The following is a 57671-nucleotide window of genomic DNA, read 5'->3' as shown; positions in this document are numbered from 1 at the left end:
TTGTTTAATTTCTTCACCAGTCAAGCCTTTGATTTCTCCACTAAATAAAGCTTGTGAAATACGAACAGCCTGTTCATAGGCTTCTTCGCCATGGACTAGAGACGTAATCTCTTTTGCTAGCGCTTTTTGTGCCACTCGGGTTTCAGGCGCTTGATTGAAGGCTTCTTCAATTTCAGCAATTTCCTCTAGTGACAAGAAAGTAAAATATTTCAAGAATTTGATGACATCACGGTCATCTGTATTGATCCAAAATTGGTAAAATTCATAAGGCGTTGTTTTCTCTGGATCCAACCAAACAGCATTGCCTTCTGTTTTTCCAAATTTAGTTCCGTCAGCTTTTGTGATCAATGGCATTGTTAGACCAAAGCCCTGTACTTCTTTTTCACGACGTAACAATTCGATCCCAGAAGTGATATTGCCCCACTGATCGCTTCCACCTAATTGCAGTAGGCAACCATGTGTTTCATATAATTTTAGAAAGTCATAGGCCTGCAACAACTGGTAAGCAAACTCTGTGTAAGAGATGCCCGATTCGATGCGGCGTTTAACGCTTTCTTTGCTCATCATGTAATTGATGGTAAAATTTTTCCCTACATCACGCAAGAAATCGATCAGCGAGATTGATCCCAACCAATCGTAGTTGTTGGCAATGATCGCTGGATTTTTTTCGTCTTCAAAATCGATAAAACGAGACAACTGATCTTTAATGCTTTGTGACCAGTTTTGAACAGTGTCCAGTGTATTCAGTTGGCGCTCCTGATCTTTAAATGATGGGTCACCAATCATCCCTGTTCCTCCACCGACTAAAGCGATCGGTACATGACCATTTTGTTGAAAGCGACGCAACACCAATACTGGTAGTAAATGTCCGATGTGCAAACTGTCTGCGGTCGGATCAAAACCTACATATAATTTCACAGACTCTTCATTTAATTGTTTTTCCAAAGCAGATTCATCTGTCGTCTGATGGACTAAGCCACGTTCTTTTAGTTCTTGAAAAAAGTCTGAACTCATGTGATTGTTCCTCCTTGTATAGATACTCAATGTTTATATTAACTGAAAATGGATTTAAAGAAAAGGTTTATGTAAAAATAAATCATTCTTTCATTTATTTTAACGTGGTCGCTTACAATTGACTTTGAATAGCAAAGCTTTGCTGCGAGAAAATCTTGCTTCAGGTCAGCCGTAATACCGTGTCAGGTCTCGGGGACAAGTGGGTCTCCCGGTCAACAAGTAGACCCTGTTTTACTGGGTAGACATTCTATAAAAAATCGACTGTAAATGGCAATTCGTTTAGATTTTATTGCTTTAAAAGTTGCAATCTATCCAACCAGTGATTTTTTTGGTATAATCAAACGGTATTCAAACAAAAATCGAGGTGACAAACTTGTCCCAAAAAAAGAAAAAAACAATGCCCAACAAGGAATTGCTTTCTTCTGGTTGGTTTTACTTTAACATTACGATTCGTGTGCTCCAATCGATTGTTTTATTCAGTATCTCCTTATTCCTGTTAGCTGGATCCTTAGGTTTTGGAATCGGTTTGGGCTACTTTGCTCATTTAGTGGAAGATATGTCTACACCTTCCAAGCAGGAATTGCAGCAAGAACTTGGAGATATTACCGAAACATCGAAGCTAGTTTACGCAGATGACCAATCGATCGCAACCATTCGTTCTGATTTAATGCGGACGAGTGTTCCTTCTGACCAAATCTCTGACTTATTGAAAAAAGCAGTGGTGGCTACAGAAGATGAATACTTCTATGAACACAATGGTGTCGTCCCTAAGGCCGTTCTTCGTGCCTTGATCTCGGAAGTTACTGGGATTGGTAGCAGTGGCGGCTCTACATTAACTCAGCAATTAGTGAAGCAACAGATCTTGACCAACGAAACAACGTTCAAAAGAAAAGCCACAGAGATTTTGCTAGCTATGGAAGTGGAAAAGAATTTTACCAAAGATGAGATCGTTGTGCTCTATCTCAATGTCTCACCTTTTGGTCGAAACAATACGGGTCAAAATATCGCTGGTGTACAAGAGGCAGCTCAAGGAATCTTCGGTATCGCTGCCAGCGAATTGAACTTGCCACAAGCAGCCTTCATCGCTGGATTACCTCAAAGCCCAATTGTTTACAATCCTTATACCAATACTGGTGACTTGAAGGAAGAAGACGATTTGGAACCAGGATTAAAGCGAAAAGATTTTGTACTCTTCAGCATGTATCGCAACCATGATATCTCAAAGGAAGACTACGAAGAAGCACTCGCTTATGATCTGACAGCGGACTTTAAGCAACCTGAGAGCATCGATCAAGAAGATCTGGGCTATCTGTATTATGCAGTGATGGAAGAAGCTGCGCACATCATGGCTAAAAAATTGGCAGAGAATAATAGCGTCTCTGAAGAAGAGTTTGCTAGTGAAGAAGTGTATGAGGACTACATCCAACGTGCACAGACTCGGTTAGCCAATGGAGGCTATACTGTACAGTCTACGATCGATAAGAATATCTATCAGGCGATGCAAGATGCCGTTGCCAATCATGGTTATTTGCTTGATAATGGCAGCAGAGTAGAAGTCGGTAATGTCCTGATGGAAAATACAACTGGCAAAATCTTAGGATTCGTCGGCGGTCGTGATTATGCCTCTAATCAATACAATCACGCCTTTAGCTCTAAACGGCAAGCAGGCTCCGCGATTAAACCGGTTCTGGTCTATGCTTCTGCTATTGATCAAGGCCTGATGGGCAGTGAGTCACGAGTATCAGATTATCCAACCAGCTGGCAAAATGGTTCAGATTCCGGAAGTCCGATCATGAATGCTGGGAATTCAGGTACAAAAACCTTCTTGACTGCTCGAGAATCATTGAATCGTTCGTCCAATATCTCAGCTTATCATATCTATCAACACACATTGGATCAGATGGGCTCTGATAGTGCAGTTTATGACACGTATTTGGAAAAAATGAACTATCCGGATCTTTCGAGCTGGCAATACGAATCCGCTCCATTGGGTGTCTCAGAAATAACGACCTTGGTTCAAACGAATGGTTTCCAGACTTTGGCCAACAATGGTATTTACCAAGAAGGCTATCTGATCGAATCGATCACCAACTCAAAAGGCGATGTCTTCTATCAGCATGAAGCCAATTCTGTACAAGTATTCTCTAGAGAGACCGCTTCGATCATGACAGACATGCTTCGAAGTGTGATCAATGCAGGTGCCACCACGTCCTTCAAATCAAATGTCGGTAATTTAAACAGAACACTAGCGAATGCCGATTGGATCGGAAAAACTGGTACAACTGATGATTATGTCGACTCATGGCTGGTCGTTTCGACACCAACTGTGACCTTGAGTAGCTGGTCAGGTCGTGAAGACAGTCAACCAACTGGCAGTGGCTCCGGAGGACGAACAGCAAGATATCTTTCACAACTAGCCAACGCAATCTATCAAGCAGATTCAGAAGTCTTAGGTGTCGACAAACGTTTTACCTTAGATTCTGGAGTTAAGAAAGAGAAAGTCTCCTCCTTCACAGGAACAAAACCTGGCGGAAAAATGACCGTTAACAATACGACCTTTGATGCACCAAAAGACACGGTTGAATCCTATTGGGCCAAAAATGGTCCAGCAAATGTCAGCTTTAAATTTGGTATTGGAGGTACCGACGCCAATTATAGTGAATACTGGAAAAAAGTTATTCCGAAAAAGAAAGCTCCGAAAAAAGAGGAGAAAAAAGAAGACGAGGATAACGAAGAAGAAAACGACAATGATGAGACAGATGAAAACGAAGACCAAGATGCCCCTGAAGAAGACGAATAATGTTAAAACCCTCTCCGAAATTGAATTTCGGAGAGGGTTTTCTGTTTATTTAGTGGAACCTTTTTTCATAATCCCATATGGTAAAACGATTGTTTTTTGCTCGACTTCTTCTTTGTTCATCATTTTGGTCAATAGACGCATTGCAACTGCACCCATATCATAGAGTGGCTGACTAACACTAGTCAAACGAGGTCGTGCAACGTCTGTCAGTAAAGAATTGTTGCTTGTGATGATCTCAAACTCTTCTGGCACTTTTACTCCACGATCGTACAAACCATCTAAAATACCAATTGCTAGTTCATCGTCTGTCACATACGCAGCCGTTGCTCCGCTGTTCATCAATCGGTCAACTAAGGCTAAACCGTCTTTGAAGGAATAAGGTGCTTCAAAAATCAGACCTTCATTGTATTCCAGTTCATTTTCTTTCAAGGCTTGTTTGTAGCCGTTCAAGCGATTTTGACCATTAATAGGGTCGATCAATGCCCCACTAACAAACGCAATCTTGTTACTGCCATTTTCAGCTAATACAGAAACCGCATCCTTAGCAGCCGCAGTATAATCAATATTTACACTACCCACTTGTTCATCTGGATCGATCGAACCAGCAAGAACAACAGGTGTTTTTGAACGTGAAAATTCTCCGCGAACTTCATCAGTGATGCGATGTCCCATAAAAATCACACCGTCTACTTGTTTTGCTAACAAGTTGTTCAAAACATTGACTTCCTTCACGCTATCCCCATCAGAATTGGCTAAGATAATATTGTATTTGTACATCGTTGCGACATCATCGATCCCTCTAGCCAAAGAAGCAAAGAACATATTGCTGACATCTGGAATGATGACACCTACAGTTGTTGTCTTCTTACTTGCTAGTCCACGAGCAACAGCGTTTGGACGGTAATCTAGACGATCAATTACTTCCAACACTTTTTTACGAGTTGCTGGTTTAACATTGGGATTTCCATTTACTACACGAGAGACAGTGGCCATCGATACATTTGCTTCACGAGCAACATCATAAATCGTAATCGTTTGTTTCTCCATATTGGTTTTTCTCCTATCCGTTTTCATTTTCTGAAAACCTTGTTTACATTTCTTAAATAGAATAGCAAATTTCTTTTCCATTTGCAACCGTTTTAGTTTCGTTTTCATGAAAATATTTTCAATTTCATCATTATCAAGAGAATCGTGGTACAATAAGATATATTCTCTTTTAGAAAGAAGGCTATCTATGAATCAAGAAAAAATACAAGAATTGACTGCCTGGATGTTGAAAGAAGGCATCGATGTCGCTTACATCACAAATCCAAATTCGATCGCGTATTTCTCTGGTTTTCAAAGTGATCCCCATGAACGCGTGCTTGCACTGATTTTCTCTACAACTCGGGATCCCTTCCTTTTCACACCTGCTTTAGAAGCTGACACTGCTAAACAAAGTAGCTGGACCTATGATGTGAAGGGTTATTTAGATACAGAAGACCCTTGGAAGGTCCTGTCTGACGAGATTCTTTCTCGTTATGGAAAGCCGGCTGTTTTTGCCATTGAAAAAGCTTTCTTCACTCTGGATCGCTATGAACGTTTCGCTGCATATTTTCCTGCAACCGATTTTTCAAAGGATGCGACTCCAATGATCCAACAAATGCAGCTAAGAAAAACAGAGCAAGAAATCCAAACCTTGATCGAAGCTGGAAATTGGGCAGATGTAGCATTTGAGACCGGCTTTGCAGCAGTCAAAGAAGGTGCTACAGAAGAAGAAATCGTTGCCGAGATCGAATATCAACTAAAAAGAAAAGGCGTCTCTCACATGTCTTTTGACACGACGGTTTTAGCAGGAGCGCATGCAGCCAGTCCTCATGGTGCACCTGACAACACCCCTGTAAAATCCAATGAATTGGTTTTATTTGACTTAGGTGTTGTTTGGAAAGGATACTGTAGCGATGCCACTCGGACGATTGCCTATCAAAAGCCTACAAAATTCCAAGAAGAAATCTATGGGATCGTTCTCGAAGCGCAACTAGCAGCCCAACAAGCTGTAAAACCTGGTATCACTGCTAGTGAACTGGATACCATCGCCCGCGAGGTCATCGAATCCTACGGTTATGGTGAAGCCTTCAATCATCGTTTAGGACATGGAATTGGAACTTCCGTCCATGAATTTCCATCCATTGTTGCTGGAAATGACTTGGTTTTAGAAGAAGGCATGTGTTTTTCGATCGAGCCAGGAATCTATTTACCTGGAAAAGTCGGTGTACGAATCGAAGATTGTGTTTATGTCACCAAAGAAGGCTGTCAATCCTTCACCTTCACACCAAAAGAATTGCTCGTGATCAAATAAAAAGAAAGCTGAACGCAAATGTTCAGCTTTCTTTTTTGATCAAAAATAGTTGGACTTTTTGAACTCTTTTTCTGGTGGTATTTGTAAACTCGTATTGTGCAGCAAAAGAATATCTTTCTTCTGTGCTTAAAAGCTCCCCTGTGCAGGAACCAAATTTCCCATGGCTAATGCTGAAGAAAAACCAAAGTTCTGCTCCTTTTTCGAAGAGTTTATCTAGTTGCTTGTTTTTGCCCAGAATCTCCAAGGTATAATCCTCGTCACTGCTCAAACGAAGAAATTCTCGATCTCGTTGAAAGAGTGCCGTTGTATAATCTTCTACAAACTGATTTTTGGGAGAATTTTTACAAGTCTTGCTGCTGTGGATGATCATCGTCTGTCCTTTCTCGAAAAAGAAAGAAGAGAAGTATTGAGCTTCTCTTCTTTTACGTATTATACTTCTGGATTGTTTTCTTCAAATTTTTCTTTCAGCTCTTCCACTGTTTCATCAAATTCTTCTGTTGGAATCTCTACTTCTTCCGCTTCGTCTTTTGCTTCTTCTACGACATCCGCAGCTTCTGCAGCTCCTTCTTTGGCTGTCTCTTTCGCATCAGCGACCGTATCCTGCACGTCAATCACGATGTCTTCGACAGTTTCCTCTACAGCTTCAGCAGTTTCTTCACTGTTTTTTCGGAAACGATCTGCAAAATCAGCGCCATCTTCTTTAACTGTATCCACAGCATCTTCGACATCTTCATAAACATCGCCAGCTTTATTTTTTAAGGATTGTGCCAAATTCTCAGCTTGCTTGCCAAATTCTTCAGCCTTTTCTTTGGCTAAATCTGTTAGATCTTCGCCTTTTTCTTTGGCAATATCTGTATAGTCAGAAGCAGCGTCCATCAGATCATCTACTTGTTTTCCTAATTTGTCACGAAGTTCTTTGCCTGATTCTGGTGCTAACAATAATGCTGTAACAGCTGCTGCTGCGCCACCAATCACTGCTCCTAATAAAAATCCGCCACCTTTTTTACTCATATAAACCCCTCCAATTAGTCTTCTGTTTGTTTGCGTTGGTTAAAAAATTTCATTGCTGTTTGACCTACTTTACCAGCAATCGTTGCCTGTGCGGTTGTACGACCTAAAGTTCCTAGGCGAGAAACAAGGTTTTTACCAGAATAATTCAATTCTGATACACTTTCACTCAAATCAGCAACTGCTGTGAACAATGGATCGATCGTTGCAACTTTCTGATTCACATCTTGTAACAACTCATTGCTTTTGACTAAAAGACCTTCCACTTCGCGTGTTAAAACATCAACATCTTTTGTCACGACACGGATCGTATTGTTTGCTTCCGTGATCGTTGTTTGTACAGAAGCAACTGTTTTGTCCACTTTCATCAATACTTTTACAAGAAAAATAACCAGTACTGCAAAAGCAACAGCTGCAATTAATGCGGCGATTCCACCAGCTGTCATAAATTGATCTCCCTTCATTCTTAGATTTTATTACAATGACACGTACTTTTTTCTAATGTTGTTTTAATTATACCATTCTTATAAATGAAATCCAATTAAGAACATTTATAAAAAAACACTTTCGTTTTTTTGAGAATAATATAACGTTCTATAAGTCAAAGAATCACTTTACACTTTGCTACTGTCAACGTAATAAATATAACAAGGGGCACCCTCTGCCCATGCGGCAATATGACTGCTAATGACAGGACCAAAGTCTCTCTCTGTAGCGGAAATGATGATATGGATAGTAGGATGATAGATGTCAGAGAGCCAGACGACACCCTTCTCAATAAATTCTTTGGCATCCATGGTCGTCACTTCTCTGATTTGGGCTACCTCGCTACAAGGAAAAAAACCAGTTAGTTCTGTCAGCTTCTTTTTTGCGATCTTTACTTGCAACATATTTTTTAACATAGCATCACTCTCCTCGTCAGAATATTTTCTTCGATACATTGTCTACGTTCTTTTTGCGAAGAATTCTGCACAAAAAAACCGGTAGAATCAGGATCTACCGGTTTTCAAACTTATTGTTCTTCTTTTGTTTCAGGAACTTCATCAACAGTTTTTTTATCCAGTAATTCCTGTCCTAGCTCGATCAAATAATCTTCGAGTGCCTCTTTTACTTCCCGATGCTCAAGTCCATATTCGATGCTCGTCTTCAAAAAGCCGAATTTATCACCGACATCGTAGCGTTTGCCTTTGAACTCGCGGGCGAACACACGTTGTGTCCTGTTCAAAGCATCAATGGCGTCTGTCAGCTGAATCTCATCCCCAGCTCCCGGTGCCTGATTTTCCAAAAGCTCAAAAATCTCGGGTGTTAGTAAATAACGACCTATAATCGCCAAATCACTTGGTGCCTGATCCGGTGATGGTTTTTCGACAAAATTTTTGACATTATACAGGCCTTCTTCTACTTGACCCTCTGGATGGATGATTCCATACTTTGATGTCTCTTCGTGAGGAACCTCCATTACAGCGATTGTAGACGCATGTGTTTTTTCATAATCTTGAATCAGTTGTTTGCTCAAGGGAATCGTATCTTTCATCAAATCATCCCCTAGCATGACGATAAAGGGTTCATCACCAACAAAGGCTTTCGCCTGTAAAACAGCATGCCCTAATCCTTTCGGGTGGCTTTGGCGAATAAAATGCAGATTGACATCTGTTGTTTCTTCCACAACTTTTAGTAGCTCGTTTTTCCCTTTAGCAATCAAATTGGTTTCCAATTCCAAATTAGCATCAAAATGGTCTTCGATCGGACGTTTGGCTTTTCCCGTAACGATCAAAATATCCTCGATTCCTGAATTTAATGCTTCTTCTACAATAAACTGGATAGTTGGCTTGTCAACAATTGGCAGCATTTCTTTCGCCATTGCTTTTGTCGCTGGCAAAAAGCGGGTTCCTAGACCTGCTGCTGGAATCACTGCTTTTTTTACTTTTGTCATGCAGTTCTCCTCCACTCGAATATTTTTTATGAAAATTCGTTTTCTACTTTTCCATCACGCAGCATGATTTCTTTGGCTGCCTGTTGAATCTCTTTATTCTCATACAAGACACTGTAAATCGTTGCTGTGATCGGCATATCGACCTGCAAACTCTCTGCCAATTCCATGGCTGCTTTTGTCGTTGCTACACCTTCGACGATCATGCCCATATTGTCCAAAACATCGTCCAAGCTTTGCCCTTTTCCAAGCATATTACCTGCACGCCAATTTCGAGAATGGACACTGGTACAAGTAACGATCAGGTCTCCGACACCACTCAAACCAATAAAGGTCAGTGGGTTGGCTCCCATCGCTACGCCCAAGCGACTGATTTCTGCTAGGCCGCGGGTCATGATCGCTGCCTTAGCATCATCTCCAAACCCTAATCCAGCAATCGCTCCTGCACCGATCGCAATAATATTTTTCAACGCAGCCCCTGTCTCAACACCAATCACGTCATTATTGGTATAGATACGGAAATAATCATTCATAAACAATTCTTGTACATATTTTGCCGCTTCTTCAACTTCACTTGCTGCTGTGATCGTTGTAATATCATGAACCGCTACTTCTTCAGCATGGCTTGGTCCAGACAATACGATGATCTCTTGACGTTTTTCTTCGGGAATCTCTTCAGCAAGAACTTCTGAGATCCGCTTGTGTGTGCCCTGTTCCAAACCTTTAGAAGCATGGATGATGTAGGGGTTGCCTTCGACAGCTTCTGCCACTTGCTTGGCTACGATACGAATCGCTTTTGTCGGTACTACGAATAAAATGGCGTCTACACCAGTGATCGCCTCTTTCAAGTCTTTGACTCCTTTGATGCCTACAGGAATCTTGATATTCGGTAGATAGTGACGATTCGTGTGATAGGTATTGATCTCATCGATCTGTGCCGGATTGTTCCCCCATAGATTGACCTCATGACCATTCTCAGATAATACCTGCGCCAAAGCAGTCCCCCAAGAACCTGGTCCTAATACGGCTATTTTTTGTTTCACAATGGAAACCTCCTCTAATTTTCTTCACAAAAATTCTCTATTTATACTCAAATTTTACCATACTTCCATTAAAAAGTCTGACTAGATCAGGGATTGATTGTCACCATAGGAACGACGATAATCTTTTAAATCTTTTTGTTTTTTTCTACGCCAAACTAAGAGGATAATTCCTCCGACAAACAGAATTAAGGACAACAGCTGCGACACTCGAATCGAAGCAAACAAATACAAGCTATCTGTCCGCATACCTTCAATGAACATCCGGCCAAAACTGTACCAGATGATATATCCAAGGAAGACTTCTCCTTGTTTTAATAAGCCGGTTTTTTTACGAAGTACGATCAATAGAATAAAGCCAATCACACTCCAAATTGATTCGTATAAGAAGGTTGGCTGACGATAGGCTCCCTCTATATACATGTTATCGATGATAAACGACGGCAGATACAAATTTTCTAAAAAACTTCTAGTAGTCACTTCGCCAAAGGCCTCATGGTTCATAAAGTTTCCCCAACGTCCGATCCCCTGTGCCAAAAGAACACTTGGTGCGGCAACATCTAAAAATGTCCACGTCGAGATAAAATTTCTTTGGCAATAGAAATACAACCAGATCCCACCTGCAATCAAACCACCATAGATAGCTAGTCCACCTGAGCGAATGTTGAATATTTGCATCGGATCATCTAAATACGGTTGTAGATTGAACAAAACGTAGTAAAGTCTGGCTCCGATGAAGGATAAAGGCAGAGCACCCAACATGAAATCAGACACATCATCTTTTCTCATACCTACTCGAACAGCTTCTCTTGTACTCAACCACATCGCAATGATCACTCCAGATATGATGATGATTGCGTACCAATATATTTCGAGACCAAAGACCTCTAATGCAACACGATTTACTGCACCTATCATTTTAATTTAATGCCTCACTTCCTAATTACCTGAGTTTTCTTCAATCAACTGACTTAATCGATCTTCAAATGCTTGTGTAGCATCGTAGCCCATGGTCTTCGCACGAAAATTCATGGCAGCTACTTCAATGATAATCGCGACGTTTCGACCAGTTTTTACTGGAATCTTGATTTGAGGAATTTCCACCTCACCCAATTCAACGACATCATCTGAAGAACCTAGACGGTCATATTTTTTATCTTTGGCCCACGCTTCCAGGTAAACAGCGACTTGGATCTGCATAGAACCGCGCACAGCACTGGCACCAAATAAGTTCATGACATCAATGATCCCGATCCCACGAATCTCAATCAGATGCTCCAAAATTTTTGGTGGCTCACCGATCAATGTCAGCTCATCTTTTTTGTAGATATCTACACGATCATCTGCAATCAGACGATGTCCTCGCTTGATCAATTCTAGAGCTGTTTCACTCTTTCCGATACCACTGTCTCCTTGGATCAATACCCCTAGACCATAGACATCGACTAAAACACCGTGAACATTGGTTCTCAAAGCCAGTCGTCCATCCAAATAGCTGGAGATCTGTCCCAATAGACGTGAAGTTGATACTCGAGATCGAAGAATCGGTATCTTCTTCTCTTCACAGGCCTGCATCATTTCGTCAGAGACTTCCAATTCGCGGGACAAAACGAAGGCTGGTGTATCCTCTGCACACAAACGGCGTAAAACAATCAAACGTTCTTCTGGCATCATTCTACGAGAAAAAGAGATCTCCTTGCTACCAAACAGTTGTAGCCTCGCATGTGAGTAGTAATTAAAATATCCTGTCAATTCTAGTCCTGGCCGAGAAACATCTGCCGTCGTGATCTCTCTATTCAACGCTTCCTCATCACCACTAACAATTTCTAAATTTAAAGCCGAAGCTAATTCTTGTACTTTTACGGTTTCCATCTTTCTTTCCCTCTTTTCTATACCTTGGTTCCGTTTTATTTTATCATTCTATCTGGAAACTTACTACAAAACTAAAAATTTTCTCGAAAATATTCAAAAATCTTTGAAAATCACAAACCTAAAAACTGTTTTTTTATGCTATCATTGGACACAAGAAGGAGGCGTAGTCAAACATGAAATTTTCTGAATATACTTACCAAAGACCTGACTATGAAAACTATCAACAAACGTTCTTAGATACAGTGGAACAGTTAAAACTAGCTAAAGATATCTCAGCTGCAAGAAAGGCGTTAAACACACTCAATGAACTTCGAGGAACCATCGATACTGCAATGAATCTTGCGAGTATTCGTTATTCCATCGATACGAATAACGCTTTCTATGAAGCAGAAGACACTTTTTGGAACGAGTACATGCCCCATTACTCTTCTTTAGATTTCCAATTTTATCAAGCCTTGCTGGATTCTCCTTTGCTGGATGAGTTGAAGAAGGAATATCCTGAAACACTTTTTCTATTTGCAGAAAGTCGTGTGAAGCTCTTTGATGAAGCGTTGATCCCTCTTTTCCAAAAAGAAAATCAACTAACTTCAGATTATGCCAAACTGGTAGCCTCAGCTCAAATCGAATTCCAAGAAAATACCTACACTTTATCCCAAATGTCACCATTTACACAGCATGTTGACCGTGAGATCCGTAAAGAAGCAGTGGAGAAAGTCAGTGGCTTCTTTGAACTAAACGAAGAAAAATTCGATCAGATCTATGACCAACTGGTGAAACTTAGACATGAGATCGCCGTCAAGCTAGGATTCAAAAATTATGTTGAATTTGCTGATGTACAGATGAATCGCTGGGACTATGATCGCCCCATGATTGAGACCTATCGAAAAGAAATCTTAGAAAAAGTCGTTCCTGTCGCTCAGAATTTGTATCAACGTCAGGCAGAGCGAAATGAGCTGGAAAGCCTTTCCTATCACGATCTAGCTCTTGTTTATCCAAATGGGAATGCTACACCAAAAGGCACACCTGAAGAGCTAGTCGAAGCTGCGCGCAAGATGTATCACGAATTGTCACCTGAAACCGGCACGTTCTTTGATTTCATGGCAGACAATGAACTGTTGGATCTTTTGAGTAAAAAAGGCAAACAATCTGGCGGTTACTGCACGTTTATTCAAGGCTATCAATCGCCATTTATTTTTGCAAATTTCAATGGGACTTCTCATGACGTAGATGTATTGACACATGAAGCAGGCCATGCGTTCCAATGTTTTGAATCACGGTGGATCAAGGAGCCTGAGATCGTCTTTCCAAACTATGAATCTTGTGAGATTCATTCGATGTCGATGGAATTCATCGCCTGGCCTTGGATGGAGAGTTTCTTTAAAGAACAGACAGCGAAATATAAATTCAATCACTTAGCTAGTGCTCTACAATTTTTACCTTATGGTGTCTTAGTTGATCACTTCCAGCAAGAAGTCTACGAGCATCCAGAATGGTTACCTGCAGAAAGAAAAGCCTGCTGGCGCGCGCTGGAAAAACAATATTGTCCAGAAAGAGATTACAGCCAATTTCCTGGGTTGGATCGCGGAATCTTCTGGTTCAGACAAGGTCACATCTTTGAATCTCCTTTCTATTATATTGATTATACATTGGCTCAAGTCTGCGCCTTCCAATTTTGGAAAAGAGTGATCGTCGATCAAGATCCTCAGGCATGGCAGGACTACCTGTCGATCTGTCAAGTGGGTGGAACAAAGACTTTTCTTGAAATCCTGTCTATCGGACAGCTGCAGTCTCCTTTTGCCGAAGGTGCTTTGGACGAGACGATCCAAGCAGTCGATGACTATTTGACACAAGTTCCTGAAAACAGTATTCAATAAGAAAAAAAATTAGCAGTCATAAAATGAGACTCATTTTATGACTGCTTTTTTCTGAACAAAAAAACTATCCCTTAAGTAAAACTCATTCAGGGATAGCTATTCACGGTATTTATCCATATAATGTTCAGTAACGATCATATTGACGATCGACATCAAAATTGCCACTAGTAGTGCTGCACCAAAGGGCGAAAAGCCAAAGTTTTGGGCACCGACAAAGCTTGAGGTGAATTGCAGCATTAGGGCATTAATAACAAAGCTAAAGAAACCAAGTGTCACTAATGTCAGTGGAAACGAAATGATGGTCAAGATCGGTTTGATCAACGCGTTCAGTACAGAAAGTACAAAACTCGCCAGTAATGCCATCAGGATGCTTCTCACATGAACCATTTGAGGAAGCAAGACCGACAGTGAGATAAAAGTCAGCATATTTACCAGCAATCGTTGAAAATATGTCACTAGAAATCACTCCAGTCGTCTTCATTCACCTTTTCGGCTTCTTTACGAGGACGGCTGTTTTTTTGTCGATAATCGTTGTTACGATTGTATTTATTATTGTGTCCATAATCGTTATTCTTCGGTGAACGATCTGTTGGGATCAAGATCGCCATGACAATATATAGGAAAACTGGTGAGCCGATCCCCACTAGTGTCGTAAAGACAAAAATGATACGAACGATCGTTGGATCAATGGCAAAATATTCTGCGACTCCAGCTAAAGTACCTGTGAATACAACATTGCTTCTAGATTTTGTTAATTTCTTTTTCATGATTTTCACCATCCTTTATGTGATTTGTTTCGTGATGCCAGAGAGGGAGCATTTTTTGCTCCACTTCTCTGTACTCACTCTTATTTTAACCTTTTGCTTCGGTATCTTTCAAATAAATATTTCCTGTTGTTGTAGAAAGATCAATTTGTGCTACATTGTCGGTGATCCGACGGAATTGTAGCAACTGATTCATTCTTTCTTTCTTTTGACGTACAATCTCGTATTCTGACAAACGACTGTTGATCGAGCCTAGGCTTGTTTTGGCTGTTCCTTCCAAGCCCAATGTTTCAGGTAGTGCCACCTTGACATTCCCATTGACTGAAGAAGCATTCAAACGACGTAGCGTGTCTTCTTTCAATGTCAGACGGACGTCCCCGTTCACTAATGAGATGCCGATATTTTGTGGAGTAGCAGCCATCGTTACACTACCATTCACGGTTTCAATGATTGAGTCAAGGATTGTTCCTGACTGTACGCGAATACTACCGTTCACACCTTCGATTTCTAGCATAGACGCGTCGATTTTTTCAATGTCAATACTTCCATTTGTAGATTTCGTATAGATATCTTTGACTTCCAACTCATTGATCAAAATATTACCGTTCAACAGTTTAACAGATACATGGTCATAGGTCCGTTTTGGCAAGTAGAAGACCAAGTCAGCACGTACACGTTTGTTAGGAATTTGGAAAGAGATGTGGTCGTTGTCCACATCGATTTGACTACGTTCTTCAAATGCTGCTTCCGGTGAGACAGCCTCCATTTTTCCATACAATTTGATTTTTGCTTCTACTTTAACCATCGATTCTTCCCAAAGATTGAACTGGACATTCCCATTCGCAACTTTTACATCCAAAATACTTGCTTCTGTTTCAGGGAATTCATAGGTCTTTTCAAATTTTTGAGTAGCTACACCAGGAACACGTAGATTTACGTCTTTCCATTCAACGTTTTCATTGACTGTCTCAGAAACTGTTTGGAAGGTTTTCTTCAGGAATTTTCCAAAGTGAGTTCCGGCCTCAGCCATCTTGTCTCCAACTTGATTCAATGTGTCTGTCGCTTGTTCCTTCCAATCGTCTGGAAGATCGATTTTTTGACTGAGCTGTTCTTTTTTCTTGTCCCATTGGTCACGGCGAATGTTTTTCAATTGTGCTTCCAGATTCACGCGTTCTTCGGTTAACTGATCCAAAGCGTTTTCTAACTCTTTGACCTCAGCTTCCAATTCCCTGCGTTCTTCCAGATCCTCTTCATCCAGACCATCCAATTCTTCTTTCGTATTCAATTCCATCAAGCTTTCCTGAGCTTCCTTCAGTTCAACTTGGATTCCTTGGATCTCAGCGTTTGCTTCGTCTAATTCTACAGAGGCTTGATTGGCTTCCGTTGCTAATTCATCTAAGATAGTTTCAAGATTTTCTCTGTCTTTTTTTTCTTTTTGACGTAAAGCTTCTTCTCCGTCAGAGAGATCTTTCTCTAAATCAAAATTTTCTATATCATCGATCCATTGGCTACGGTCTTCTTTTTTCTCTGCCGATACTTCGTCTGCTGCTTTTTGAATTTGTGACTCATCTTTCGCCTTGGCGATTCCTTCTAGCAAATCCAAGGCTTCTTCCGTCGAAAGCACACCTTTTTTAACTAAATCCAAAATACGTTCTCTTTCATTCATGGAAATTGCCTCCTTAAGCAAATTTATTTCTATGCAAGTTTTCCTTACACACATATTATGCCTTGTTTTAAGAAAAAAATCATAGGTCTTAAGTACCAACTTTGTATCAATCTTAAGCGCAATAAAAAGAGAACAAGACTTTTTGTCCTGTTCTCCTCATTTTTTCTACAAAGTTTCGTCACGATTAGAGCTCAACTCGCTGATTTTACCAGTTGCCAGATAGACGATCCATTCGCAGATATTTGTTACATAATCTCCAATACGTTCCAAGTATTGAGCGACGCTTAGATAATCAGTCCCGCTAATCACTGTCTCAGGATTTTCTTTCATTGCTTTGATCGTATTGTAGTAAATGTTTTCGTAGTACTCATTGACACGTACATCCATTTTTGCAATCAGTTTTGCATCTTTTTGATCTGTTTTTACATAGGCGACTAAAACATTATCCACCATTTTTTTCACATAGTCTGACATATCCGAAATTTCTTTTTCAATCTCAGCGATTCGAACTTGCCCTTTGACACGGATCGTTGATTTAGCGATCGAAACGGCATGGTCACCCATACGCTCTAAATCAGAACTGGCTTTCATCACAGTAATGATCCGACGTAAATCGGTTGTTACCGGTTGCTGCAAGGCGATCATCTCAAAACTTTTTTTCTCCAGCTGGATCTCTAAGTCATTGACCCACTCGTCACGGTCGATCACTAGCTGAGCAAGTTCTTTATCGTGTTTGATATATGCAGTGACAGATTTGTGGATTACTTTACTCACCATCATGCCCATTTCATAGAACTGATTGTGCAAATTCAATAAATCTTCTTCAAATTGTGAACGCAACATATTAACGCCTCCTGCTTTCTTAAAATTAAAAAGTTGTTGTTTATCCAAATCTACCAGAAATATAGTCTTCTGTCTCTTTTTTACTAGGATTTAAGAAAATTTTCTTCGTGTCATCGTACTCGATCATATCTCCTGTCAGGAAGAAGGCTGTCTTGTCGGAAATACGGGAAGCCTGTGACATATTGTGTGTCACAATAATCATCGTGTATTTTTCTTTTAATTCCAACAAGGTATTTTCGATTTTTCCCGAAGAGATCGGATCTAGCGCACTTGTTGGTTCATCCAGCAAGATGATCTCAGGATTGACGGCCAATACACGAGCGATACAAACACGTTGCTGCTGTCCACCTGACAATGAAAGAGCACTTTCATGTAGTTTGTCTTTGACATCATCCCAAGCAGAAGCAGCTTTCAAGCTTTCTTCCACCACTTGGTCAAAAACTTGCTTGTTTGTTTCACCTTTCAATTTTAATCCATAAATAATATTTTCATAGATTGAAAAAGGGAAAGGATTCGGTTGTTGGAAAACCATACCGACTTCTTTACGTAATTGCACAATATCTGTTTTTGGACTGTAAATATCTTTACCTTTATAGGTTATATTTCCTGTGATCGTTACTCCAGGAATCAAATCGTTCATACGATTCAAGCAACGCAAAAAGGTCGATTTCCCACATCCTGAAGGACCGATCAAGGCAGTGATCTCTCCTTGATTGATCGACATATCGATACCATTTAATGCTTCTTTTTTACCATAATATAAATGTAGATCCTTGGCAGAAATAATTTCTTGTCCCATTGTTTTGCCTCCGTTTCCCACTAGCCAAAGTGTCCTGATACATAATCTTCTGTTGCTTGGATTTTCGGACGTGTGAAGATTTTTGTTGTTTCATCATACTCGATCGCGTGTCCTAAATAAAAGAAACCTGTATAGTCACTGATACGGGCTGCCTGTTGCATATTATGGGTTACAATAACAATTGAGTAATCTTCTTTCAAATTGATCAGTGTCTCTTCTACTTTTCCGGTCGAAATTGGATCTAACGCACTTGCTGGTTCATCTAGCAGTAGAATATCTGGTTTCATGGCGATCGCTCGCGCAATACACAAACGCTGCTGTTGCCCACCTGAGAGCGCCAAAGCACTCTTGTGAAGAGAATCCTTCACTTGATCCCACAACGCCGCTTGCTTCAAGCTTGTTTCAACGATCTCATCCAATTTCTTTTTATCCTTTTCACCGTGACGCTTCAAAGCAAAGGTAATGTTTTCGTAAATAGACTTACTAAAAGGATTTGGTCGTTGGAAAACCATACCGATCCGTTTTCTCATTTCGAAAACATCCACATCAGGAGAATTGACATCCACTCCTTTGTACATGATCTTCCCAGTGATTTTTGTATTGGCAATGCCATCATTCATTCGATTTAAAGAACGTAGGTAAGTTGACTTCCCACATCCTGAAGGACCAATCAAGGCAGTGATCTTGTTTTTTTCAAATTTAAGGTCTACTCCTTTGATCGCTTCATTGGTGCCGTAAAAGACATGCAGATCATCGGTATGTAAAATAACCTCTTTGTCCTGCATCGTGATAATATTGCGGTTATCTAAACTGTATTCTTTCATTATGATTCTCCTTACGCTGAAGTCATTTTCTTGTGGAGCCTCTTACCTAAAGCACGTGCGCCAAAATTGAACACAAGTACGGCAATGATCAAGACGGCAGAAGCACCGGCAGAAACGGCAACACCATCCGGCATGTTTCCTTCTGTATTGATCTTCCAAATATGAACTGCTAATGTCTCCGCTTGACGAAAAAGACCGATTGGACTGGATGCACTGAAAGGATTCCAATTAGTGAAATCCAAAGCTGGTGCACTTTGTCCAGCAGTAAAGATCAGTGCAGCTGCTTCTCCGAAAATACGACCGGAGCTTAGAATAACCCCCGTCAAAATACCTGGTGTAGCTTCAGGAACCACTACTTTGTTGACTGTTTCCCAACGTGATAACCCTAATGCTAGACCCGCTTCACGCTGTGTATAATGCACCGCACGCAAGGATTCTTCTACATTTCTTGTCAGAAGCGGCAAGTTAAAGAGCGTTAGCGCCAAAGCACCCGAAATGATCGAGAAGCCATATTCAAACTGAATAACAAAAATCAAGAAACCGAATAGACCCACAACCACCGATGGTAAAGAGCTCAAGATCTCGATCGATGTCCGAATAACATCGGTCACCCAGTTCTTTTTCGCGTATTCAGAAAGGTAGATTCCTGCTCCTAGCGAGATCGGAAAACTAATGATCATTGTAACCAACAGCAAGTAGAATGAGTTGAACAACTGGATCCCGATTCCCCCACCTACTTGGTAGGCTTTGGAAGGCTGTGTCAAAAATTCCCACGAAATATGTGGCACTCCACGAACTAAGATAAAAGATAGCAACGAAGCAAGAATCAATACAATGACTCCCGCGACTGCATACAAGACTCCAGTAGCGATTTTATCTGCACGTTTTGCATTCATTATTTCAGTTCTCCTTTCTTACCGATAATGCGGATCAAAATGTTAAATACTAATGACATCAGCAAGAGAATTAATGCTAATGACCATAAAACGTTATTTTCAAGGGTACCCATGATCGTATTCCCGATACCCATCGTTAAGATAGAGGTCAGGGTGGAAGCCGGTGTCACTAAACTTGAAGGAATCAATGCTGCATTCCCGATAACCATTTGGATCGCTAAGGCTTCACCAAAGGCACGAGCCATACCAAAAACCACAGAGGTCAAAATACCAGGAACAGCGGCACGAAGGACTACTTTGTAAATCGTTTGCCAACGGGTTGCTCCTAAAGCTAGAGAAGCTTCACGATAATGACGGGGGACTGCCTTTAACGCATCAACAGTCATTGTTGTAACTGTTGGCAGAATCATAACAAATAGGACAAAGGTCCCAGCTAGAATACCAAAACCTGTTCCTCCAAAAATTGAACGAACGAATGGTACGAGTACTGTCAAACCAATAAACCCATAAACAACTGAAGGAATTCCTACAAGTAACTCGATAACAGGCTGTAAAATCTTCTGCCCTTGTTTAGGCGAGATCTCTACCATAAAAACAGCGGCACCAATCGCAAAAGGCGTAGCAATGATTGCTGATAGGAAGGTGACGACAAATGAACCTATGATCATTGGCAAGGCACCCACCATTGGCTGCCCATCTGATCCGATCTGACTCGGGTTCCAGCTGGTTCCAAATAAAAAGTCAAAAATATTTACTTTATCTACAAAGAAAGTAGCCAGTCCTTTACTTGCCACAAAATAGAAGATCGAGACAACGACCAGCACAATCAAGGCAATACAGAAAAAGCTGATCATACGTCCGCGCTGCTCCATCTTGGCACGTTTTGATTTTTTTGTTAACACTTCTTTCAAATTTTCCACGAGGGTTCCTCCTCAAACAAACTAAATTTTCATTCTTACTCAGTGTACAGTTTGAACGTCAATTTTATTTTAACGTTCTGTAAAGGTTTAGCAAAGTTTGTAAAATTTGTGTAAATCGCTATACAATTATCGTCAGATTGCTTTTTATTAAACAAAAAAATAGATACAGCAAGGTAGCATGTATCTATTTTACTGATTTATTCATTCAGATAAGTGACATTTCCTTCCCAATCCCGCTCGACTTGCATTTGAGAAACCGGAATGTAACCCAATTTGCCAACGATCTCATTCTGTACTTCATCAGATAACATGTAGTCTAAGAATTCTTTTGTTAATGACTCGGGTTCTCCTTTTGTATACATATGCTCGTAAGACCAAATGATCCAATCGTTGGTCGCCACATTTTCATCTGTCGGTTCAACGCCGTCAATAGATAAGCTAGCAACCTCGTCGGTAACGTAGGAGAATGCTACATAGCTGATTGCTCCAGGAGTATCTCCAACGATTTGACGTACCATACCACTGGAATCTTGTTCTTGAGCACGCATGGAGATCTCACCATCTAATACCCATTGCTCAAAAGTTCCTCGCGTACCACTGCCAGAAGCTCGGTTCAACAAGACGATTTCTTGATCGGCACCACCAATTTCACTCCAGTTAGTGATCTCACCAAGAAAAATCTTTTTCAGATCTTCCAGAGAGATATTTTCCACACCTACTCCTTTGTTGACGATCGGTGTGATACCTACTGTAGCTACCCGATGATCGACCAAAGCTGCTGCATCGATCCCACTCTTCTCTTCGGCAAACAAATCCGAGTTGCCAATCTCAACAGCACCCGATTGTACTTGGCTCAGTCCAGTCCCGCTTCCTCCACCTTGCACATTAATAAATTTCCCAGGATGTTCGGTTTGATAGAGTTCTGCTGCGGTTTCCACTAATGGCTGCAAAGCAGAAGAACCTACGGCAGTGATCGACTCTCCGCGATCGATCCAGTTTGCACAACCAGTTAAAAGGAACACTGCGATCATTACTGGAAATAGCATTTTTCTTTTCTTCATCTCTGATAACTCCTCATTTATAAAATAATCTTTTAAGACTTCATCACCTTTATTTTACCATTTTATGAAAATCTTGGAAAACACTTCTTTACAAAAATGAGGTAATTCTTTTTTCTAAGTGAGAAATGACTATTTACAGTTGATTTTGTTTACACTTTACTGCGAGAAAATCTTGCTTCAAGTCGGCCGAGGAACCGAAGTGATCCTATAGTCTCACTTCTTTTAAAGTATTAAAATTTCTGAAAAACGAAATTTTAGTTTGATTGAAATGCCGCATACCATCCCACTAGTTTAGAACTTCCTAGAGCTAGTTCGCGTTACAGTAATCAAATTTTCAAAGTACAAAAATTTGAATCTTATTCTCACTACGCATACTATCCTACTAGCTTGGAGTTCCTAGCAAGTAGGACTGGCATTCTTTCAAGCTTCAGCATCTACAGAATATACCGATGCTTTCATCAAAAAAAACTTTGGAAATCTGCCGATTCGACAAATCTTCCAAAGCTTTTCATTTATTCTTAGATTTTTAAGAAACGTCTCATTGAGATGATCGATCCTAAAGAACCAATCAACATTCCAATTCCTACTATTAAGATAGAAATTTGAATCGAAAACATTTCCGGTGTCAGCAAGCTGTAGTTTGAGCGTAACAGCACTGGATTAGTGATCTGATAGAATTCTCTGTAGCCAAACAGCATCAGTACCACGGGAATAATAGCTCCTAATAATCCGATCCAGCCACCTTCCAAGAAGAACGGCCAACGAATGTAGCCATTTTTTGCTCCTACAAGTCGCATGATCTGAATCTCACGTTCACGAGAAAGGATCGTGATCCGAATCGTGTTTGAGATCAAGAACATCGCAACTAAAAGCAATAATCCTGAACCAATTAATCCCCACGTGCGCACACCTTGTGCAATCCCGAAGATACGGTCAGACAAGTCTTCTCCATAGCTTGCTTTGTGCACATATTTCGTTAGCTTTTCAGCTTCTTCAGTAATTCCTTTGACATATTGTGGCTCTGTCGCACTAACAACAAAGACATCCAGAAGTGGGTTGTCTTGGTCGAACAAGCCCCATACTTCACCATAAGATTCCTGAATTCGTTTCAATTCATCGTCTTGACTGGAAAAAGTGACTGATTGTACATGATCAATAGCATTCAATTCATCTTCCAGTTCTTGCTTTCCTTCCTCATCCGTACCATAAGCAACGAATACAGAAACATCTACGTTGTCTTCCATATCCTGTGCCAATTTGACAGTATTCAGGATAACGACAAGGAAAACACCTAGTAAAGTTAGAGTGATCGCGACTGCACTAATAGAAGAAATCGTCATCCAGCCATTACGACGCAAGCTCTTTAAACTTTCCATGATATGTCGAAAAAAAGTTCTAATCATCGTAGCCATACTCCCCTTCTACTTGATCTCGAATGATTCGTCCGTTTTCGATCGCAATAACCCGATGACGAATCGTATTAACGATCGTGCTGTTGTGTGTAGCCATCACGATCGTTGTACCCTGCGCATTGATCCGATCCAAAAGCTTCATGATCTCCCATGAGTTTTCCGGATCCAGATTTCCTGTTGGTTCATCGGCAATCAGGACTTTAGGTGTATTGACGATCGCACGAGCGATGGATACACGCTGTTGTTCCCCACCAGACAATTCACTAGGAAAAACACGGACTTTGTGTTTCAAACCAACTAAATCCAAAACTTCCATGACACGTTTTTTGATTTCTCTTGGTTTACGACCAATAACCTGCATCGCATACGCAACATTTTCATACACAGTTTTCTTTGACAATAACTTATAATCCTGGAAAACTACACCAATTTCTCTGCGCATCAGGGGTACTTCGCGGTTTTTGATTTTTGTTAAATCATAGCCGGCAATATTCAATACACCTTTTGTCGCTTTTTCTTCTCGATACATTAATTTGATAAAGGTAGATTTTCCTGCGCCGGAAGGTCCAACGACATACACAAATTCTCCTTGATTAATAGAAACCGAAAGATTACGGATAGCTGTGGTACCATTCGAGTACTTTTTCATTACATCTTGCATCTCAATCATGGCTATCTCTCCAATCACTTTTATTCATACCGACACATTATAGCATGCCTATGTTGCAACTCCCTTTCAGTAAGTTACATTTTCATTTCAATTAAATAACTTTTAAGAATTATTTATTGAAGCTTGGATTTTAAGAACGCATCAATAAATCCGTCCAAGTCGCCATCCATCACAGCCTGTACATTCCCAGTCTCAAAATTTGTCCGATGATCTTTGACCATTGAATATGGATGGAATACATAAGAACGAATTTGCGAGCCCCAGCCGATTTCCAATTGTTCACCACGCAAAGCTGCCGCTTCCTGTTCCTGCTTCTCAACTTCTAGCTGATACAATTTTGCCTTCAACATCCCCATCGCCTGTTCTCGGTTCTTCAATTGTGAACGTTGCGCCTGACTGGCCACGACTGTTCCAGTTGGCAAGTGAGTGATCCGAACAGCGGATTCGGTCTTGTTAATATGCTGTCCTCCGGCTCCACTGGCACGGTACGTATCGATCTTCAGATCATCTGAATTGATCTCTACTTCGATCGTTCCATCCAACTCTGGCATGACGTCTACAGAACAAAAGGACGTATGACGACGTTTCGCCGAGTCAAATGGTGAAATACGAACCAAACGATGTACCCCTTTTTCAGACTTTAAATAACCATAAACATTGTGTCCCTTGATCAACAAGGTCACACTTTTGATCCCCGCTTCATCGCCAGATTGATAATCCATGATTTCTACCTGATAACGGTGTTGTTCTGCCCAACGCGTATACATTCGTAAAAGCATACTGCCCCAGTCTTGTGATTCTGTTCCACCCGCACCCGGATGCAATTCAACGATTGCATTGTTTTGATCATAAGGACCATCCAAAAGCATCGCCAACTCATAGGCGGTCAATTCTTCGGTCAGCTTTTGGATATCTTCAGCCATTTCTGCTTCCATCTCAGGATCAGGTTCTTCCTGAAGCATCTCTAACATCACTTCTAATTCTTCGACACCACTTGCCAAGTGATTGAACTGATCGTAGGTCTCTTTTTTGGCATTGTTGGCATTGATTAGTTTCTGGGCTTCTTCGGCGTTGTCCCAAAAACCGGGATCCGCCATTTGATGCTCTGCTTCAGCAATATCTTCCTCTAATTGATCGAGGTCAAAGAGACCCCCTAAAGCTGATGATTTTTTCTTGCATTTCTTCTAATTGATTCCGAATTTCGGCAATTTCCATGTTGTTTCCTTCTTTCTTTATTTGGTCGGAGCTAAGCTGTTACTTTCTTCGATCCTTTTTCCGTTACTTCAAAGAAAGAGGACTGGACAATTTGCATGACCAGCCCTCCAATACCCAATAAATCGTCTTTCTTTGATATAACATTTTTTGCTCAATTATTCAATGGTTACATATTTTTTCCATGACAATTTTTAAATTTCTTACCACTTCCACAAGGGCAAGGTTCATTCCGTCCTACTTTTTTGACTTGGACAGGACGTTTTTCAGCAGAATTCGTTTCGGCTGATTCTGGTTGTTCAGCTTCTCCTTGTGCCACTTGTTCACGTTGAACATTTTGACGAATTTCAGCCTTCATGAAGAGACGTGTCACATCGTATTCAATCGCTCCAACCATGTTTTCGAACATCGTGTAGCCTTCTGTTTGATATTCAACCAATGGATTGTTTTGTCCATACGCACGTAAGCCAATCGACTGACGCAGTTGATCCATCGCATCGATATGATCGGTCCACTTGGTATCAACTACTCGCAAAATCACAACTTTTTGGAATTCAAGTAATTGTTCTGAACTGTTCAATTGTTCAACTTTTTCATCGAATTTTTCCTGTGCTCGTCCCAATAGATAATCTTTGACTTCTTGTGGTGTCTTACCTTCAAGATCTTTCACAGAGATCGAATCTTCATGAACCAACACACTTCCAGCAAAATCAACGATTCCTTCAAGATTCAATTGATTTTCTTCTAATTGTGTATGGCCGTCGACTGCACGGTCGATCGTACGTTTGACCATACCTAGCAAGGCATCCGTCAAAGAACTTTCTTCCATGATCACTTGTTGACGTTGGCCATAGATCACTTCACGCTGTTCACGCATCACATCATCATATTGCAAGACGTTTTTACGTGTATCGTAGTTGTTTCCTTCCACACGTTTTTGAGCAGATTCGACTTGTCTTGAGAACATTCGACTTTGGATAACAGAATCTTCTTCATCCACATTCAAACGATCTAAGAAGACTTTGATTCGATCTGAACCAAATCGTTTCATCAAGTCATCTTCCAAAGAAAGATAGAATTGAGAAACACCTGGGTCTCCTTGACGTCCGGAACGTCCACGTAGCTGATTATCGATACGACGTGATTCATGACGCTCTGTACCAATCACGGCCAAACCACCAAGCTCAGAGACACCTAAGCCCAGCTTGATATCAGTCCCACGACCAGCCATATTCGTTGCAATCGTAACTGCCCCTTTTTGACCAGCATTCAAGATGATTTCAGCTTCTTTAAAGTGATTTTTAGCATTTAGCACTTCATGAGGCACGCGTTCTTTTGTCAACATGTTTGACAGTAATTCAGAGGTTTCAACCGCTACTGTACCAACCAATACTGGTTGTCCTTTGCGATGACGTTCTTTGATATCCTGTACAACAGCTACAAATTTACTTTGAAGTGTTGGATACAACAAATCTGCACGGTCATCACGGACTACAGGTTGGTTCGTTGGAATTTGGAAGACCTGCATATTATAGATCTCACGAAATTCTTCTTCCTCAGTCTTAGCTGTACCAGTCATTCCGGCCAGTTTTTTATACATACGGAAGAAATTCTGGAAAGTGATCGTTGCCATTGTTTTTGTTTCGTCTTCGATTTCTACGCCTTCTTTGGCTTCGATCGCTTGATGAAGGCCATCTGAATAACGACGACCATCCATGATACGACCTGTAAACTGGTCGACAATCATGACTTTATTTTCTTGGACTACGTAGTCGATATCACGAATCATGATATAGTTCGCACGTAATGACTGATCTAAATGGTGGGTCAGGGCAGTATTTGAAATGTCGTACAAGTTGTCTAAACCAAATGTCTCTTCTGCTTTTTCAATTCCGCTCTCAGTCAAACTGATGGTTTTAGACTGCACATCGATTTTATAATCTTCTTCATTTTTTAAACGCTTGATGAAGTTATCTGCTCGGATATACAAGGCAGTCGATTTTTCTGCTTGTCCTGAAATAATTAAAGGTGTTCTAGCTTCATCGATCAAAATCGAGTCTACCTCATCGACGATCCCATAGTTTAATGGGCGTTGAACCATTTGATGACGGTACACAACCATATTGTCACGTAAATAATCAAAACCTAATTCATTATTTGTACTATAGGTAATGTCACAGGCATAGGCTGCACGTTTTTCTTCTGAAGATTTCGAGTTGACGTTCAAACCAACTGTCAAACCTAAGAAATTATACAGTTCACCCATTTCTGTCGAGTCACGAGTTGCCAGATATTCATTGACTGTGACTACGTGAACTCCTTTTCCGGTGATTGCATTTAGATAGACCGGCATCGTCGCTGTCAACGTTTTCCCTTCACCGGTACGCATCTCAGGAATATTACCGTCGTGAAGGACGATTCCGCCCATAAGCTGTACGTGATATGGAAACAGACCAAGTACACGTTTCGCCGCTTCACGAACAACAGCAAACGCTTCTGTCAACAGCTCATCTAGCGTTTCTCCATTTTGATAACGCTGGCGGAATTCATCCGTCTTCGCACGCAGTTCTTCGTCTGATAGTGCGCTCATTTGATCAGCCAAGACCTCGATCTTGTCTGCCATTTGATCCAAGCGTTTTAGTTCTTTTTTATCATTTTCAATCAGTGTCTTAAAAAAGTTGGCCATCCTTTTATGATTCTCCTTTTAAACGTTGTTCCACTTCCTCTAGGAAAGTCTCCAATACATTTTATCACTTGTTTCCATTGATTGCTACTTTTTCCGTCAATTCTGAACAAGGCTTTTGTAACTTTCAAGTAAATGCGCTTTTTTTGTCTATTTACAGCACAAAAAATCCAGGTGCTTTTACACCTGGATTTTTCGAAAAGTTGGTTAATCTGTTTCAATCAAACCGTATTTGCCGTCTTTTCGACTATAGACGATGCTTGTTCCATTGGTTTCTGCATCTTCGAAGATAAAGAAATTATGACCCAGCATGTTCATTTGCAATACAGCTTCTTCACTGTCCATTGGTTTTAATGAAAGACGTTTTGTACGAACGATTTCTAGTTCTGAACCATTGTCTTCTACATCTTCACCATTTGCAAAAATTGCTGCTGCATTCACATCAGGTAAAGCTGTTTCTCGGGATTTTCGATTGATTTTTGTTTTAAACTTGCGGATCTGTCTTTCCAATTTATCGACAACCAAATCAATACTTGCATACAAATCTGGTGAAGTTTCTTCTGCGCGTAATACAAGATATGGAAGTGGAATAGTCACTTCTACTTTAGCCGTTTTTTCTGTATAAACTTTCAAGTTCACGTGCGCTGTTGCATCAGGCGCATCACTGAAATAACGTTCTAATTTACCTACTTTTTTCTCCACGTAATCTCGGATTGCTGCAGTCACTTCAATATTTTCTCCGCGTACATTGTATCTAAACATAACAATTGCCCCTTTCATCTACCAATTAAAGAAGAACCAGGACCACTCTGCTCTTCTTCTTATATTCATTATATCGAACTTTAGCATAAATGCAAAAGAAATCGGTATCAAATCTTGAAATTCTTTTATCTTGCTAGAGACAAACTACTGATAGAACACGGCTTATAGCATAACAATAATTCTGCTGCATGAAACAAAGTTCTACCCGTAGTGTAAACATCATCGACTAAAAGAATATCTTTTCCTTTGATTTTTTCAACTTCCGAGGTCACTTGAAAAGGTTGCTGGGAAGCCAGGCGTTCTTTTCGGTTTTTTTCAGACTGAGGCGTTGTATCGCTCTTTTTTATCAGTAAAGAAGTGACAGAAATATCCGCTGCTTCCAAAAAAGCAGTCACTTGATTGAAGCCGCGGCTGGCATATCTTTCTTCGGATAACGGAATTGGGCAGACTAAGAATTGCTTATTTTTGAAGAACGCTCTTAATTCAGGGGTAAAGGTCGTTCTTAATTGATAATCTCCTAAAAATTTATATTGATGGATCCACTCTTGAAAGCCTTCATCATACTGAAAAAAAGCCTGATGAGAAAAAGCGTAATCAGGATACAGTCGCTGCCAGCGCTGGCACTCTTCACAAATTTGTTGGCTTCCGGTCTTACAGCAAGTCGGACAACATATTTTGGGGATTCGAGTAAATTTTTCGTCACATTGCTGACAACGCTGTTCTTTGATCAAAAATGGAAAGAGAATCTCTTTAACCGTTAAATTTCGAATAATTTCTTTCTGACAAAAATTACAATTCATTGGTTCGCCACCTTTGTGCTAATTGGTTCATTTCCTTGATTTCTTGACAAGCCTTGCGAATGTCCTTTGTTTGTTGATTAAAGAAAAAAAGCACCCGTCCATGATTGTATGCACCTTTTCGGTCTACCCGTCCAGCAATCTGAACCAAAGCAGATTTGGAATAGACAGGATGATTTGCCCCCATCACGATGACCGATACCTTCTCAAAAGTCACACCTCTTTCAAGGATCGTTGTTGTGAATAAAATCTGGTATTGCTGTTCTCGCATCTTTTCGACTTTGCTCTCACGCTCTTCATCTTGCGAAGAAACACACGCAGTTTGATCTTCAGGAAAAAATCCTTTGATTCGCTGATAAAGTTTTTGCATATACTCGATACTAGGACAAAAAACTAAAACGGCATTGTCTTTGACAAGCTGTCGCAAGTAACGTAGAAATTTTCTCAACTTCCAACGATTCTGATAACAAGTCCACCAATTTTCATAAAAAAGCAGCTCGGGAACGATCAGTGGTCGTTGATGGAAGCGAATCGGAAGTTTAACAATAGTAAAGGTCTCTCGAAGCTCCCTTAAAAGTTTGATGGGTGGCGTAGCTGTCAGATAAATATAATTTCCCCTTGGCTTGATTGCCTGTTTGACAGCAAAGTGCAGCTGAGGATCTCCTTCATAGGGAAAAGCATCGATCTCATCGACGATCAGCAAATCAAACGCCTGATAAAAATACATCATTTGATGGGTCGTACAAACCGTTAACGAACAATAGCGATAGCTTTCTTCTGAATCCCCATATAACAAAAGAACCTCTTCTTTGGGAAACACTGCCTTGATCCTAGGGTGCAGTTCCCGACATACATCAATTCTCGGGGAACAAACAGCCACACGCCCCCCCTCTTCCAAAACCTGTTTGATGATTGGAAAGATCATTTCTGTTTTTCCAGAGCCAGTGACAGCCCAGATCATCGCATGTCTTTGGTTTTCAACACATTCCATTACTTGATTAGAAACATCCTGCTGAGGTGCTGTCAATCGTCCCTCCCAACTAAAAGTAATATTCCTTGGTTGTTTTTCTTCTTCGTTCTCGGAGACCAGTAGATCCTCGGTAGTGATTCGACCAAATCGAAGACATGCTGAACAATAGTAACTACCATTCGGCAACAGACATTCCTCTTGTCCAACAATCGTGCCACAGCGTTGACAGCGATCGGTGACTGCTGGACGAATCGTCAGCCTTCGGTCAAACTTCGTAGCCTCCGTTCGAGAAAAGATTTGTTGACGTCCTCTGAATTCCATATTAATTCCCCTTTCATTTATAAATTCGTAAAAAAGAGGGATTTTTTTCATACAAAAAAATTTTTAACAAAATAACCAATTCAGTTATAAATCATATCCAACTTACATAAAGTAACTCGCTAAGTAAAAAGTGAGGTGATATGTATGACTGATTTATTAAAAATTTTGAGAAATTTCTACAGCAAACACGAAGACAATATTGACTTGCTCCTTGATCTATTGGATACATTCGTAACTATTGTAGAAATTTTTTCACCAGAATGGAGATTCACAAAAAAATTACAATACGCTAAATTGACACTTGAATTCATCCATCAAACGATCAAAGGGATGATTCATTTATCTTCTAAATAATCCTTACCAAGTATGCTATTCCTGTTTTTGAGACAAAAAAAGAGCCCTTGTTAACGAATTGTCGTTAACGAGAGTTCTATTTCAGGAATAATTCTCTGCTTTTAATGAAAAAAGAGAAGTCTTTTTCGACTCCTCTGGTCACTTTCTTATTCACCAATCAGCTTCAGTGCATGTGCTAAAACTTTTTCGCCGTTCATCAACCCATAATCAGCCATGTTGATGACATCCAAGGGAATTCCCTTTGGTGCTAAACGTTTTTCAAAATCAGCCTTCATAAAACGTACTTGCGGTCCTAATAGCAGAACATTTACATCCTTATCTGCTAACCTTGCATCTGCTTCTGATGCAGAAACAGCAAAAATATCCGTATCTAAACCCTGATGTTCAGCAGCTGTTTGCATTTTTGTTACTAAAAGACTGGTGCTCATTCCAGCCGAACATACAAGCATGATGGTTTTTTTTGACATTCACAATCTCCCCTAACCTACTTTATCTTTATCTAAAACTGTACTCTTCATTATAATTCAATCATAACCGTTGTCAACGCTTCCTACAAAGGTTCTTTAATCTCTGCTCAACCAATTGGATTTCAGTAGTGGACGGAAAACAACATACTCTTTTTCCAGATTGACATACACGACTTCATAGTTGGCATTGATCCAGGCATACGCCCCTTTTTCAGGATGACGGTAATCATTGGCCCACCAATCAATCGATGTGCGCGCCGTTCTAGGCAAACCATTCGCCGGGAACAAGAGCTCATCAAATTGTGTAAAGGTCAATGTTATTTGGGAGCCGCCATTATTTCTAAGATATGCTGTGATAACATCATATTTTTTTCTACGTTCTGCCATCGCCCGTACCCCCTTTTATCTATTATTGCGCTTTCATAAACAAATTGCAAGAGGAGAAGCCATTTGAAATTTTCTCTTTTTTTACCTATACTGAAGGAAAAGGAGGTTGTCTTAAATGATCGATACCTATTTGACGATTAAAGAAGATGGACAAGCAGAAATCGAAATAAAGAAATCGCGTTTCATCTGTTTTTTTAAACGGATAACTTCTGAAGAGGAAGCCAAAGCCTTTATTCAAGTAATCAAAAAAGAACATTGGAAAGCCAATCATAACTGTAATGCCTTTGTTCTTGGAGACAAAAATGAGATCCAGCGCTCCAGCGATGATGGTGAACCTAGCGGAACCGCGGGAGTGCCGATGCTAGAAGTCCTGAAAAAAAATGACTTGAGAAATGTTGTTGCCGTTGTTACCCGTTATTTTGGTGGCACGAAACTAGGAGCTGGCGGATTGATCCGTGCCTATTCCAGCGCAGTTTCCCATGCTTTGAATGAGATAGGGATCGTCGAAGGAAAACGGCAGAAAGAGATTTTCGTCACGATCGAATACCCACTTTTAGGTAAATTGCAACACTATCTTGAACAAAACAATTTCTTTGTAAAAGATACACAATTTTTGGAAAAAATCACTTTGTGTGTCATGGTCCAAGAAGAAGCCACCTTCAAAGAGGCTGTGACGGATTTATTGAATGGTCAGGTAGTCTTTGAGGATGGTGAGTACTCTTACGTTGAACAACTAATCGAAAGCAAAGAAGCTGCGACCTAAGCAGATTAACAATAAAATATCCGTACAAATAAAAGATTGGTTCACGTCGCAAATTCACTAGTTTTAGTGACCATCTGTCCTACTTTGTTCGGATATTTTTGTTTTTTTTACTTATGTCGCCTTCTCTTTATTTTTCCAAGAAAAATTCAAAACGATTCCCCACATACTGACTGCGTACATATTCAAAGGGGGTCTCATCCTCAAAAAATGAGACTTGTCGCATTCTCAAAATCGCCTCTCCTTTTTTGATCTCCAAGTAGTCGGCAATTTTTTCAGAAGCCACCATTGCTGAGATCGTTTGATTCGCGCCCCCTATTTTACGGTCACCTTTTTTTTCAAAGGTTCGATACAACGACGAGGTGATTTCAGCCTTGCTAAATTCTTTGATCAGCTTTTCCGGGATACTGGCTACTTCAAAACAAATAGGAATACCATCTGCCAAACGAATACGCTCCATCCGTAAAATCAAGTCTTCTTTCGTCAACTGCAATCTTTCCATTTCACTAGAGCTTGGAGAGGTAAAAAAGTAGGAGACTGCCCGACTTGACGGTTCACGCCCCTGAGAAAGCATGATTTCTGTAAAACTGGTTGTACCCGTCATTTTTTCTTGAACTTTTCTGCGAGCGACATAGGTTCCTGAACCAATTTTTCTTTCTAGGATTCCTTCGTCTGCCAATGTTTGAATCGCCTGTCTAAGGGTCATCCGACTTACTCCAAACTGAACAGACAGTTCTCTTTCTGAAGGCAGACGATCGCCAATTTGCCAATGGTGCGCTTCGATTTTTTCTTTGATTGCATCGTGAATCTGAATATAAACAGGTAGTGTATCTGCCATCTTCTTCATCCTTCCTTGTCTTTTCTCTATTATATGCGGTATATACCGCCAAATTCAAATAAAATTTTCGATTAGACCAAAGAAAAATAACTTCTGACACTATAATGTAAGTGTAGAAGTTATTTCCTTTGTTGAATATTGATAGATCAATGATTTTTTACACGCCATTTAATGGTATGCTTTGTTGGACGAGCTTCAGAAATCTTTAGACCAGTTTTTTGGACATTCACTACAACATCTTTCTTTGCAATGTCATAAATATGTTCGGCTGCGTCTGTGATTTTTTCTTTCAAATTAAATTTTAACTTCATAGAAAACACTCCTTTTCTCTTAGGGTAACGTAAAACTCATTTTTCTTCAAATAAAAAAACACGCCTCTAACTAGACGTGTTTAAAAAACTGGGGTAGCTGGATTCGAACCAACGCATGAGGGAGTCAAAGTCCCTTGCCTTACCGCTTGGCTATACCCCAATGGTGGAGGAGAGTGGATTCGAACCACTGAACCCGAAGGAACGGATTTACAGTCCGTCGCGTTTAGCCACTTCGCTACTCCTCCAAAAGGTCTCGTAAAAAACCTGACCAATTCATAATACAAGATTATTTAATTTTTTGCAATAGTTATTTTTAACTTTTTTAGATCTTACAGAAATTATTCATGTAAATTCCAATGACGAATGATTGCTTCGATCGCCAAGTCTAACGTCTTGCTAGCGCCAATTTCTTCACTACCCATAAAGCTATGGAATTCTTTCGGTCCATAAGCCAAAACTTCTCCAATTTTTTTCTTGCCAATAGAAAGCTCCGTCACTTCATAAGTGGAACCACTAATCTGTCTTTTTGTTTCTTCTAAACGCACTTCGATATCTTTGTTTTTTTTCACAATTTTCACCTCGTTCTTCATTTTATCATAATTTTGTTTATTTCCTAGTAGAAGCTGTTATTCTTTGTGCATTTTTTTAGAAGCACGCTAAAAAAACAGTTCCCTAAAAAAGAGAACTATTTCCATTTTATTGATTTGTCAGCACTGCACTGGTTACTAGATAGCCTGCATCTGTCAGTGTTTGCTTGATTGTTTCTACTTCTTGAGACTCTACTTGAATCTCAATGATCGTTACAGCTTCCACTCGATTGACAACGATCGTTGCAATACTGAGATCTTTGTCTGCCAAAACTTTTGCGATACTAGCTAAAATCCCTTTAGAGTCTTCAGATAGCTGGATCGTTACCCGTGTGCCTCCGCTGTTGTATCCAGTAATTTTTAGAAAAGCATCAAAAATGTCATTATTGGTAATGATCCCTTTTAACTCTTCATTTTCAATCACTGGCAAGACCCCAATATTTTTTTTACGCATCATTGAGATCGCATCCTCCAGTAAAGCATCTGGAGCAATCGTTGCAAGGTCTGTGATCATCACGTCTTTTACAACGGTTTTGTTCAATAAATAGTTGACTTCATAAACACTTAAACTCGTTACTTTTGATGGCATTGCTTCCTGAATGATCCCCTCAGTAATCAGACCCACCAGTTGATTGTTTGCCAGCACCGGCAAACGATGGATGTCGTGCTTTTTCATCAAGTCTACTGCATCAAAAATCGGTGTTTCTGGCGTTACTGTTACTAACTCTGTGGTCATAAAATCGCTAACACTCATTCTTTACCCTCCTAAATAGGCTTTCTTGACAGCTTCACTGGACAGTAATTCTTTCCCTGTTCCTTCAAGAACTACTTTACCTGTTTCCAGTACGTAGCCACGATCCGCGATCGATAAAGCCATGTGTGCATTTTGTTCGATCAATAGTACCGTTGTCCCCTGCTTTTGAATTTCCTCGATAATTGAAAAAATCTCGCGAATAAAAATCGGAGCCAGCCCCATAGACGGCTCATCCAATAACAACAATTTAGGTTTAGACATCAACGCTCGTCCCATCGCCAACATTTGTTGCTCACCACCAGACAATGTGGCAGCATCTTGACTGATTCTTTCTTTTAAAACAGGAAATTTTTCAAAAACTTGTTCATAGTCTTCTTTTACCTGATTGTCTTTTCGTAAAAAAGCACCCATCTCCAAATTTTCCAGAACAGTTAGTCCTGGGAAAACATGGCGTCCCTCTGGCACCTGCGATAATCCTGAAGCAACGATTTTTTGAGGTGCTTCTTTTTTGATCGAACGTTCTTCAAACTGGATCTCTCCTGCAGCTGGACGAATCAAACCTGAGATTGTTCGTAGGATAGTTGTCTTGCCAGCACCATTTGCGCCGATCAGTGAGACGATCTCTCCTTGATTCACTTGAAAGGAAACGTCATGGACCGCCTGGATCATGCCGTAACGTACTGATAAATTCTCAACCGTCAACATTAGATTTCCCCTCCTAAATAAGCCTCGATCACTCGTGGATCATTCTTGATTTTCTCTGGATCACCATCTGCGATCACCTGACCATATTCTAACACATAGATGCGTTCGCATACATCCATGACCAGGCTCATATCATGTTCGATCAAAACGATCGTCAAGCCAAAATCTTTTTGAATCTGACGGATCAGTTTGGTCAAATCTGCTGTTTCCTGAGGATTCATCCCTGCTGCCGGTTCATCTAAGAACAAGATTTTTGGATCAGTCGCCAATGCGCGAACAATCTCTAAACGACGTTGCTGTCCATATGGCAAATTTTTCGCTAAAGTATCTACTTTGTCTTCCAAGTTAAAAATTGACAATAGCTCTCTAACTCTTTGACGCAGTTTTTCTTCTGTACGGTAGAACTTAGGCAAACGAAGTACGCTGCTCAGAAAACCTTCTGGATTTTTTGAATTCATTGCAATCAGTACGTTGTCCATCACCGTCAAGTCTTTGAACAAACGAATGTTTTGGAAGGTACGTGACAATCCCAAATCGGCAATCTTATAGGGCTTCATACCATTCAATCGTTGTTCATTCCCATCAAGGTCTAAAAGTACATCACCTTCACTGGGTTCGTACACACCCGTCAGTAAATTGAATAAGGTCGTCTTTCCGGCACCATTTGGTCCGATCAAACCGACCAATTCATTTTCCTCCAAAACGATATTTACGTGAGAAACTGCTGCGAGACCGCCGAAGTTTTTAGTCAAATCATTAATTGTTAACAGAGGCATCCGAATCATCCTCCTTTTTAGAAAATTTGTCAAAAATACGTTTCACTGAAAATTCCCAAGTGCCTAATAAACCACTTGGCTTGAAGATCATAATACCAATAATCGCCAAAGCATAAATAATCATACGCAGGTTACCAAAATCTTGCAGGTACATATTCAAGAAACCTAGAACGATCGCTGAAACGATGGCTCCTGTCGTACTTCCAATACCGCCGAAAACGACAATGATCAGAATATCGATTGATTTCATAAATCCATAGTCCTGAGGAAAAACAGATTGTTGGTAGCTGGCATACAAGGTTCCGGCAACACTCGCCAGTACAGCACCCATTACAAAAGCTGTTACCTTATATTTCGTTGTGTCGACACCCATAGATTCTGCAGCGATTTCGTCTTCACGAACAGACAAGGTTGCTCGCCCGCCACCACTATGGATAAAATTCGAAACGATCAGCACCGAAAGAACCATCATGATGAAGATCACCTGCCAGTTACTGAATTGAGGCAAACCAAAAATTCCAGCTGGACCGTTCGTCAACCCTCTCAGATTAATTATTAAAATACGAATGATCTCAGAAATCCCTAAAGTAGCAATCGCCAGATAATCCCCTTTTAATCGCAAGGTTGGAATACCCACTGCTAAAGCTACTGCTCCTGACACAAGCATCCCTACTAACAGACCTGTTAAAAAACCACCAAAAGTCGGATTGTCTCTCGTAAGAATCGCTGCCGTGTAAGCTCCAATCGCCATAAAACCGGCATGACCAAGTGAGAACTGTCCAGAAAAACCAATAATCAAGTTCAAACCAACTGCCAAAATAATGTTGATCCCTATATTTGCAATAATGCTGTCAGTAAACAAATTGATGAAACCACCATTGTAAAGAACGAATAAACCAATATAGATGACAGCCGCAATCGCTAACCAAGTTAGATTGTATTTTAAATTCTTTTTCATTGCTGACACCTACACTTTCTCTTTGACATATTTTCCAAGGATTCCGGCTGGACGAACCAACAAGATAACGATCAGCACGGCGTAAACCAGTGCATCCTTGTAATCAGAAAAACCTAATGCCGTAGACATTGTTTCGATCAGACCGATCACAAAGCCACCTAATGCAGCGCCTGGAATGATTCCGATCCCGCCAAGAACAGCAGCGACGAATGATTTCAAGCCTGGTGCTACCCCCATCATTGGATTGATCGAATTATAGTATAAACCGATCAACATCCCTCCGGCAGCCGCCAAAGCAGAACCTAAGGCAAAGGTAAAGGAGATTGTCCGATTGACATTGATTCCCATCAATTGAGCAGCATCTGCATCAACACTCACAGCACGCATCGCTTTTCCCATGCGCGTCTTTTGAACGATCAACTGTAACAGAATCATCAAGGTCACAGAAACCGTCAGAATCAAGATTTGAATATTACTGATCGAGACAAAACCAATTGAAAAGCTTTGTCTAGCGATAGCTTGTGGAAACGGACGAGTGTCTGGTGAAAAGAAATAGATCATCACGTTTTGGAAAAAGAAAGAGACACCGATCGCTGTAATCAAAGCTGCGATCCGGGTTGACTTTCTCAAAGGACGATAAGCTAAAAATTCAACGACCACACCCAAAAGTGCACTCAATGCCATCGAAATGATCATAGCTACAAAAAAACCAATGCCGTTAGTTAAAAACCCCCATGTACTAAAGGTGTTCAGTAGAAAATAACCAATGAAACTACCTATCATATAAATTTCTCCATGGGCAAAATTAATAAGTTTTATAATTCCATATACCATGGTGTATCCTAATGCCATGAGCGCATAGATACTTCCAAGGAATAATCCATTAATCAATTGCTGGATCATAATTTCCATTTTTATCACATCCAATTACTTCATTTTAATTTTCAAAAAATCTTTTTAAAAACTTTTGTATTACTTGTTCGCTGTATTACTCTTAAAGTAATCATTTCATCAAAAAAAGCTGTGACAAAACCAATTGTTCGATTTTGTCCCAGCTTCTAGTTCTTATGATTGATTGAATCCTTAATTTGGATCGATAGCGTCAGCTGAGCTTTCTTGACCATCTGTAAATCCAATAACTACAAGAGATTTTTCTGGGTTGTGGTTTTCATCGATTGTAATATTTCCTGTTACCCCAACAAAGTCTGTCAATTCAGCTAAACCTTGAGTAATCGCTTGAGAGTCAGCAGAATCTTGCGATTCGATTGCTGCTTTGATCATGTACATTGCATCGAATGCTAACGCGTTGAATGTAGATGGCTCTTTACCATATTCTGCTTTGAATGCTTCAATAAATGGTTCTACAGTGTCATTAGCAGGTGCTAACGCAGAGAAGTGACCTGTGTAGTAAACATCTGATACATTTTCCGCACCAGCAAGCTGAATCATTTTTTCATCACCGAAACCATCGGCACCGATGATTGGTTGTTCAATTCCCATTTCACGAGCTTGTTTGATGATCAAACCAGCTTCTTCATAATAACCTGGGATGTACAATACATCGAAGTCAGCATTTTTAACTTTTGTCAAAACTGCTTGGAAGTCAGTATCACCTTTTGTGAAGTTTTCTTCCAATACGATATTTCCAGTGTACGCACCTTTAAAGGCTTCTGACAGGCCGATCGCATAGTCACTTGAATTATCTCCAAGAATCACTGCATTTTCAGCAGTCAATTGATCTGCTGCATATTGCGCCAAGATAACGCCTTGGAAGCTGTCTTGGAAGCAAGAACGGAAAACATATTCCTGAACGGCATCGCCATTAACAGTGATCGTATCATCTGTACCTGAAGGTGTGATCATTGGAACTTGTGCTTTTGTTACATTTGGGATCGCTGCTTTCGTTGCTCCAGAAGTTGCTGGACCAATGATTGCAACCACGTTATCATTTGTTGTTAAGTTAGCTGCAGCAGTCGCAGCTTCATTATTGTCTGATTTGTTGTCTTTTACGACTAATTCAACTTGTTTGCCTAAAATACCGCCATCTTCATTGATTTGGTCAACAGCTAGTTGAACACCGTCTTGTTCTTGTGTTCCGTAACCAGCAACTGGACCAGATAATTCAAGATTTAATCCAATTTTGATTGTGTCTCCGTCTGCAGTATTTCCGCCTTCAGAACCACTGCCTGAACCGCCACCGCTTGGACCTGCGCTACATGCTCCTAGTAGAAACAAGCTAGCAAATAAAAATGCAAATTTCTTTTTCATAAAATAATTCCTCCCTCTTTTACTCCCCTGAGTATGTAAATCAATATACATAATTTTTCTGTAATTGTCAACGAATTTTCAGAATATTTTATACATTTTATTTTGTTCAAAAATAATTCGCTAAACCCTTTGAGAATCACTGTTCGCAGACATATTTTACACAAAGAAAAAGATGAAAAATCCGGCATGATCCGAATGCATTCATCTTTTTCCTTTTTTGTAGGTATAAACAGGTCGAATCTTATCTTTTTTGTTTCTTTTCAAAGTGAATTTTCTAGGCACATAATCGAGACCACCTTTAACGAATGGATGGCAACGTAAAATTCTTGAGATCCCCATCAGACTTCCTTTTAATGCACCATGTATTTGAATCGCCTCAATCATATAACTTGAGCAAGTTGGATAGTAACGACAGCTAGGGGGAAACAGTGGGGAAATAAAGCGCTGATAGCCTCTAACCAGTGCAATCAAAATTTTCTGCATAAAATTTCCTCTTTTCTAATCCAAACTATACCTGTTTTTATATAGATGTACAACAAAAAAGAACGAGACTTTTCAGCGTCTCGTTCTTTCCTATTAATCTAGAATGGTTACCGTCACCTGGCGTCTTCCCCACTGTACACACTGAGCATACGTTGGAAAATGAACATCCACAATGTTTCCTTTGATCGCTCCACCAGTGTCACTGGCGATAGCTTCTCCGTACCCTTCGACATGCAGGCGTGTACCTAACGGGATCACATTAGGATCCACTGCGACTGCCATCGGATTTTGCAATAAGTTTTGACCTGTTGCTGTCATTGTTCCTCCGCCCAGTTTGTCTGCTGGATCAGAACTGTAAGCCGTTGATTCCATGACCATCGTACGACGAGCAGCTTCTCTTTCCGCTCGTTCTTTTGCTTCCTTAGCTTCACGTTCTGCTTTTTCTTTCGCTTCACGCTCTGCCTTCTCTTTTGCTTCGATCTCAGCTTGCACTTCTTTGACAGCATCACTTTCTACAGCAAGACTGATTAGCAAGCCAGACATATCTTTAACAGTATCATCTTCAAATACTTCATAACTCATTGTTGTTTCTTCTTGTTCTTCTGCTGCATATACTGGAAAAATCGAGCTAAACACCGCTACGATCGCTAACATGGCAACAGGCAAAAATCGTTTATTCATGAAAAAAATTCCTCCTAAATCATACGAATTGTATCTTATCACAGGAGAAATCTATCCAGGTTACGAAAATATTAATGCTCATTGACACAAGAAGAGAAAACGTTTTATTTATTGTTACATTTGATATATTCTCATTTCCCCCCTCTCCTTTCTCATACTGTCTCATCGAACAATCCTTTTACTCATGCGGATCGTTTCGCTTTTTATAAAATTTTATTGTTGTTTTTTAATATGTAACTACTAAAAAGAATATTTCATCTACGCTCTACAAAAAAGGTCTCTTCCCTTAGTTTTTAGAGAAATCCTCCTTCTTTATTACATAAAAATGACAATTAAGACAAAAAACAAGCGTCCTTGTCAGAAACGAATCTGACAAAAACGCTTGTTAATCGGTCTTACTTATTTAACAAATTCCAGAATATGATGCCACAAGTCTCGATTGAAAACTTGGAATGGCGAACCGTCTCCAATAATACCATAACCAACCATCAGGCCTGCCAAGAATAATATCATGGCTAATAGAATAACCAACAGGACCTTGATCACAGAGGTTAACATATATCGATTTGTCTGCACCTTTTACTCCTCCTTACGAGTGAGAAACAACTACTGCTGCATCTTTTGTCCGATCTGAATCAGATACACGTTCTACATTTGCACCTAATGCTTGAAGTTTTTCATGGAATTTATAGTAACCGCGATCTAAATATTTCAAGTTACGCACGCGAGTTCTACCCTTCGCTCTTAAACCAGCCAAGATCAATGCTGCGGCCGCTCTTAAATCTGTCGCATAGACTAGTGCTCCTTGAAGTTCATGACCGCCTTCAATGATCGCCAAATTGCCATCGATTTTCACATGGGCATTCATTCGACGCATCTCTTCCAAATGTTGGAAACGATTCTCAAACACTGTTTCCGTCACAATGCTTGTTCCTTTGGCAAGAGACTGGATCGCTGTCATCTGCGCCTGCATATCTGTTGGAAACCCTGGATGAGGCATTGTTTTGACATCTGTAGGTTTTAATTCTTTAGGGCCAATGATCCGTACGCCCTCTTCTTCTTCAATGACTTTTACACCCATCTCTACTAGCTTGGAAAGTAAAGGACGATTATGTTCAGAGATAGCATCTTGAATTAAGACGTTCCCCTGTGTCATAGCGGCAGCAACCATGAAGGTTCCTGCTTCGATGCGGTCTTGAACGATCGGGTGGTTGACTGCAACCAAGCGATCCACACCTTCGATACGCATCGTTTCTGTACCCGCTCCATAAATACGAGCGCCCATTTTATTCAAGATATTCGCTAAGTCAACAATTTCTGGCTCTCTAGCTACATTATCTATCGTTGTCGTGCCTTTGGCTTTGACAGCTGCCATCATAATATTTTGAGTGGCACCGACACTTGGGAAGTCTAAATAAATGCTGTTACCTTTTAATTCATCGGCGATAGCTTCAATATAGCCATCTTTTTGAATAATTTTTGCTCCCAGTGCCTGAAATCCCTTCAAATGCAAGTCGATCGGTCTTTTACCAATTGCACAACCGCCTGGCATAGCAACTTTCGCATGTCCATTGCGAGCAAGTAATGGACCCATCACAACGATTGAAGCTCGCATTTTACTCACATATTCATAAGGAGCTTCGATCTCCAATTGTCTTGAAGCATCAATCGTTATTTGATTGTTTTTTTCATCAAAATCAATATCTACATTTAAATGACGAATCACTTGATTCATCGTAAACACATCCGAAAGAATTGGAACATTGCGTAGAGTCGTTACACCATCTTCCGCTAACAAACTAGCAGCTAAAATAGGCAATACCGCGTTTTTTGCTCCTTCAATCTTTACTGTTCCTTCTAATTGATTACCACCTTGAACGATAATCTCTTCCATTTTGTTCCCTCCAAATAGAGCGCTATTTGATTTGTTCGTCAAAATCTCTTTTAATTATAGCACATTCATCTTATTTTAAGTAATTTTCGATAGTTGTTAAAAAACTGTTAAAAATAAATTCTTGCACAATACAATGATCTCCAGAAAGAATGAACTTGCTGTGTAGCCGATCGCTACAGCCATCAATACAAGAATCAAACGAATTTGTGTTGTATGAAGGTGTTTGAAAAAAGCCTCGATACGCAAGGCACCTAGTCCCCAAAAAGCTAAGTAAATCATAGCCAAATGACTAATTATTCGAATCAAAGCGTCAATTCCATAAACATGCATTTGAGTCGCCCCTTCTTTTTACAAAAATTCACTCTATATAATACCATAAATCTGACAAATAAAAAAATAATCACACTTTTTAAAAGATTTTAAACCGTTTTTTTATAATCTTTCTCATCTATCTTTCATTATCTCTTGCAATTGACAGTGCTCTGTGCATAAAGTGTCGAAGGACAAAAAGTTTTTGTTTCAAGGCAACTATAGAAGCGGTGTGACGCTCTCTTCTCGCTCCTGCTTCTCTTTCAATTTGCCGCAGTCTACAATATCCTATTCACCTAGAAAGTGACTATCACAGGATTGTTTTTGAGTTCGAAACACGGCAACAACACAAGACCACTCTCTGCTACACTAGCTTTACTGTTCAAGATTAGTCCAAGGAAATAACTAGGCTGCAGTTCAAGTGACAATATGAATGACTGGGACTCGACACCTTAACAATAAAAATTGGCAGCTGCCAGAACCTTTCAGTTCGTAGGCAGATCCACATGAAGAGAATAAAATTTAATGACGTTGATCCAAAACTACTGACTACATAAAAGAAATGAACTTTAAGTGTGCTTAGGGTGGTCTGACGACCGATAAAAGTAGACGTTGTTGTACGCTGCACGTAGCTATCATTGATCAAAAAAAATCTTCCCACCGTAATGAGAAGATTTTTTCTATAAATGTTTTGAAACATTGATCCGATTGATCGCACGATGCAAGGCAACAGTTGCACGACGCAGTTCGTCTATATCTTCCAGCTCTTTCGCTTCAGCAATCAAACGCTCTGCACGCAGCTTGGCTCTCTCCGCACGAGACAGATCGATTTCGCGCGCGCGCTCCGCACTATCGGCAATGATCGTTACTTGATCATCACGAACCTCCATGATTCCGCCATTGACAGCGATCCAATCGATATGAGTCTCTGAATCGATCCGTTTGATCCGAACCTCGTCAATCGTTAGCGGAACGATGATCGGAGCATGTTGAGGTAAAATTCCTAATTCTCCGTTGATCGTTCGCACAACGACAAGTTTCGCATGATGATCATAGACGATCCCACTAGGTGTGACAATATTGACCGTTAAACATTGATCCATATGGCACCTCTTTCTAGTAACCTAAGTTTTTCGCTTTTTCTACAACATCTTCGATTTTTCCGACACTTCGGAAGGCTTCTTCCGGCAGAGAATCGTATTTTCCATCCAAAATCTCTCTAAAGCCTTTGATCGTTTCAGAAACTGGAACATACGAACCTGGCTGACCTGTAAACTGTTCAGCTACATGGAAGTTTTGAGAAAGGAAGAACTGGATACGTCGTGCCCGAGAAACTAAGACTTTCTCATCTTCAGAAAGTTCATCCATCCCCAAGATCGCAATGATATCTTGTAATTCACGATAACGCTGCAAAGTACGCTGAACTTCACTTGCGACATTGTAATGCTCTTCTCCGACGATTTCTGGTGCTAAAGCACTGGATGACGAAGCCAATGGATCGACTGCAGGATAGATTCCTTGCTCTGTCAAGCGGCGTTCCAGATTGGTTGTAGCATCCAAATGGGCAAACGCAGTTGCCGGAGCTGGATCGGTATAATCATCCGCAGGGACATAGATCGCTTGGATCGATGTGATCGAACCTTTCTTCGTTGAAGTGATTCGTTCCTGCAGTTGTCCCATCTCAGTTGCCAGTGTAGGTTGATACCCTACAGCTGATGGCATACGTCCTAGTAAAGCTGAAACTTCAGAACCAGCTTGTGTAAAACGGAAAATATTATCGATAAACAATAATACATCCTGTCCTTCAACATCACGGAAATACTCTGCGATCGTCAAACCGGTCAAAGCAACACGCATACGCGCACCCGGCGGTTCATTCATTTGGCCAAAGACCATTGCTGTTTTCTCAATAACTCCTGAATCTTTCATTTCATGGTAAAGGTCGTTCCCTTCACGCGTGCGTTCCCCCACACCCGTAAAGACAGAGATCCCACCATGTTCCTGAGCGATATTATGGATCAATTCCTGGATCAGTACCGTTTTACCGACACCGGCTCCACCAAACAAACCGACTTTCCCACCTTTTAAATAAGGTGCTAGCAAATCGATTACTTTGATCCCTGTTTCCAAAATTTCGGTACTCGTGCTCAATTCATCAAAAGCTGGCGCTTTTTTATGGATACCACTACGCGCAACCTCTGCTGGGAAAGGGGCTTCTAAATCGATTGTATCTCCTAAGACATTAAATACACGTCCCAGTGTTTCCTGACCTACAGGTACTGAAATCGATTCCTCAGTATCCACAACTTCCATCCCTCGTTGCAAACCATCTGTTGACTGCATAGCGATCGTACGGATCACACCATCTCCCAGCTCCAGAGCAGCTTCAAGGACTACTTTTGTTTTTTCTTCATTTTTTTTATAGACAACCAACGCATTGTTGATGTCTGGTAAGGATTGGTCCAAAGAGAATTCCACGTCAACTACGGGACCGATGACTTGAACAATCTTGCCTGAACTCATTTTTTTTCCTCCGTTCATTCACGAAATCACTCGAGCGCTGCCGCTCCACCTACGATTTCAGTAATTTCTTGGGTAATTGCCCCTTGACGTGCACGATTATAAGAAATCGTTAGATCATCGATAATGTTGATCGCATTATCTGTTGCTGTCTTCATTGCGGTCATACCTGCTGCATGCTCAGCAGTTTTCGCATCCACGATCGCACCATAAATCAAACTTTCTGCATACTGAGGCAGTAACTGATTTAGGATCGCTTCTTTTGAAGGCTCAAAAATATATTCCTGTTCGTATTCTGTCGCCTCTTCCGGATCTAATCTAGTGATCGGCAACATTTTTTCAAAACGAAACTGACTAGTCAACGAATTGATATGGTGATTGTAACAAACATACAGTTCGTCAAAAACTTCATTTTGATACATCGAAGTCGTCAGATTGACGATCTTTCTTACCTCTTCAAAACTAGGTTGGTCAGAAAGATGATGCAATTCATACGCAATGTTGATTCCTCTAGCTTTAAAGAAATCTGCGCCAGTTCCACCGATTGCGATCATAACGTATTCTGAAGCGGACTCATGGTCACGCTCTAGCATATTCATCATTTGTTTTAAAATTGAACTGTTGTATCCACCAACTAAACCACCATCAGAAGTAATCACAATATAGCCGGTTTTTTTGACCGGACGACTAATTAGCATACTGTTGAAGTCTAATTCATCCGGATTGGAGGATTTCGCAATTTTTGTTAACTGTGTTCTGGTAATATGAGTCACGATCTCACGGACTTTTTCTGCATAAATTTGAAATTGTTCGGCATGTGTTTCAGATTTTGTCAGTTTAGAAGCCGATACCATTTGCATGGCTTTGGTGATTTGACTGGTCTTCTTTGTGGAATTGATCCGTTGCTTGATCTCGTTAAGAGAAGCTCCCATTGTTTTTCACCTCTTTTATGATTGACTCATCGATGCCAAATGCTCTTTGATAAATGCTTTGTTTTGCTGATTCTTTTCAGCTACGAAAGCCTCTTGGAACTCCTTGATCGCTGCATCTAGCTCTTCTGTTGCTGGTAAATCTTTGGTTGTACGAATCGTTTCAAACAAATGCTCATACTTCGCTTCCATATGAGCAAACAATCTGTCTTCAAAATCTAAAATACTATTGACTGGCACGCTGTCAATAAAACCATGTGTCAGTGCGTACAAGATCACGACTTGTTTTTCAACAGGCAGTGGTGCGTGTAGTTTTTGTTTCAAGATTTCTACTGTTCTTCGACCACGATTCAACTTGGCCTGTGTTGCTGCATCCAAATCAGAACCAAATTGGGTAAATGCTTCTAATTCTCGATAACTTGCTAAGTCTAGACGCAAAGTACCCGCAACTTTTTTCATCGCTTTGATTTGTGCTGATCCACCTACACGGGAAACAGACAAGCCGGCTGCTACTGCTGGACGAACACCAGAATAGAACAAATCATTTTCTAAAAAGATTTGACCATCTGTGATCGAAATCACGTTGGTAGGAATGTAAGCTGAAATATCTCCAGCCTGTGTTTCTACAAACGGTAGTGCGGTCATTGACCCACCGCCTAATTCATCGTTCAGTTTCGCTGCACGTTCCAGCAAACGGGAATGCAGATAAAAAACATCCCCTGGATAAGCTTCACGACCTGGTGGACGGCGTAACAGTAAGGAAAGTTCACGATAAGCAACCGCTTGTTTTGACAAATCGTCAAAAACGATTAAAACGTGTTGTCCATTGTACATGAACTCTTCACCCATAGCTGTTCCTGCATACGGTGCCAGATATAACAACGGTGCTGGTTGAGAAGCACCGGCAGCCACGACGATCGTGTAATCTAAGGCGCCATGCTGACGCAGTGTTTCCACTTGTGCACGAACAGTTGAATCTTTTTGTCCGATCGCAACATAAATACAGATCATGTTTTGTCCTTTTTGATTGATGATCGCATCGATCGCAATCGAGGTTTTCCCTGTTTTTCTGTCACCGATCACTAATTCACGCTGACCACGACCGATCGGAACAAGGGCATCAATAGCTTTCAAGCCTGTTTGCATTGGCTCAGAAACTGATTTTCTATCCATCACTCCTGGCGCTTCTGCTTCTACTGGACGAAAGTTCTCTGTTTTGATCGGTCCATTTCCATCAATTGGCTGACCTAGAGGATTCACTACACGACCAATCATTGCTTCACCCACAGGTACTTCCATAATACGACCTGTACGTTTTACTTTATCTCCTTCGCGAATGGTTTCAAAATCTCCTAAAATAATGATCCCTACATCATTTGACTCCAAATTTTGCGCCATACCGAAAGAACCATTTGAAAATTCAAGCAACTCTCCACTCATCGCATTTTCAAGTCCATGCGCACGGGCGATCCCGTCACCAATATACGTAACAGTTCCCACTTCTTCTATAGAAAGTTTACTCTGATAGTTTTGTATCTGTTCTTTGATCAAAGCACTGATTTCTTCTGCTTTAATGGCCATTCGATTCACCTCTTACTTCTTGTTTTAATTACGCAGCTCTTTGCGCAAACGTTCTAAACGGCTTCGAATACTCCCATCGACAACAAAGTGATTCGTTTCAACGATGACACCACCAAGTATTTCGGGGTCGACTATTTCCGTTAAATGTACTTTTTGATAGCCTAGTTGCACAGCCATCTTTTGTGACAGCTGTTCTCTTTGTTTTTCTTTCAGTGGAACAGCTGAGGTCACGAATCCAGTTGCGATTCCCTGACTGTCATTGTATCTTCTTTCAAACTCATCAATGATCAAAAGAATATCATACATGCGATCATACTGATAAATGATTTCCAGTGAATCATGGACGATACCTTCAAATCCTTGTAGCAAGGTATCCATGATTGCACGCTTCTCATGTAGATCCAAGCGGGCATCACTTAATAGATCTCCCAATCTATCAAGACTTTCAAAGATTTCTCGTACTTTCATCAACTCGCGATGAACGTTCTCGGTTTGCTGAGATTCGACCGCCAATTCAAATAACGCTTTACCGTAACGTTTAGCAACCGTGATTTTATCAAGCTTCATCTTTTTTTCCTAAACCGTCAATACATTGATCAATCAATGTTTGGTGAGCTTCTGGAGAAAGCTCCTGACTCAAGATTTTTTCAGCGATTTGAAGCGAGATGTCCGCTACATCGTCTTTAATTGAAGCAAATGCTGCCTGACGTTCGATAGAAATATCGCTTTGAGCCTTCTCTTTCAAACGAGAAGCTTCTTTTTTTGCGTCACTGACAATTGCTTGGCGGCTAGTTTCTCCAGTATCTCTTGCACTTTTAATGATTTCAGATGCCTCAACACGTGAGTGAGACAACTGTGTTTCGCGTTCTTCTGCTAGCTTAGCTGCATCTACGCGTGATTGTTCTGCTGAATCTAAATCATTGGCAATCTTATCTTCACGTTTTTTCAAAATTGCTGCAATCGAATCCCATGCAAAAATCTTTAACAGTACAAGTAAGAGGACGAATGAACCCGTAACAACGATCATGTTACTGATCATTGTATTGTGTACTTCTGCCACAGACAGAACCAAATGATTTAACATACGCCGCAACTCCTTTATTTAAAAAATTTCAATTCTTTTTATGAATCTTCTACCCTCACAAAAAAAGCAGAAGAATCTTCTGCTTTATTTTGTTAGCCTTGTAAAACTAGAAGTAAAGCAATAACAATACCTAAAATCGGTACAGCTTCAATAAAAGCCATCCCTAAAATCATATTTGAACGTAATTCTTTGGCCATCTCAGGTTGACGAGCCATTGATTCCAATGCTTGTGCAACTACTTTTGAGTTCCCATAGGCAGCACCCAATGCTGCTCCAATAATTGCCATTCCTGCTGCGATAAATTCCATAATAATTTTCCTCCTAATTAATGAACATTCTTACTCTTCCATTTCAATTTTGTGGCTTAAAAATACCATCGTCAAAGTAACGAAGACATAGGCTTGAATCCCACCGATGAACAATGAGAAACCAATCCAAACCATTTCTAGCGGTATAGCTAACGGTAGTGTCAACCAACCTAAGTTATTTACCATCGAAACGATTAATCCCAAAAGAACTTCACCTGCAAAAATATTTCCATATAAACGCAAACCTAAGCTGATTACATTGGTGAATTCTTCCAAAAGCTTAATAGGTAAGATGATACTAACGGGTGTTAGGTACGAATTTTTAAAGTAAGCTTTGAATCCCAGTTTTTTCACACCGAAATAATGCGTGATTAGGATAACCATAAAGGCCAAACTCAAAGTCACAATTGGATCTGCTGTTGGACTTTTCCAGAGCGAGATTTCCTGCTCCGTCACGATTTTAGTCACTAGCCCAATCTCATTGGCAATCAGAATAAAGAAAAATAACGTAAATGCTAACAAATGATAATTATTTACTTCTTTATTTGGCAATTGATCAGAAACAATTCCTCGCACAAAATCAATAATATACTCAATAAAGTTTTGCTTGCCTTTCGGTTTTATTTGTAAATTTCTTGTACAAACAAAAACGATCGTAAAGACAATGACACATGTAAGGAGCGTCATCAATAGTACTGTTCCATCAAACCATAAAGGACCGATTTTAAACAGTAGTGAGCGTTCTTCCAAAATTACTCACCTCTTTTCCTCTAAACTTCACGCTAGACAATGAGCTGACAAGCTATTCGTCTAGCTGTTATAACAATCGGTATCATACCACCGAAAAAGAAAAATTTCAAAAGATTTTCATGGAAATGTACAAAACAAACCATTGAAAAAACGAATCAAAAATTGAAAACACCTAAGTTTTTATAATAATAAGCGGTTTATTCAGAAAAAACGCTTGACATCAGTGTTTTTGAGAATACAAAAAGGCATTCTGATCAAATCTGAATCCAATTGTTTCTAATAGTTTTTCATCACACGTTGCAGCTGACGATCTTGATCTTTTCTCTTCAATGTTTCACGTTTGTCGTATTCTTTCTTCCCTTTCGCCAAGCCAATCAAGACTTTGGCATAACCATTTTTGATGTAGACCTTCAATGGAACGATTGTCATTCCGGTGTTCTTAGTCTCGCCCATTAATTTAGCAATCTGTTTCTTGTGCAATAGCAATTTACGTGTCCGCAGAGGATCGTGATTAAAAATATTGCCTTGCTCATAGGGACTGATATGAACGTTATAAAGAAACGCCTCACCATTACGAATCCGAACAAAACCGTCTTTTAAATTGATGCGGCTGTTACGGATCGATTTGATTTCAGTCCCTTGCAAAACGATCCCGGCTTCCATTGTATCAACGACCGTATAATCATGTCGGGCTTTTCTATTTTGCGCGATAAGTTTTCCTTCACCTTTTGGCATTCTCTTCCTCCATTCCTTTAGAACTTTACTCTAGTACTATCGGTTCTTCTTCCCCTTTTTTTTCACTGCTTTTTTATAAAAAGGTTCTTTTTTCTTTTTCTTCGGTTTCTTTTTATTACTCGTTTGTTGTTTTTGCGGTTTTTTCTCTTGATTTGAAGGTTTTTGACGTCGTCTTTGCTGGCGGTTTTTGTCGATTTGTACATTTTCGACTTCTTCCGCTTCAATCAACTCAAAATCGATCTCTCGGGTTTCAGGATCCGCTTTTACCACACGGATCTTGACTTTTTGCCCAATTTTAAAAGTCATACCCGTTCGTTCGCCAACCAGTGCCAGATGACTCTCCAAATAATGGAAGTAATCTTGTTTTAAGGCGTTGATGTGGATCAAGCCTTCGATCGTATTTGGCAACTCTACAAAAATACCAAACTTAACGACGGAACTAATGATTCCTTCAAATTCTTCGTCAATATGGTCTGCCATGAACTCAGCTTTTTTCATTGCATCGACTTCACGCTCTGCTTCAACAGCACGTCTTTCCATTTGAGAACTATGCACTGCGATATCTGGCAGTTTTTCCGCCCAAATTGCTTGTTTTTCTTCGGTAGCATCCTCCGCATACGAACGGATCAGACGATGGACGATCAAATCAGGATACCGACGGATCGGTGAGGTGAAGTGTGTATAGTATTCTGCTGCCAATCCATAGTGACCATAGTTGTCTTCAGAATATTTTGCCTGTTGCATACTGCGCAACAGCATCGTATTGATCACCATTGACTCTGGTTTGTCTGCCACATCTTCTACGATTGTTTGTAGATCTTTGGGTGTGATCGTTCCCTTTGTCTGTTTGACCAAAATACCTAAAGCCGCAGCAAAACTAAAGAAACGTTGCAGTTTTTCTTCTTTAGGATCTTCATGGATCCGATAGATGAAAGGAAATTTCAATCGATTGAAATGCTCAGCGACTGTTTCATTAGCAGCTAGCATAAAGGACTCGATCAATCGCTCACCAATTCCCCGTGAACGCAGGAGAATCTCCAATGGATGTCCCTCTGTATCAACCAGTACCTTGGCTTCACGGTCTTCAAAAGAAACCGCTCCACGTTGAACACGCATCTTTTCCAAAATACGGTGTAGCTCACCCATTTCTTCAAACATAGGAACCAGTTGCTCATAGCGCTGCATCGTCTCTGGATTCTGTTCTTCTAAAATCTCATTGACCGCTGTATAGGTCATTCTTTCCGTCGTTTGAATAATACTTTGAAAAATCTCATGGGACACGACCTGTCCTTGAGAGTCTATTTCCATTTCACAACTCATTGCTAGTCTCGGCACCTGAGGATTCAAAGAACAGATACCGTTTGACAGTCTCTGTGGCAGCATTGGGATCACTCTGTCTGTCAAATAGACACTGGTCCCGCGTTCAAAGGCTTCTCTGTCCAACTGACTGTCTTCAGTGACATAATGAGAAACATCGGCAATATGGACACCTAAAAAGTAGTTGCCGTTGTCTAATTTCTGTACAGTCACCGCATCGTCCAAATCTTTTGCATCTTCCCCATCGATCGTTACGATCATTTGGTTTCTTAAATCTCTTCTTTCAGGAAAAGCCGCTGGATCAATCTCACTTGGTACAGCATCCGCTTCAGCCAATACTTCATCTGGAAATTTCGTTGGAATACCATTGGCAACAACGATCGATAGAATATCCATTCCAGGATCGTTCTTATGTCCGATCACTCGCTTGACCATTCCTTCTAAGCTCGCCGCATAGCCTTTTTCAGGATAATGGGTAATTTCTACGATCACGATACTCCCATCGACTGGTCGAATGCCTTCTGCTGCAACAAAAACCTGTAGTTCTTCCAGCTTCTTATCTTTTGGCTTAACCACACCATAAAGATCCGATTCTTTGATCTCGTCCTCCGAAAAAGCACTGAATTCTCCCACGATTTGATTATTTTGTCGCTGACGAACGTCTACTACTTTCCCTTCTGCACCTCGATCACTAAAGGGATCCGCAGGTTTTACAATATCAATCGCTACAACGTCGCCATCCATCGCATAACCGGTAGCTTCTTTTGGAATGAACACATCGTCTTCTTCCGGATCGATCGTCACAAACCCAAATCCACGGCTATTTGCACGAAAAGTTCCTTCAATCACGATGTTTTGTTCTGGTAGTTTGATCTTGCCTTTTTTATTGAAAACCACCAACTTCTCTCTTTCCATCATCGCAATCGTTTGAACCAATGCTTTAAAATCTTCACTTTTTTGTAGTTTCAGGTTCTCCGCAAGTTCTTCCATCGAAAAACTTTTTTTGCGGCTCTGTTCCATAAACAGTAAAACCTTTGTTTTTATTGTTTCTTTCATTTTATTTATTCCTCATTCATTTTATGACTTAAATTTCGTTTTTTATTGTTATTCTTTCCAAGACAGGCTCTCTATGAAGGAAACCACGTCTTTCTCAAATTCTTTTCTTTCTTTATCTACAGTCACGACATGTCCACTTTCAGGGTACCATTGAATCGTTGTCTTTGTGTGGACCAATCCCTTGGCTGTTTCAAAAACAGTGAAAGGATCGATCATTTTATCTTTTCCTGCCTGCGCGAGAAAGACCGGACGCTCAATTTTTTCTAACTGCTGACTAACCTTTTCTGCAAAGGCTTCGATCGCTGCTAATTGTCGATACGCCTCTTGTTCGATCTCAGGCATCATCGCTTTTTGTTCCGACTCTGTAAAATTGGAATAACCTAGCACCTGTTCCGCATACCGAATAAAATTTTCCGGTACATGATTCTCCGCTTTAAAGATAGGCGAACAAAAACTGCCGCCTCCTACGATCGCCGGGTCTGCCAATGTCAGCGCCCCCATCGCCATGATTCCTCCCATAGAAAGACCCAGCACAGCGATTTCTTGATAGCCTTTATTTTTTAAAAAGAGAATCGCCTCTTTTGTATTTTCAAACCATGTATTGACTTTTTCTTTTAAAATATCTTGTGGATCAAAGGTTCCATGTCCAGCAAACATTGGTGAATATACCGTATAGTTTTCCTGTTCCAAGCGTCTGCAAAGCATTCTTACATCATTCGGACTTCCTGAATAAGCATGCAGCAACAAGACCGCTCTATTTCCATGCTCTGCAAAGACTGGTTTTGGTAGACTTATGTTTTTTTTCAATTCACAACACCTCTTTATTAATTTTAACATATCAAAAGAAAAAAAGAGTTTGAGAAAAATCACTGTCTCAAACTCTTTTTCATTATCTTGTAGATGATAGTAGAACTAACACAAAAAGTAGTATCATCCAAATAGCGCCCATCACAGCAGTGGCACGCTGCATCACAGCTTCAAAGCCGCGAGCTTTTTGTTTCCCAAAAAGTTGATCTGCTCCGCCAGTAAATGCACTTGCTGCACTGTTCTGCTTACTTGGCTGCATCATGATAGCGATAATTAAAATGATTGAAAGTACAATGACTGCTCCTAAAATAAAACTATACACACTTGGAACCTCCTAGCTTATTAATCGTCTAATATACTTTAGCATATTTTCCCACCGTTGACTAGTGGAAGTAGCTTTTGAACTTTTTCTTACTAAAATTCTAACGAAATTAGCACTGTTTAATAGAAGACTTTCTTTGGACAGCAAAAAAGCACCGCCATCACAGCAGTGCTTTCTCATTTCATTCTATAGGAGGTCATTTTAGCAGTTTATTTCCTTCTCTTTAATCGAATAAGTTTATCTATTTCAGTTATCACCAAAATAATTACACCCGATGTAATTGAAATTCCCCATGCTAACAGCGACATATCTTCCGTGTAAAATACGGATTGCATAAATGGTACATAGATCAAAATCAATTGCAGAACAATCATAATCAAAATTATCAAAAAGGCTTTAGGATTACTAAAGAAACTTTTCGATAGAACTAACTGACTAGTACGAATATTAAATAAATAGAATATCTTACTCAATACCACAATATTAATCATCATCGTACTAGCAACTGCCTGACTAACGCCTTGTGTTAATAACCACTCATAAGAAACAATACTGATCAAAGCCATCAAGACTGATACGTAAGCCATTTGCCAGATATCATGACTATTTAACAAGCGATTCTCCGTTTTACGTGGTTTTCTATTCATAATCCCCTCTTCAGCAGGCTCAAAGATAAAAGAAAACTGAATAGTAATTGCTGACACCATATTAATCCATAGTAATTGTGTTGGTTGTAAGGGCATTTCTTTTTGCATCAAAATTGTAAATGCAATAATCAATCCTTCAGCAAAGGAGGTTGGTAAAAGAAACAGAATGCTCTTTTTGATATTGTCATAGATTCTTCTACCTTCTCTAATAGCGACCGACATTGTGCCAAAATTGTCATCCGTTAGAATCATATCCGCAGAATCTTTCGCAACATCCGTTCCTTTCATCCCCATAGCTACACCAATATCAGCTCTCTTTAAAGCTGGCGCATCATTAACACCATCTCCTGTCATCGCCGTTACTTTTCCACTTTCTTGTAAAGCTTCAACAATCTCCATTTTATTTTTGGGTGTGGTTCTTGCAAATACTTGATTATACAATGCCGCATATTTAAACTCTTCATGAGACATACGATCAAGTTCCGCTCCCGTAACCACATTTATTTCAGGAGCTAAGCCAAGTTTTTCACCTATCACTTTGGCTGTCAATGGGTGATCCCCAGTGATCATTTTGACATGAACACCTGCATGATTCATTTCCTTTAACGCCTGAATAACTTCTTCACGTGGAGGATCAATAATCCCTACAATCCCCAATAAATCAATCCCTTCGCTAAGCAATTCATGTGTCACTTCTTCCATATCCGAGGAAACTCTTTTGAATCCAACAGCCACAACTCTTTTTCCTTCCTCAGAAAGTGTAGCTACTTGTTGAAACCAATAGTTCTTACCAAATGAAGAATCACAGGCTTGTGCCATTGGGAAAAGTTTATCTGGCGAACCTTTTATAAAAATAATCCGCTCGTTGTTAGTATTTTCAACTAACTTCGCCATATAACGGTAATCAGAATCAAAAGGAAGCATATCGATTTCCTCATACACAGGTTTTACAGGATATGGAAATTGCTTGTAAAAAAGTGTTAAGAACGAACCATCCGTAGGTTCTCCATTAATTTCCCAATGATTTTCTTCTTCTACTAATACTGTATCATTTGCTTCAAATCCAGCCTCTAAGAACAATTTAAGTTGTTCATCTAAAAGAACCGGATCATTATTATGAAGAATCTCTCCTACAGGTTTATAGCCATCACCGGATACGTGAAGATGTTTTTGGTAAAAAACAATATCTTTCACAGTCATTTCGTTTTTAGTTAAAGTTCCTGTTTTATCAGTGGCTACAACATCTACTGAGCCTAATGTTTCTACAGCAGGTAACGTCTTAACTATCGTATTCTTGTTTTTCGCCATATCACTGACACCCATTGCTAAAACTACCGAAGTTGTCGCAGGTAATCCTTCAGGAATAGAACCAACAATCATGGTCACTACGGCAAGAGATAGCACGGACAAAGAATAGGTTTCTAAAATCAGACTGAAAACAAACAGAGCTATCGCCACACCCATAATAACATAAGTAATCCCTTTACCTAATCCATCTATTTCCTTCATTAGAGGCGTTTTTCTAGACTCTGTGTTATTAACATCTGTTGAAATTTTCCCTATTTCCGTTTTTGGACCAACCGCCGTTACAATTTCTACTCCGCTACCTGAAGTAACAGAAGTTGAAGCAAAAGCTAAATTAACTCTTTCAGCAAGTGGTATATTTTCTGATTCTAAAGCTTCTTCAATTTTCTCGACAGAATCTGGCTCACCCGTCAAAGCAGATTCTTGAATCTTGAAATTATCAGCTTCAACTATTCTTAAATCTGCAGGTACATTATCTCCAGCTTCTAAAAAGACAACATCACCAACAAACACTTCCTCAGAAGGAATATCTTTTCTGATGCCTTCTCTATATACAGTAGCTTCAGAAGACAACATTTCTTTGATTCTTTCTAAAGCATCCGAAGCACTTGCTTCTTGATAATAGCCGATCAACGCATTGACAATAACTACTAATGCAATGATGACAGTATCTGATGTATGTCCCATGATCAACGTCAGTAATGCTGAAAACATTAAGATATAAATGATCATATTGTTAAATTGTCTAAGCAGTAGTTGCCATTTTGGGACCTTCTTCGACTCTAGTTTATTGAAACCATTGATGAGTAAACTTTCTTCAACTTGCTTATTGTTTAAACCACTTTCTAAATCAGATAATTCATATTTCTCTAAAACTTCTTCAACGTCCATTTGATAGATATTTTTTTATTCATAATTGTTTTTATCTTCTCCTAATTGATTAAATTTTTAAAACACAAATAAGCCCATCCTTGTACTAACTAAAAGAGCTAGGCAGATGCACCTACGTAATCTATTCAATTAAGAAATAAGGTAAACAAACTAAAATTTTCTGCTCACCGTCTTCCGAGTCACTTGTCAATGAAACCACCCCCTATCGAATAACGCTAGAATATCAAATAAAAAATAGTTTGACAATTTTTTATTTTTCAAGAAAATCATCAAATTTTTAAATCCCCAAATTTCAAGAACAAGTTAGCCACTTTTTGAAAAACGTGAAAATCATGTGTTATCTGTAAGTTCCGATGTTGATTTGATAATGAGTTGCGGCATGGTAGTCTGATTTGACGGGCTGGCTATGCC

60 protein-coding genes and 2 tRNA genes (1 of these 62 running past the window's edge) are annotated in these 57671 nt (G+C 40.1%); 5 read left to right on the top strand and 57 right to left on the bottom strand.

Annotation, left to right across the window (positions count from 1 at the left end):
- Positions 1-1014, bottom strand: partial view of a tyrosine--tRNA ligase gene (gene tyrS, locus ACWODM_RS10805; protein WP_455321388.1) — the 5' portion only. The gene continues 249 nt to the left of window position 1, outside the view; only the first 1014 of its 1263 coding nucleotides appear in the window; the start codon lies at positions 1012-1014; its stop codon lies off the left edge, out of view.
- 397 nt (positions 1015-1411) lie between these two features.
- On the opposite strand from tyrS, the gene ACWODM_RS10800 reads away from it, so the two are divergent.
- On the top strand, positions 1412-3814 hold the full coding sequence (locus ACWODM_RS10800; protein WP_455321387.1) for a transglycosylase domain-containing protein: 2403 nt from the start codon (positions 1412-1414) through the stop codon (positions 3812-3814).
- 45 nt (positions 3815-3859) lie between these two features.
- Here ACWODM_RS10800 and ccpA read toward each other — a convergent pair whose 3' ends face one another.
- Positions 3860-4861 carry a catabolite control protein A gene (gene ccpA / locus ACWODM_RS10795; RefSeq protein ID WP_455321386.1) on the bottom strand — a complete coding sequence of 334 codons (1002 nt, stop codon included), beginning with the start codon at positions 4859-4861 and terminating at the stop codon, positions 3860-3862.
- 187 nt (positions 4862-5048) lie between these two features.
- Between ccpA and ACWODM_RS10790 the strand changes: the two genes are divergently transcribed.
- Positions 5049-6152 (top strand): aminopeptidase P family protein, encoded by a 1104-nt coding sequence (locus ACWODM_RS10790; protein WP_455321385.1) that lies wholly within the window; start codon positions 5049-5051, stop codon positions 6150-6152.
- 22 nt (positions 6153-6174) lie between these two features.
- On the opposite strand, the gene ACWODM_RS10785 is transcribed toward ACWODM_RS10790, so the two are convergent.
- From ACWODM_RS10785 to hprK, 8 genes are all read right to left on the bottom strand, one after another.
- On the bottom strand, positions 6175-6522 hold the full coding sequence (locus tag ACWODM_RS10785; RefSeq protein WP_455321384.1) for a hypothetical protein: 348 nt from the start codon (positions 6520-6522) through the stop codon (positions 6175-6177).
- Between the two features lie 59 nt (positions 6523-6581).
- Positions 6582-7163: a YtxH domain-containing protein gene (locus ACWODM_RS10780; RefSeq protein WP_455321383.1), complete on the bottom strand. Its 582-nt coding sequence runs from the start codon at positions 7161-7163 to the stop codon at positions 6582-6584.
- A gap of 14 nt (positions 7164-7177) precedes the next feature.
- Positions 7178-7606 (bottom strand): DUF948 domain-containing protein, encoded by a 429-nt coding sequence (locus ACWODM_RS10775; RefSeq protein ID WP_455321382.1) that lies wholly within the window; start codon positions 7604-7606, stop codon positions 7178-7180.
- Between the two features lie 168 nt (positions 7607-7774).
- Positions 7775-8062, bottom strand: coding sequence for a hypothetical protein (locus ACWODM_RS10770; protein WP_455321381.1), 288 nt, complete (start codon positions 8060-8062; stop codon positions 7775-7777).
- Positions 8063-8172: 110 nt separating this feature from the next.
- A complete protein-coding gene (galU, locus tag ACWODM_RS10765) occupies positions 8173-9093 on the bottom strand; it encodes a UTP--glucose-1-phosphate uridylyltransferase GalU (RefSeq protein ID WP_455321380.1) in 921 nt (306 codons plus the stop codon).
- Between the two features lie 26 nt (positions 9094-9119).
- Positions 9120-10133 (bottom strand): NAD(P)H-dependent glycerol-3-phosphate dehydrogenase, encoded by a 1014-nt coding sequence (locus ACWODM_RS10760; RefSeq protein WP_455321379.1) that lies wholly within the window; start codon positions 10131-10133, stop codon positions 9120-9122.
- An 81-nt stretch (positions 10134-10214) separates the two neighbouring features.
- Positions 10215-11048, bottom strand: coding sequence for a prolipoprotein diacylglyceryl transferase (gene lgt, locus ACWODM_RS10755; RefSeq protein ID WP_455321378.1), 834 nt, complete (start codon positions 11046-11048; stop codon positions 10215-10217).
- 21 nt (positions 11049-11069) lie between these two features.
- Positions 11070-12002, bottom strand: a complete 933-nt coding sequence (gene hprK / locus ACWODM_RS10750; RefSeq protein WP_455321377.1) for an HPr(Ser) kinase/phosphatase — start codon at positions 12000-12002, stop codon at positions 11070-11072.
- Positions 12003-12175: 173 nt separating this feature from the next.
- On the opposite strand from hprK, the gene ACWODM_RS10745 reads away from it, so the two are divergent.
- Positions 12176-13876 carry a M3 family oligoendopeptidase gene (locus ACWODM_RS10745; RefSeq protein ID WP_455321376.1) on the top strand — a complete coding sequence of 567 codons (1701 nt, stop codon included), beginning with the start codon at positions 12176-12178 and terminating at the stop codon, positions 13874-13876.
- A 96-nt stretch (positions 13877-13972) separates the two neighbouring features.
- On the opposite strand, the gene ACWODM_RS10740 is transcribed toward ACWODM_RS10745, so the two are convergent.
- From ACWODM_RS10740 to ACWODM_RS10665, 16 genes are all read right to left on the bottom strand, one after another.
- A complete protein-coding gene (locus ACWODM_RS10740) occupies positions 13973-14332 on the bottom strand; it encodes a phage holin family protein (protein WP_455321375.1) in 360 nt (119 codons plus the stop codon).
- Positions 14332-14643, bottom strand: a complete 312-nt coding sequence (locus ACWODM_RS10735; RefSeq protein ID WP_455321374.1) for a PspC domain-containing protein — start codon at positions 14641-14643, stop codon at positions 14332-14334. Before ACWODM_RS10735 ends, ACWODM_RS10740 begins: the two co-directional genes overlap by 1 nt.
- 85 nt (positions 14644-14728) lie before the next feature.
- Positions 14729-16306 carry a daptomycin-sensing surface protein LiaX gene (liaX, locus tag ACWODM_RS10730; RefSeq protein WP_455321373.1) on the bottom strand — a complete coding sequence of 526 codons (1578 nt, stop codon included), beginning with the start codon at positions 16304-16306 and terminating at the stop codon, positions 14729-14731.
- 165 nt (positions 16307-16471) lie between these two features.
- Complete coding sequence (phoU, locus tag ACWODM_RS10725) at positions 16472-17149, bottom strand: phosphate signaling complex protein PhoU (protein WP_455321372.1); 678 nt, start codon at positions 17147-17149, stop codon at positions 16472-16474.
- A 40-nt stretch (positions 17150-17189) separates the two neighbouring features.
- Positions 17190-17948 carry a phosphate ABC transporter ATP-binding protein PstB gene (gene pstB, locus ACWODM_RS10720; protein ID WP_455321371.1) on the bottom strand — a complete coding sequence of 253 codons (759 nt, stop codon included), beginning with the start codon at positions 17946-17948 and terminating at the stop codon, positions 17190-17192.
- A 20-nt stretch (positions 17949-17968) separates the two neighbouring features.
- A complete protein-coding gene (gene pstB, locus ACWODM_RS10715) occupies positions 17969-18772 on the bottom strand; it encodes a phosphate ABC transporter ATP-binding protein PstB (RefSeq protein ID WP_455321370.1) in 804 nt (267 codons plus the stop codon).
- A gap of 11 nt (positions 18773-18783) precedes the next feature.
- A complete protein-coding gene (gene pstA / locus ACWODM_RS10710; protein WP_455321369.1) occupies positions 18784-19668 on the bottom strand; it encodes a phosphate ABC transporter permease PstA in 885 nt (294 codons plus the stop codon).
- The gene (pstC, locus tag ACWODM_RS10705) at positions 19668-20588 is read right to left on the bottom strand and encodes a phosphate ABC transporter permease subunit PstC (RefSeq protein WP_455321368.1); all 921 of its coding nucleotides are present in this window, start codon (positions 20586-20588) and stop codon (positions 19668-19670) included. Before pstC ends, pstA begins: the two co-directional genes overlap by 1 nt.
- A 197-nt stretch (positions 20589-20785) precedes the next feature.
- Entirely contained in the window at positions 20786-21649 is an 864-nt protein-coding gene (locus ACWODM_RS10700) for a phosphate ABC transporter substrate-binding protein PstS (protein WP_455321367.1), read from the bottom strand.
- Positions 21650-22167: 518 nt separating this feature from the next.
- Positions 22168-23052 carry a permease-like cell division protein FtsX gene (ftsX, locus tag ACWODM_RS10695; protein WP_455321366.1) on the bottom strand — a complete coding sequence of 295 codons (885 nt, stop codon included), beginning with the start codon at positions 23050-23052 and terminating at the stop codon, positions 22168-22170.
- Entirely contained in the window at positions 23045-23731 is a 687-nt protein-coding gene (gene ftsE, locus ACWODM_RS10690) for a cell division ATP-binding protein FtsE (RefSeq protein WP_455321365.1), read from the bottom strand. The genes ftsX and ftsE overlap by 8 nt, the downstream gene beginning before the upstream one ends.
- A gap of 113 nt (positions 23732-23844) precedes the next feature.
- A protein-coding gene (gene prfB / locus ACWODM_RS10685; protein ID WP_455321364.1) for a peptide chain release factor 2 occupies positions 23845-24946 on the bottom strand; the annotation gives its coding sequence in 2 pieces (ribosomal slippage) (positions 23845-24873 and positions 24875-24946; 1101 coding nt in all).
- A 166-nt stretch (positions 24947-25112) separates the two neighbouring features.
- On the bottom strand, positions 25113-27629 hold the full coding sequence (gene secA / locus ACWODM_RS10680) for a preprotein translocase subunit SecA (protein WP_455321363.1): 2517 nt from the start codon (positions 27627-27629) through the stop codon (positions 25113-25115).
- 204 nt (positions 27630-27833) lie between these two features.
- The gene (gene hpf / locus ACWODM_RS10675) at positions 27834-28388 is read right to left on the bottom strand and encodes a ribosome hibernation-promoting factor, HPF/YfiA family (protein WP_455321362.1); all 555 of its coding nucleotides are present in this window, start codon (positions 28386-28388) and stop codon (positions 27834-27836) included.
- Between the two features lie 125 nt (positions 28389-28513).
- Positions 28514-29188 (bottom strand): ComF family protein, encoded by a 675-nt coding sequence (locus tag ACWODM_RS10670; protein WP_455321361.1) that lies wholly within the window; start codon positions 29186-29188, stop codon positions 28514-28516.
- A complete protein-coding gene (locus ACWODM_RS10665; protein WP_455321360.1) occupies positions 29178-30476 on the bottom strand; it encodes a DEAD/DEAH box helicase in 1299 nt (432 codons plus the stop codon). The genes ACWODM_RS10670 and ACWODM_RS10665 overlap by 11 nt, the downstream gene beginning before the upstream one ends.
- Before the next feature lie 144 nt (positions 30477-30620).
- Here ACWODM_RS10665 and ACWODM_RS10660 point away from each other — a divergent pair, with 144 nt between their 5' ends.
- Positions 30621-30830, top strand: coding sequence for a hypothetical protein (locus ACWODM_RS10660; RefSeq protein ID WP_455321359.1), 210 nt, complete (start codon positions 30621-30623; stop codon positions 30828-30830).
- A 146-nt stretch (positions 30831-30976) separates the two neighbouring features.
- Here the strand turns inward: ACWODM_RS10660 and ACWODM_RS10655 are convergent, their stop codons facing one another.
- Both ACWODM_RS10655 and ACWODM_RS10650 read right to left on the bottom strand, forming a co-directional pair.
- Positions 30977-31297, bottom strand: a complete 321-nt coding sequence (locus ACWODM_RS10655) for a PTS sugar transporter subunit IIB (protein ID WP_455321358.1) — start codon at positions 31295-31297, stop codon at positions 30977-30979.
- Positions 31298-31393: 96 nt separating this feature from the next.
- Positions 31394-31684: a DUF7662 domain-containing protein gene (locus tag ACWODM_RS10650; protein WP_455321357.1), complete on the bottom strand. Its 291-nt coding sequence runs from the start codon at positions 31682-31684 to the stop codon at positions 31394-31396.
- Between the two features lie 115 nt (positions 31685-31799).
- Between ACWODM_RS10650 and ACWODM_RS10645 the strand changes: the two genes are divergently transcribed.
- Entirely contained in the window at positions 31800-32447 is a 648-nt protein-coding gene (locus ACWODM_RS10645; RefSeq protein ID WP_455321356.1) for a YigZ family protein, read from the top strand.
- Between the two features lie 127 nt (positions 32448-32574).
- Here ACWODM_RS10645 and ACWODM_RS10640 read toward each other — a convergent pair whose 3' ends face one another.
- From ACWODM_RS10640 to ACWODM_RS10500, 29 genes are all read right to left on the bottom strand, one after another.
- Positions 32575-33282 (bottom strand): GntR family transcriptional regulator, encoded by a 708-nt coding sequence (locus tag ACWODM_RS10640; protein ID WP_455321355.1) that lies wholly within the window; start codon positions 33280-33282, stop codon positions 32575-32577.
- A gap of 146 nt (positions 33283-33428) precedes the next feature.
- Positions 33429-33593, bottom strand: coding sequence for a hypothetical protein (locus tag ACWODM_RS10635; protein ID WP_455321354.1), 165 nt, complete (start codon positions 33591-33593; stop codon positions 33429-33431).
- 88 nt (positions 33594-33681) lie between these two features.
- Positions 33682-33753: transfer RNA gene (locus tag ACWODM_RS10630), tRNA-Gln, on the bottom strand.
- Position 33754: 1 nt separating this feature from the next.
- Positions 33755-33838: transfer RNA gene (locus ACWODM_RS10625), tRNA-Tyr, on the bottom strand.
- A gap of 93 nt (positions 33839-33931) precedes the next feature.
- Complete coding sequence (locus ACWODM_RS10620) at positions 33932-34183, bottom strand: DUF2969 domain-containing protein (RefSeq protein ID WP_455321353.1); 252 nt, start codon at positions 34181-34183, stop codon at positions 33932-33934.
- A gap of 106 nt (positions 34184-34289) precedes the next feature.
- Positions 34290-34934, bottom strand: coding sequence for a CBS domain-containing protein (locus ACWODM_RS10615; RefSeq protein ID WP_455321352.1), 645 nt, complete (start codon positions 34932-34934; stop codon positions 34290-34292).
- A 3-nt stretch (positions 34935-34937) separates the two neighbouring features.
- The gene (locus tag ACWODM_RS10610; RefSeq protein ID WP_455321351.1) at positions 34938-35639 is read right to left on the bottom strand and encodes an ABC transporter ATP-binding protein; all 702 of its coding nucleotides are present in this window, start codon (positions 35637-35639) and stop codon (positions 34938-34940) included.
- Positions 35639-36415: an ABC transporter ATP-binding protein gene (locus tag ACWODM_RS10605; protein ID WP_455321350.1), complete on the bottom strand. Its 777-nt coding sequence runs from the start codon at positions 36413-36415 to the stop codon at positions 35639-35641. The genes ACWODM_RS10610 and ACWODM_RS10605 overlap by 1 nt, the downstream gene beginning before the upstream one ends.
- A complete protein-coding gene (locus ACWODM_RS10600; protein ID WP_455321349.1) occupies positions 36396-37373 on the bottom strand; it encodes a branched-chain amino acid ABC transporter permease in 978 nt (325 codons plus the stop codon). Before ACWODM_RS10600 ends, ACWODM_RS10605 begins: the two co-directional genes overlap by 20 nt.
- Positions 37374-37382: 9 nt before the next feature.
- Positions 37383-38285 carry a branched-chain amino acid ABC transporter permease gene (locus tag ACWODM_RS10595; RefSeq protein ID WP_455321348.1) on the bottom strand — a complete coding sequence of 301 codons (903 nt, stop codon included), beginning with the start codon at positions 38283-38285 and terminating at the stop codon, positions 37383-37385.
- A gap of 171 nt (positions 38286-38456) precedes the next feature.
- Positions 38457-39641, bottom strand: coding sequence for an ABC transporter substrate-binding protein (locus ACWODM_RS10590; RefSeq protein WP_455321347.1), 1185 nt, complete (start codon positions 39639-39641; stop codon positions 38457-38459).
- Positions 39642-39842: 201 nt separating this feature from the next.
- Complete coding sequence (gene yidD / locus ACWODM_RS10585) at positions 39843-40124, bottom strand: membrane protein insertion efficiency factor YidD (RefSeq protein ID WP_455321346.1); 282 nt, start codon at positions 40122-40124, stop codon at positions 39843-39845.
- Positions 40125-40217: 93 nt separating this feature from the next.
- On the bottom strand, positions 40218-40805 hold the full coding sequence (locus tag ACWODM_RS10580; RefSeq protein WP_455321345.1) for a 3D domain-containing protein: 588 nt from the start codon (positions 40803-40805) through the stop codon (positions 40218-40220).
- Positions 40806-41204: 399 nt separating this feature from the next.
- The gene (locus ACWODM_RS10575) at positions 41205-41381 is read right to left on the bottom strand and encodes a DNA-directed RNA polymerase subunit beta (protein ID WP_455321344.1); all 177 of its coding nucleotides are present in this window, start codon (positions 41379-41381) and stop codon (positions 41205-41207) included.
- 13 nt (positions 41382-41394) lie between these two features.
- A complete protein-coding gene (gene murA / locus ACWODM_RS10570; protein ID WP_455321343.1) occupies positions 41395-42699 on the bottom strand; it encodes a UDP-N-acetylglucosamine 1-carboxyvinyltransferase in 1305 nt (434 codons plus the stop codon).
- Between the two features lie 96 nt (positions 42700-42795).
- A complete protein-coding gene (locus tag ACWODM_RS10565; RefSeq protein WP_455321342.1) occupies positions 42796-43029 on the bottom strand; it encodes a DUF1146 family protein in 234 nt (77 codons plus the stop codon).
- A 659-nt stretch (positions 43030-43688) separates the two neighbouring features.
- The gene (locus tag ACWODM_RS10560; protein WP_455321341.1) at positions 43689-44111 is read right to left on the bottom strand and encodes a F0F1 ATP synthase subunit epsilon; all 423 of its coding nucleotides are present in this window, start codon (positions 44109-44111) and stop codon (positions 43689-43691) included.
- Positions 44112-44124: 13 nt separating this feature from the next.
- Positions 44125-45531, bottom strand: a complete 1407-nt coding sequence (gene atpD / locus ACWODM_RS10555; RefSeq protein WP_455321340.1) for a F0F1 ATP synthase subunit beta — start codon at positions 45529-45531, stop codon at positions 44125-44127.
- Between the two features lie 26 nt (positions 45532-45557).
- Complete coding sequence (locus tag ACWODM_RS10550; RefSeq protein ID WP_455321339.1) at positions 45558-46460, bottom strand: F0F1 ATP synthase subunit gamma; 903 nt, start codon at positions 46458-46460, stop codon at positions 45558-45560.
- Between the two features lie 15 nt (positions 46461-46475).
- Positions 46476-48038 (bottom strand): F0F1 ATP synthase subunit alpha, encoded by a 1563-nt coding sequence (gene atpA, locus ACWODM_RS10545; RefSeq protein WP_455321338.1) that lies wholly within the window; start codon positions 48036-48038, stop codon positions 46476-46478.
- Between the two features lie 24 nt (positions 48039-48062).
- Positions 48063-48605 carry an ATP synthase F1 subunit delta gene (atpH, locus tag ACWODM_RS10540; protein ID WP_455321337.1) on the bottom strand — a complete coding sequence of 181 codons (543 nt, stop codon included), beginning with the start codon at positions 48603-48605 and terminating at the stop codon, positions 48063-48065.
- A complete protein-coding gene (gene atpF / locus ACWODM_RS10535; protein ID WP_455321336.1) occupies positions 48595-49122 on the bottom strand; it encodes a F0F1 ATP synthase subunit B in 528 nt (175 codons plus the stop codon). Before atpF ends, atpH begins: the two co-directional genes overlap by 11 nt.
- A 92-nt stretch (positions 49123-49214) precedes the next feature.
- Positions 49215-49430, bottom strand: coding sequence for an ATP synthase F0 subunit C (gene atpE, locus ACWODM_RS10530; RefSeq protein WP_455321335.1), 216 nt, complete (start codon positions 49428-49430; stop codon positions 49215-49217).
- Between the two features lie 30 nt (positions 49431-49460).
- On the bottom strand, positions 49461-50180 hold the full coding sequence (gene atpB, locus ACWODM_RS10525; RefSeq protein WP_455321334.1) for a F0F1 ATP synthase subunit A: 720 nt from the start codon (positions 50178-50180) through the stop codon (positions 49461-49463).
- Between the two features lie 276 nt (positions 50181-50456).
- Complete coding sequence (gene smpB / locus ACWODM_RS10520) at positions 50457-50915, bottom strand: SsrA-binding protein SmpB (RefSeq protein ID WP_455321333.1); 459 nt, start codon at positions 50913-50915, stop codon at positions 50457-50459.
- A gap of 36 nt (positions 50916-50951) precedes the next feature.
- Positions 50952-53288 (bottom strand): ribonuclease R, encoded by a 2337-nt coding sequence (gene rnr / locus ACWODM_RS10515; RefSeq protein WP_455321332.1) that lies wholly within the window; start codon positions 53286-53288, stop codon positions 50952-50954.
- Between the two features lie 48 nt (positions 53289-53336).
- Positions 53337-54125 carry an alpha/beta hydrolase gene (locus ACWODM_RS10510; protein WP_455321397.1) on the bottom strand — a complete coding sequence of 263 codons (789 nt, stop codon included), beginning with the start codon at positions 54123-54125 and terminating at the stop codon, positions 53337-53339.
- Positions 54126-54177: 52 nt separating this feature from the next.
- The gene (gene secG / locus ACWODM_RS10505) at positions 54178-54417 is read right to left on the bottom strand and encodes a preprotein translocase subunit SecG (RefSeq protein ID WP_455321331.1); all 240 of its coding nucleotides are present in this window, start codon (positions 54415-54417) and stop codon (positions 54178-54180) included.
- Between the two features lie 209 nt (positions 54418-54626).
- Entirely contained in the window at positions 54627-57260 is a 2634-nt protein-coding gene (locus tag ACWODM_RS10500; protein WP_455321330.1) for an HAD-IC family P-type ATPase, read from the bottom strand.
- Positions 57261-57671: the final 411 nt, after the last annotated feature.

It is taken from the genome of Enterococcus olivae (assembly GCF_053760925.1).
The sequence above is the reverse complement of the archived record's forward strand: the minus strand, read 5'-3'. Positions and strand labels throughout refer to the sequence as shown.

What these genes read in the sequence shown, in the direction of transcription:
- ACWODM_RS10800 (WP_455321387.1), top strand. Translation starts at nt 1,412, where the DNA reads ATGCCCAACAAGGAATTGCTTTCTTCTGGTTGGTTTTACTTTAACATT.
- ccpA (WP_455321386.1), bottom strand. Translation starts at nt 4,861, where the DNA reads ATGGAGAAACAAACGATTACGATTTATGATGTTGCTCGTGAAGCAAAT.
- ACWODM_RS10790 (WP_455321385.1), top strand. Translation starts at nt 5,049, where the DNA reads ATGAATCAAGAAAAAATACAAGAATTGACTGCCTGGATGTTGAAAGAA.
- ACWODM_RS10785 (WP_455321384.1), bottom strand. Translation starts at nt 6,522, where the DNA reads ATGATCATCCACAGCAGCAAGACTTGTAAAAATTCTCCCAAAAATCAG.
- ACWODM_RS10780 (WP_455321383.1), bottom strand. Translation starts at nt 7,163, where the DNA reads ATGAGTAAAAAAGGTGGCGGATTTTTATTAGGAGCAGTGATTGGTGGC.
- ACWODM_RS10775 (WP_455321382.1), bottom strand. Translation starts at nt 7,606, where the DNA reads ATGACAGCTGGTGGAATCGCCGCATTAATTGCAGCTGTTGCTTTTGCA.
- ACWODM_RS10770 (WP_455321381.1), bottom strand. Translation starts at nt 8,062, where the DNA reads ATGTTAAAAAATATGTTGCAAGTAAAGATCGCAAAAAAGAAGCTGACA.
- galU (WP_455321380.1), bottom strand. Translation starts at nt 9,093, where the DNA reads ATGACAAAAGTAAAAAAAGCAGTGATTCCAGCAGCAGGTCTAGGAACC.
- lgt (WP_455321378.1), bottom strand. Translation starts at nt 11,048, where the DNA reads ATGATAGGTGCAGTAAATCGTGTTGCATTAGAGGTCTTTGGTCTCGAA.
- hprK (WP_455321377.1), bottom strand. Translation starts at nt 12,002, where the DNA reads ATGGAAACCGTAAAAGTACAAGAATTAGCTTCGGCTTTAAATTTAGAA.
- ACWODM_RS10745 (WP_455321376.1), top strand. Translation starts at nt 12,176, where the DNA reads ATGAAATTTTCTGAATATACTTACCAAAGACCTGACTATGAAAACTAT.
- ACWODM_RS10735 (WP_455321374.1), bottom strand. Translation starts at nt 14,643, where the DNA reads ATGAAAAAGAAATTAACAAAATCTAGAAGCAATGTTGTATTCACAGGT.
- liaX (WP_455321373.1), bottom strand. Translation starts at nt 16,306, where the DNA reads ATGAATGAAAGAGAACGTATTTTGGATTTAGTTAAAAAAGGTGTGCTT.
- phoU (WP_455321372.1), bottom strand. Translation starts at nt 17,149, where the DNA reads ATGTTGCGTTCACAATTTGAAGAAGATTTATTGAATTTGCACAATCAG.
- pstB (WP_455321371.1), bottom strand. Translation starts at nt 17,948, where the DNA reads ATGGGACAAGAAATTATTTCTGCCAAGGATCTACATTTATATTATGGT.
- pstB (WP_455321370.1), bottom strand. Translation starts at nt 18,772, where the DNA reads ATGAAAGAATACAGTTTAGATAACCGCAATATTATCACGATGCAGGAC.
- pstA (WP_455321369.1), bottom strand. Translation starts at nt 19,668, where the DNA reads ATGAATGCAAAACGTGCAGATAAAATCGCTACTGGAGTCTTGTATGCA.
- ACWODM_RS10700 (WP_455321367.1), bottom strand. Translation starts at nt 21,649, where the DNA reads ATGAAGAAAAGAAAAATGCTATTTCCAGTAATGATCGCAGTGTTCCTT.
- ftsX (WP_455321366.1), bottom strand. Translation starts at nt 23,052, where the DNA reads ATGATTAGAACTTTTTTTCGACATATCATGGAAAGTTTAAAGAGCTTG.
- ftsE (WP_455321365.1), bottom strand. Translation starts at nt 23,731, where the DNA reads ATGATTGAGATGCAAGATGTAATGAAAAAGTACTCGAATGGTACCACA.
- secA (WP_455321363.1), bottom strand. Translation starts at nt 27,629, where the DNA reads ATGGCCAACTTTTTTAAGACACTGATTGAAAATGATAAAAAAGAACTA.
- hpf (WP_455321362.1), bottom strand. Translation starts at nt 28,388, where the DNA reads ATGTTTAGATACAATGTACGCGGAGAAAATATTGAAGTGACTGCAGCA.
- ACWODM_RS10670 (WP_455321361.1), bottom strand. Translation starts at nt 29,188, where the DNA reads ATGAATTGTAATTTTTGTCAGAAAGAAATTATTCGAAATTTAACGGTT.
- ACWODM_RS10665 (WP_455321360.1), bottom strand. Translation starts at nt 30,476, where the DNA reads ATGGAATTCAGAGGACGTCAACAAATCTTTTCTCGAACGGAGGCTACG.
- ACWODM_RS10660 (WP_455321359.1), top strand. Translation starts at nt 30,621, where the DNA reads ATGACTGATTTATTAAAAATTTTGAGAAATTTCTACAGCAAACACGAA.
- ACWODM_RS10655 (WP_455321358.1), bottom strand. Translation starts at nt 31,297, where the DNA reads ATGTCAAAAAAAACCATCATGCTTGTATGTTCGGCTGGAATGAGCACC.
- ACWODM_RS10650 (WP_455321357.1), bottom strand. Translation starts at nt 31,684, where the DNA reads ATGGCAGAACGTAGAAAAAAATATGATGTTATCACAGCATATCTTAGA.
- ACWODM_RS10645 (WP_455321356.1), top strand. Translation starts at nt 31,800, where the DNA reads ATGATCGATACCTATTTGACGATTAAAGAAGATGGACAAGCAGAAATC.
- ACWODM_RS10640 (WP_455321355.1), bottom strand. Translation starts at nt 33,282, where the DNA reads ATGGCAGATACACTACCTGTTTATATTCAGATTCACGATGCAATCAAA.
- ACWODM_RS10635 (WP_455321354.1), bottom strand. Translation starts at nt 33,593, where the DNA reads ATGAAGTTAAAATTTAATTTGAAAGAAAAAATCACAGACGCAGCCGAA.
- ACWODM_RS10620 (WP_455321353.1), bottom strand. Translation starts at nt 34,183, where the DNA reads ATGAAGAACGAGGTGAAAATTGTGAAAAAAAACAAAGATATCGAAGTG.
- ACWODM_RS10615 (WP_455321352.1), bottom strand. Translation starts at nt 34,934, where the DNA reads ATGAGTGTTAGCGATTTTATGACCACAGAGTTAGTAACAGTAACGCCA.
- ACWODM_RS10610 (WP_455321351.1), bottom strand. Translation starts at nt 35,639, where the DNA reads ATGTTGACGGTTGAGAATTTATCAGTACGTTACGGCATGATCCAGGCG.
- ACWODM_RS10605 (WP_455321350.1), bottom strand. Translation starts at nt 36,415, where the DNA reads ATGCCTCTGTTAACAATTAATGATTTGACTAAAAACTTCGGCGGTCTC.
- ACWODM_RS10600 (WP_455321349.1), bottom strand. Translation starts at nt 37,373, where the DNA reads ATGAAAAAGAATTTAAAATACAATCTAACTTGGTTAGCGATTGCGGCT.
- ACWODM_RS10595 (WP_455321348.1), bottom strand. Translation starts at nt 38,285, where the DNA reads ATGGAAATTATGATCCAGCAATTGATTAATGGATTATTCCTTGGAAGT.
- ACWODM_RS10590 (WP_455321347.1), bottom strand. Translation starts at nt 39,641, where the DNA reads ATGAAAAAGAAATTTGCATTTTTATTTGCTAGCTTGTTTCTACTAGGA.
- yidD (WP_455321346.1), bottom strand. Translation starts at nt 40,124, where the DNA reads ATGCAGAAAATTTTGATTGCACTGGTTAGAGGCTATCAGCGCTTTATT.
- ACWODM_RS10580 (WP_455321345.1), bottom strand. Translation starts at nt 40,805, where the DNA reads ATGAATAAACGATTTTTGCCTGTTGCCATGTTAGCGATCGTAGCGGTG.
- murA (WP_455321343.1), bottom strand. Translation starts at nt 42,699, where the DNA reads ATGGAAGAGATTATCGTTCAAGGTGGTAATCAATTAGAAGGAACAGTA.
- ACWODM_RS10565 (WP_455321342.1), bottom strand. Translation starts at nt 43,029, where the DNA reads ATGCATGTTTATGGAATTGACGCTTTGATTCGAATAATTAGTCATTTG.
- ACWODM_RS10560 (WP_455321341.1), bottom strand. Translation starts at nt 44,111, where the DNA reads ATGGATCAATGTTTAACGGTCAATATTGTCACACCTAGTGGGATCGTC.
- atpD (WP_455321340.1), bottom strand. Translation starts at nt 45,531, where the DNA reads ATGAGTTCAGGCAAGATTGTTCAAGTCATCGGTCCCGTAGTTGACGTG.
- ACWODM_RS10550 (WP_455321339.1), bottom strand. Translation starts at nt 46,460, where the DNA reads ATGGGAGCTTCTCTTAACGAGATCAAGCAACGGATCAATTCCACAAAG.
- atpA (WP_455321338.1), bottom strand. Translation starts at nt 48,038, where the DNA reads ATGGCCATTAAAGCAGAAGAAATCAGTGCTTTGATCAAAGAACAGATA.
- atpH (WP_455321337.1), bottom strand. Translation starts at nt 48,605, where the DNA reads ATGAAGCTTGATAAAATCACGGTTGCTAAACGTTACGGTAAAGCGTTA.
- atpF (WP_455321336.1), bottom strand. Translation starts at nt 49,122, where the DNA reads ATGTTAAATCATTTGGTTCTGTCTGTGGCAGAAGTACACAATACAATG.
- atpE (WP_455321335.1), bottom strand. Translation starts at nt 49,430, where the DNA reads ATGGAATTTATCGCAGCAGGAATGGCAATTATTGGAGCAGCATTGGGT.
- smpB (WP_455321333.1), bottom strand. Translation starts at nt 50,915, where the DNA reads ATGCCAAAAGGTGAAGGAAAACTTATCGCGCAAAATAGAAAAGCCCGA.
- rnr (WP_455321332.1), bottom strand. Translation starts at nt 53,288, where the DNA reads ATGAAAGAAACAATAAAAACAAAGGTTTTACTGTTTATGGAACAGAGC.
- ACWODM_RS10510 (WP_455321397.1), bottom strand. Translation starts at nt 54,125, where the DNA reads ATGTTAAAATTAATAAAGAGGTGTTGTGAATTGAAAAAAAACATAAGT.
- ACWODM_RS10500 (WP_455321330.1), bottom strand. Translation starts at nt 57,260, where the DNA reads ATGGACGTTGAAGAAGTTTTAGAGAAATATGAATTATCTGATTTAGAA.